This is a genomic window from Minwuia thermotolerans (assembly GCF_002924445.1).
In the GTDB taxonomy this organism is placed as follows: Bacteria; Pseudomonadota; Alphaproteobacteria; order Minwuiales; family Minwuiaceae; genus Minwuia; species Minwuia thermotolerans.
This window is the reverse complement of the sequence record NZ_PIGG01000023.1, coordinates 1-56,033: the sequence shown is the minus strand read 5'-3', so window position 1 is coordinate 56,033 and position 56,033 is coordinate 1. Positions and strand designations below refer to the sequence as shown.

Annotated in this window: 53 protein-coding genes and 1 other RNA gene (1 of these 54 running past the window's edge); 26 read left to right on the top strand and 28 right to left on the bottom strand. The window is 67.5% G+C overall.

Annotation, left to right across the window (positions count from 1 at the left end; translation table 11 throughout):
- On the bottom strand, positions 1-684 hold the 5' portion of the coding sequence (locus CWC60_RS05085) for a protein kinase family protein (RefSeq protein WP_109792914.1). The gene continues 297 nt to the left of window position 1, outside the view; only the first 684 of its 981 coding nucleotides appear in the window; its start codon is at positions 682-684; the stop codon falls past the left edge of the window.
- Positions 685-1,109: 425 nt separating this feature from the next.
- Between CWC60_RS05085 and CWC60_RS24070 the strand changes: the two genes are divergently transcribed.
- On the top strand, positions 1,110-5,696 hold the full coding sequence (locus tag CWC60_RS24070) for a calcium-binding protein (RefSeq protein WP_125182724.1): 4,587 nt from the start codon (positions 1,110-1,112) through the stop codon (positions 5,694-5,696).
- 97 nt (positions 5,697-5,793) lie between these two features.
- A complete protein-coding gene (locus CWC60_RS05075) occupies positions 5,794-6,072 on the top strand; it encodes a hypothetical protein (RefSeq protein WP_109796412.1) in 279 nt (92 codons plus the stop codon).
- A 48-nt stretch (positions 6,073-6,120) separates the two neighbouring features.
- Here the strand turns inward: CWC60_RS05075 and rnpB are convergent.
- Together rnpB and CWC60_RS05065 are read right to left on the bottom strand one after the other, a co-directional pair.
- Positions 6,121-6,505: RNase P RNA component class A (gene rnpB / locus CWC60_RS05070), an RNA gene on the bottom strand.
- Positions 6,506-6,540: 35 nt separating this feature from the next.
- Positions 6,541-7,455 (bottom strand): transcriptional regulator GcvA, encoded by a 915-nt coding sequence (locus tag CWC60_RS05065; protein WP_164516376.1) that lies wholly within the window; start codon positions 7,453-7,455, stop codon positions 6,541-6,543.
- A gap of 168 nt (positions 7,456-7,623) precedes the next feature.
- Here CWC60_RS05065 and CWC60_RS05060 point away from each other — a divergent pair, with 168 nt between their 5' ends.
- Positions 7,624-7,815: a hypothetical protein gene (locus CWC60_RS05060; RefSeq protein WP_109792910.1), complete on the top strand. Its 192-nt coding sequence runs from the start codon at positions 7,624-7,626 to the stop codon at positions 7,813-7,815.
- A 7-nt stretch (positions 7,816-7,822) separates the two neighbouring features.
- Here the strand turns inward: CWC60_RS05060 and CWC60_RS05055 are convergent, their stop codons facing one another.
- The 3 genes from CWC60_RS05055 to CWC60_RS05045 all read right to left on the bottom strand — a co-directional run bounded on the left by CWC60_RS05055 (position 7,823) and on the right by CWC60_RS05045 (position 10,311).
- On the bottom strand, positions 7,823-8,509 hold the full coding sequence (locus CWC60_RS05055) for an N-acetylmuramoyl-L-alanine amidase (RefSeq protein ID WP_109792909.1): 687 nt from the start codon (positions 8,507-8,509) through the stop codon (positions 7,823-7,825).
- Positions 8,510-8,526: 17 nt separating this feature from the next.
- Positions 8,527-9,282: a TerB family tellurite resistance protein gene (locus CWC60_RS05050; protein ID WP_109792908.1), complete on the bottom strand. Its 756-nt coding sequence runs from the start codon at positions 9,280-9,282 to the stop codon at positions 8,527-8,529.
- Positions 9,283-9,393: 111 nt separating this feature from the next.
- Positions 9,394-10,311, bottom strand: a complete 918-nt coding sequence (locus CWC60_RS05045) for an AEC family transporter (RefSeq protein WP_109792907.1) — start codon at positions 10,309-10,311, stop codon at positions 9,394-9,396.
- Positions 10,312-10,470: 159 nt separating this feature from the next.
- Here CWC60_RS05045 and CWC60_RS24340 point away from each other — a divergent pair, with 159 nt between their 5' ends.
- Positions 10,471-11,322 (top strand): metalloregulator ArsR/SmtB family transcription factor, encoded by an 852-nt coding sequence (locus CWC60_RS24340; RefSeq protein ID WP_109792906.1) that lies wholly within the window; start codon positions 10,471-10,473, stop codon positions 11,320-11,322.
- A 42-nt stretch (positions 11,323-11,364) separates the two neighbouring features.
- On the top strand, positions 11,365-12,420 hold the full coding sequence (gene arsB, locus CWC60_RS05035; protein ID WP_109792905.1) for an ACR3 family arsenite efflux transporter: 1,056 nt from the start codon (positions 11,365-11,367) through the stop codon (positions 12,418-12,420).
- On the opposite strand, the gene CWC60_RS05030 is transcribed toward arsB, so the two are convergent.
- The gene (locus CWC60_RS05030; RefSeq protein ID WP_164516375.1) at positions 12,411-13,637 is read right to left on the bottom strand and encodes a cytochrome P450; all 1,227 of its coding nucleotides are present in this window, start codon (positions 13,635-13,637) and stop codon (positions 12,411-12,413) included. The genes arsB and CWC60_RS05030 overlap by 10 nt on opposite strands.
- A gap of 109 nt (positions 13,638-13,746) precedes the next feature.
- Between CWC60_RS05030 and CWC60_RS05025 the strand changes: the two genes are divergently transcribed.
- The 4 genes from CWC60_RS05025 to hspQ all read left to right on the top strand — a co-directional run bounded on the left by CWC60_RS05025 (position 13,747) and on the right by hspQ (position 15,970).
- Positions 13,747-14,175, top strand: a complete 429-nt coding sequence (locus tag CWC60_RS05025) for an NUDIX hydrolase (RefSeq protein ID WP_109792903.1) — start codon at positions 13,747-13,749, stop codon at positions 14,173-14,175.
- 74 nt (positions 14,176-14,249) lie between these two features.
- On the top strand, positions 14,250-14,918 hold the full coding sequence (locus CWC60_RS05020) for a hypothetical protein (RefSeq protein ID WP_109792902.1): 669 nt from the start codon (positions 14,250-14,252) through the stop codon (positions 14,916-14,918).
- A 77-nt stretch (positions 14,919-14,995) separates the two neighbouring features.
- Positions 14,996-15,403: a hypothetical protein gene (locus CWC60_RS05015; protein ID WP_125182722.1), complete on the top strand. Its 408-nt coding sequence runs from the start codon at positions 14,996-14,998 to the stop codon at positions 15,401-15,403.
- 240 nt (positions 15,404-15,643) lie between these two features.
- Entirely contained in the window at positions 15,644-15,970 is a 327-nt protein-coding gene (hspQ, locus tag CWC60_RS05010) for a heat shock protein HspQ (RefSeq protein ID WP_109792900.1), read from the top strand.
- Here the strand turns inward: hspQ and CWC60_RS05005 are convergent.
- Together CWC60_RS05005 and CWC60_RS05000 are read right to left on the bottom strand one after the other, a co-directional pair.
- A complete protein-coding gene (locus CWC60_RS05005) occupies positions 15,955-16,704 on the bottom strand; it encodes an arginyltransferase (protein WP_109792899.1) in 750 nt (249 codons plus the stop codon). The two genes, hspQ and CWC60_RS05005, sit on opposite strands and share 16 nt — an antisense overlap.
- A gap of 158 nt (positions 16,705-16,862) precedes the next feature.
- Positions 16,863-18,716: an SLC13 family permease gene (locus CWC60_RS05000; RefSeq protein ID WP_109792898.1), complete on the bottom strand. Its 1,854-nt coding sequence runs from the start codon at positions 18,714-18,716 to the stop codon at positions 16,863-16,865.
- A gap of 107 nt (positions 18,717-18,823) precedes the next feature.
- Between CWC60_RS05000 and CWC60_RS04995 the strand changes: the two genes are divergently transcribed.
- On the top strand, positions 18,824-20,095 hold the full coding sequence (locus tag CWC60_RS04995; RefSeq protein WP_164516374.1) for an NAD(P)/FAD-dependent oxidoreductase: 1,272 nt from the start codon (positions 18,824-18,826) through the stop codon (positions 20,093-20,095).
- 7 nt (positions 20,096-20,102) lie between these two features.
- On the opposite strand, the gene CWC60_RS04990 is transcribed toward CWC60_RS04995, so the two are convergent.
- A complete protein-coding gene (locus CWC60_RS04990) occupies positions 20,103-20,516 on the bottom strand; it encodes a DUF1178 family protein (protein ID WP_109793003.1) in 414 nt (137 codons plus the stop codon).
- A 90-nt stretch (positions 20,517-20,606) separates the two neighbouring features.
- Here CWC60_RS04990 and CWC60_RS04985 point away from each other — a divergent pair, with 90 nt between their 5' ends.
- Genes CWC60_RS04985 through CWC60_RS04970 form a run of 4 tightly spaced genes read left to right on the top strand, consistent with a single transcriptional unit; the run spans position 20,607 to position 23,459 of the window.
- Positions 20,607-21,128 carry a class I SAM-dependent methyltransferase gene (locus CWC60_RS04985; protein WP_109792896.1) on the top strand — a complete coding sequence of 174 codons (522 nt, stop codon included), beginning with the start codon at positions 20,607-20,609 and terminating at the stop codon, positions 21,126-21,128.
- A complete protein-coding gene (locus tag CWC60_RS04980; protein WP_206419774.1) occupies positions 21,125-22,126 on the top strand; it encodes a M14 family metallopeptidase in 1,002 nt (333 codons plus the stop codon). Before CWC60_RS04985 ends, CWC60_RS04980 begins: the two co-directional genes overlap by 4 nt.
- Positions 22,123-23,193 carry an AbrB family transcriptional regulator gene (locus CWC60_RS04975; protein ID WP_164516373.1) on the top strand — a complete coding sequence of 357 codons (1,071 nt, stop codon included), beginning with the start codon at positions 22,123-22,125 and terminating at the stop codon, positions 23,191-23,193. Before CWC60_RS04980 ends, CWC60_RS04975 begins: the two co-directional genes overlap by 4 nt.
- A gap of 23 nt (positions 23,194-23,216) precedes the next feature.
- A complete protein-coding gene (locus tag CWC60_RS04970) occupies positions 23,217-23,459 on the top strand; it encodes a DUF6812 domain-containing protein (RefSeq protein WP_109792893.1) in 243 nt (80 codons plus the stop codon).
- Here the strand turns inward: CWC60_RS04970 and CWC60_RS04965 are convergent.
- Positions 23,443-24,780, bottom strand: a complete 1,338-nt coding sequence (locus CWC60_RS04965) for an MATE family efflux transporter (protein ID WP_109792892.1) — start codon at positions 24,778-24,780, stop codon at positions 23,443-23,445. The two genes, CWC60_RS04970 and CWC60_RS04965, sit on opposite strands and share 17 nt — an antisense overlap.
- Positions 24,777-26,105, bottom strand: coding sequence for an NAD(P)/FAD-dependent oxidoreductase (locus CWC60_RS04960; RefSeq protein ID WP_164516372.1), 1,329 nt, complete (start codon positions 26,103-26,105; stop codon positions 24,777-24,779). Before CWC60_RS04960 ends, CWC60_RS04965 begins: the two co-directional genes overlap by 4 nt.
- A gap of 433 nt (positions 26,106-26,538) precedes the next feature.
- Between CWC60_RS04960 and CWC60_RS04955 the strand changes: the two genes are divergently transcribed.
- Together CWC60_RS04955 and CWC60_RS04950 are read left to right on the top strand one after the other, a co-directional pair.
- Complete coding sequence (locus CWC60_RS04955) at positions 26,539-26,979, top strand: Ros/MucR family transcriptional regulator (protein ID WP_109792890.1); 441 nt, start codon at positions 26,539-26,541, stop codon at positions 26,977-26,979.
- Positions 26,980-27,103: 124 nt separating this feature from the next.
- Complete coding sequence (locus tag CWC60_RS04950; RefSeq protein ID WP_109792889.1) at positions 27,104-28,669, top strand: acyl-CoA carboxylase subunit beta; 1,566 nt, start codon at positions 27,104-27,106, stop codon at positions 28,667-28,669.
- Here CWC60_RS04950 and CWC60_RS04945 read toward each other — a convergent pair.
- Both CWC60_RS04945 and CWC60_RS04940 read right to left on the bottom strand, forming a co-directional pair.
- Positions 28,654-29,538, bottom strand: coding sequence for an NAD(P)-dependent oxidoreductase (locus tag CWC60_RS04945; protein WP_109792888.1), 885 nt, complete (start codon positions 29,536-29,538; stop codon positions 28,654-28,656). The two genes, CWC60_RS04950 and CWC60_RS04945, sit on opposite strands and share 16 nt — an antisense overlap.
- A complete protein-coding gene (locus CWC60_RS04940; protein WP_109792887.1) occupies positions 29,480-30,145 on the bottom strand; it encodes a VOC family protein in 666 nt (221 codons plus the stop codon). Before CWC60_RS04940 ends, CWC60_RS04945 begins: the two co-directional genes overlap by 59 nt.
- 157 nt (positions 30,146-30,302) lie before the next feature.
- On the opposite strand from CWC60_RS04940, the gene CWC60_RS04935 reads away from it, so the two are divergent.
- Entirely contained in the window at positions 30,303-31,334 is a 1,032-nt protein-coding gene (locus CWC60_RS04935) for an NADP-dependent oxidoreductase (protein ID WP_109792886.1), read from the top strand.
- The gene (locus CWC60_RS04930; protein WP_109792885.1) at positions 31,331-32,476 is read left to right on the top strand and encodes an acyl-CoA dehydrogenase family protein; all 1,146 of its coding nucleotides are present in this window, start codon (positions 31,331-31,333) and stop codon (positions 32,474-32,476) included. Before CWC60_RS04935 ends, CWC60_RS04930 begins: the two co-directional genes overlap by 4 nt.
- On the opposite strand, the gene mutL is transcribed toward CWC60_RS04930, so the two are convergent.
- The 7 genes from mutL to CWC60_RS04895 form a co-directional block, all read right to left on the bottom strand.
- Positions 32,473-34,278: a DNA mismatch repair endonuclease MutL gene (mutL, locus tag CWC60_RS04925; RefSeq protein WP_109792884.1), complete on the bottom strand. Its 1,806-nt coding sequence runs from the start codon at positions 34,276-34,278 to the stop codon at positions 32,473-32,475. The two genes, CWC60_RS04930 and mutL, sit on opposite strands and share 4 nt — an antisense overlap.
- An 11-nt stretch (positions 34,279-34,289) precedes the next feature.
- Positions 34,290-35,570 carry a glucose-6-phosphate isomerase gene (locus tag CWC60_RS04920; protein ID WP_109792883.1) on the bottom strand — a complete coding sequence of 427 codons (1,281 nt, stop codon included), beginning with the start codon at positions 35,568-35,570 and terminating at the stop codon, positions 34,290-34,292.
- Positions 35,571-35,640: 70 nt separating this feature from the next.
- A complete protein-coding gene (locus tag CWC60_RS04915) occupies positions 35,641-37,002 on the bottom strand; it encodes a M16 family metallopeptidase (protein WP_109792882.1) in 1,362 nt (453 codons plus the stop codon).
- Positions 36,999-38,339, bottom strand: coding sequence for a M16 family metallopeptidase (locus CWC60_RS04910; protein ID WP_206419773.1), 1,341 nt, complete (start codon positions 38,337-38,339; stop codon positions 36,999-37,001). The genes CWC60_RS04915 and CWC60_RS04910 overlap by 4 nt, the downstream gene beginning before the upstream one ends.
- 103 nt (positions 38,340-38,442) lie before the next feature.
- A complete protein-coding gene (locus CWC60_RS04905) occupies positions 38,443-38,958 on the bottom strand; it encodes a DUF3035 domain-containing protein (RefSeq protein WP_109792880.1) in 516 nt (171 codons plus the stop codon).
- Complete coding sequence (gene lspA, locus CWC60_RS04900) at positions 38,955-39,497, bottom strand: signal peptidase II (protein ID WP_109792879.1); 543 nt, start codon at positions 39,495-39,497, stop codon at positions 38,955-38,957. Before lspA ends, CWC60_RS04905 begins: the two co-directional genes overlap by 4 nt.
- A gap of 173 nt (positions 39,498-39,670) precedes the next feature.
- On the bottom strand, positions 39,671-40,876 hold the full coding sequence (locus CWC60_RS04895; protein ID WP_109792878.1) for an acyl-CoA dehydrogenase family protein: 1,206 nt from the start codon (positions 40,874-40,876) through the stop codon (positions 39,671-39,673).
- 184 nt (positions 40,877-41,060) lie between these two features.
- On the opposite strand from CWC60_RS04895, the gene CWC60_RS04890 reads away from it, so the two are divergent.
- On the top strand, positions 41,061-42,584 hold the full coding sequence (locus CWC60_RS04890) for a UxaA family hydrolase (RefSeq protein ID WP_109792877.1): 1,524 nt from the start codon (positions 41,061-41,063) through the stop codon (positions 42,582-42,584).
- Between the two features lie 189 nt (positions 42,585-42,773).
- On the opposite strand, the gene truA is transcribed toward CWC60_RS04890, so the two are convergent.
- The 6 genes from truA to CWC60_RS04860 form a co-directional block, all read right to left on the bottom strand.
- Positions 42,774-43,520 carry a tRNA pseudouridine(38-40) synthase TruA gene (gene truA / locus CWC60_RS04885; protein WP_109792876.1) on the bottom strand — a complete coding sequence of 249 codons (747 nt, stop codon included), beginning with the start codon at positions 43,518-43,520 and terminating at the stop codon, positions 42,774-42,776.
- Positions 43,520-44,428, bottom strand: coding sequence for a methionyl-tRNA formyltransferase (fmt, locus tag CWC60_RS04880; protein ID WP_109793002.1), 909 nt, complete (start codon positions 44,426-44,428; stop codon positions 43,520-43,522). Before fmt ends, truA begins: the two co-directional genes overlap by 1 nt.
- A gap of 23 nt (positions 44,429-44,451) precedes the next feature.
- The gene (gene def / locus CWC60_RS04875; protein ID WP_109792875.1) at positions 44,452-44,970 is read right to left on the bottom strand and encodes a peptide deformylase; all 519 of its coding nucleotides are present in this window, start codon (positions 44,968-44,970) and stop codon (positions 44,452-44,454) included.
- A 240-nt stretch (positions 44,971-45,210) separates the two neighbouring features.
- Positions 45,211-45,996, bottom strand: coding sequence for an SDR family NAD(P)-dependent oxidoreductase (locus CWC60_RS04870; protein ID WP_109793001.1), 786 nt, complete (start codon positions 45,994-45,996; stop codon positions 45,211-45,213).
- A complete protein-coding gene (locus CWC60_RS04865; protein ID WP_164516370.1) occupies positions 45,977-47,254 on the bottom strand; it encodes an MFS transporter in 1,278 nt (425 codons plus the stop codon). The genes CWC60_RS04870 and CWC60_RS04865 overlap by 20 nt, the downstream gene beginning before the upstream one ends.
- A gap of 28 nt (positions 47,255-47,282) precedes the next feature.
- Positions 47,283-48,323 (bottom strand): adenylate/guanylate cyclase domain-containing protein, encoded by a 1,041-nt coding sequence (locus CWC60_RS04860; RefSeq protein ID WP_109792873.1) that lies wholly within the window; start codon positions 48,321-48,323, stop codon positions 47,283-47,285.
- Between the two features lie 77 nt (positions 48,324-48,400).
- Here CWC60_RS04860 and CWC60_RS04855 point away from each other — a divergent pair, with 77 nt between their 5' ends.
- The gene (locus CWC60_RS04855; RefSeq protein ID WP_206419771.1) at positions 48,401-49,282 is read left to right on the top strand and encodes a pseudouridine-5'-phosphate glycosidase; all 882 of its coding nucleotides are present in this window, start codon (positions 48,401-48,403) and stop codon (positions 49,280-49,282) included.
- Positions 49,283-49,290: 8 nt separating this feature from the next.
- Here the strand turns inward: CWC60_RS04855 and CWC60_RS04850 are convergent, their stop codons facing one another.
- Positions 49,291-50,532: a D-alanyl-D-alanine carboxypeptidase gene (locus CWC60_RS04850; protein ID WP_109792871.1), complete on the bottom strand. Its 1,242-nt coding sequence runs from the start codon at positions 50,530-50,532 to the stop codon at positions 49,291-49,293.
- Between the two features lie 200 nt (positions 50,533-50,732).
- Here CWC60_RS04850 and clpS point away from each other — a divergent pair, with 200 nt between their 5' ends.
- The 6 genes from clpS to CWC60_RS04820 form a co-directional block, all read left to right on the top strand.
- Positions 50,733-51,056 (top strand): ATP-dependent Clp protease adapter ClpS, encoded by a 324-nt coding sequence (clpS, locus tag CWC60_RS04845; protein ID WP_109792870.1) that lies wholly within the window; start codon positions 50,733-50,735, stop codon positions 51,054-51,056.
- A gap of 2 nt (positions 51,057-51,058) precedes the next feature.
- Positions 51,059-53,428, top strand: a complete 2,370-nt coding sequence (gene clpA / locus CWC60_RS04840) for an ATP-dependent Clp protease ATP-binding subunit ClpA (RefSeq protein WP_109792869.1) — start codon at positions 51,059-51,061, stop codon at positions 53,426-53,428.
- Positions 53,429-53,520: 92 nt separating this feature from the next.
- On the top strand, positions 53,521-53,928 hold the full coding sequence (locus CWC60_RS04835) for a c-type cytochrome (RefSeq protein WP_109792868.1): 408 nt from the start codon (positions 53,521-53,523) through the stop codon (positions 53,926-53,928).
- A 67-nt stretch (positions 53,929-53,995) separates the two neighbouring features.
- On the top strand, positions 53,996-54,346 hold the full coding sequence (locus CWC60_RS04830) for a hypothetical protein (protein ID WP_109792867.1): 351 nt from the start codon (positions 53,996-53,998) through the stop codon (positions 54,344-54,346).
- Positions 54,347-54,439: 93 nt separating this feature from the next.
- Positions 54,440-55,039 (top strand): cupredoxin domain-containing protein, encoded by a 600-nt coding sequence (locus CWC60_RS04825; RefSeq protein WP_206419770.1) that lies wholly within the window; start codon positions 54,440-54,442, stop codon positions 55,037-55,039.
- A gap of 32 nt (positions 55,040-55,071) precedes the next feature.
- Positions 55,072-56,033 (top strand): multicopper oxidase domain-containing protein (locus tag CWC60_RS04820; RefSeq protein ID WP_164516301.1); only part of this gene is annotated, 962 nt, incomplete at its 3' end.

Below are 56,033 nucleotides of genomic sequence, written 5' to 3'. Positions count from 1 at the left end.
CGCGGCGCCGTCCGGATCCGGCAGGTACTCGTCGCCCAGCAGCCAGGCCGCATCGTCCAGGGGATCGCGGCAGCCGCAGTGCTCCCAGTCGAACCAGCGGATCGCGCCATCGGACGATAGCATGGCGTTGGCCGGCCGGGCGTCCCACTTCACCAGCGCGAACGCCCGCGGCGCGAGCCGGTCGGCCAGAGCGGTGCGGTCGTAGCCCGGCAGCGCAGTCCCGCTGACCTGGGCCAGCCGTTCGGGCATGCCCGCCAGCCGCCGCCGCCAGTCCGTCGCCGTGCCGAGGCGCGCAACGCGCCGGTCCAGTCCGGCGCGGCGGCCCGCCTCGTGAATGCCGGCCAGCGTATCGAGCGCCCGCCGCAGCGACGCCTCGGAGTCATGCGCCGGGTTCCAGAGGGCGACGCTCAGCCGCTCGCCGGGAAGATCTTCCTGGAACACCCAGCGTCCGCGCTGCGCGATGAGCCCGGGCACGGGCGCACCATGTTCGGACAGGCCCGTCAGAACCGCCGCCTCCAGCGCGGCGCGGTCCTCGCTGGGGCGCCGCGCGGCGATCAGGGTCTCGCCGCCGCTGCCGAGGCGGATCGCCCGGACCGAAGACGCGACCAGTCGGTCGACCCGGTCGACGGGGCGGCCGAAAATCTCGCCTGCAATGCTGATCGCCTCGTCGGCCCGGCTGGTCATTGTTTCAGTTTCGTTCCACTCCGGATGGATTGCAATCGCGCAGGCCAACGATCGGCCGCCTGCCGGAAAAGCGCCTTCTCGCATCCAAAAAGAGGCCGAAATCTGTTCCAATTGTGGACAGGCCTCAGATCGCCCAGAACTCTCGGGCAATGTTGACCGTCAACCCCGGAAGGCGGATCGAGTCGATCGGACATCTCCGGCAAGGCCCGAGAATTCATGTTTTTCAATGTGTTGGAAGGTGTTTCGTAAGCGGTTTCGATTTGATCGCGCAGTTCCGGGCGGGTTTTTGCGTCCTGTCGTGATTGCTGGGCGCGTGTTCACAGCGTCCGAATTCCCGCGATACGGGATGCTCCGGTGTGGCACGTGCATTGCTTGGCTGAGCCCAAGCTGTTGAATAATGTAACGATCTGAGCCGGAACCGACCCATGGCCAACAATGACCGCGACGAAGACGAATACCGTTCCGCTTGGGGCGAGGATTCGAAGGGTTCCGGGGGCTCAGGCGCTTCCGGTGGCGGGGGCGGTGGTTCCGGCGGTTCGAAAGGCTCCGACGGCTCGAAGGGGTCAAAGGGCTCCGACGCTTCCGGTGGCGGGGGCGGTGGTTCCGGCGGCTCGAAAGGCTCCGGTGGTTCGAAGGGTTCCGACGGCTCGAAGGGGTCAAAGGGCTCCGACGCTTCCGGCGGCGGTGGTGGTTCCGGCGGTTCCAAAGGCACGGGTGGGTATGGCGGATCCGGCGAGGGCTCTGGCGCAGCGGGCAGTGGCTCCGCCGGGTCGGGAGAAGGTTCCGGCGGGTATGGCGGCGGCGGTGGCGGCGGTCATGAAGACGACCCGTGCGGCTGCGACGACAGTCCCGCCAGCGATCACTTTCCCACTTTCGACAAGGCGCTCTCCAACGTCGTGCTCTATCTCGACGACGGCGAGGGCTGTGTTACCAAGGTAAAGGTCGAGGGGTTTCCCGACGGCGAGGACGCCATCCACGATCCCGACGACCTGCCCCTGCAGGCGTTCGTCGAACTGAACTATCCCGGCAGCGAGCTGATCGCGCTGGCGGTCAAGGCCGGCAACAATGCCGACCCGGAAGCCGGTCCCGGCGAAGGCGAACTCTTCGTCATCAAGGATGGCGTCGAGCGCGGCGACCTGCCGCTTTCCGACCATGCCGCGGAAGAGCATGACTTCGACGGGGCCTTCGACGGCCTGTCGAACGAAAGCGGTTCCATCGACTTCGACGAGTACCTGACCGGCGGCGTCGGCGACGACGAACTGTTCGGCCAGGGCGGCGACGACACCATCGAGGGCGGCGAGGGCGACGACCTGCTCTACGGCGGCAAGGGCGCCGACAGCATCTTCGGTGACGCGGGCGCATCCGGGGCGCCGGCCGAGCCGTTTACTGCCGAGGCGACGATCGCCGACTTCACGGCCAACGGCGTCACGCTCTCCGCAACCGATCTTTCCGGCAGTGCGGCGACGGTTTCCCAGGATCCCAACGGCATCGGCGTCGCCGGCGGCTCGCCGGTTTCGGGACAGATCAACCATGCGGCGACGGGCGCGTCCGAGGCGCTGCTGGCCGAGTTCGAGCAGCCGGTCGAAAGCGCCGAGATCACCCTGACCCATCTCATTCCCGGCGAGAGCGGCGGCGAGGTTGGCCAATGGCGCGCCCTCGATGCGGAAGGCAGCGAGATCGCGCGCGGCACCTTCGGTCCCGAGGATGTGACCAACGACCACGACCTGGGCGGCATCCCGGGCGTCGCGGTGGTCAGCATCGGCGGATTCGGCGCCTTCGCCGCACTGGAGCTGACCGCGCTGCCCTATTCGGACGGGACGCCGGACGGGGCCAGCGATTCCAGCGACTACTATCTCTATCGCCTGACCGCCACGCCGGCCGGCGGCGACTTCGACGACACCATCTTCGGCGATTGCGGCGATGACGCGATCGCCGGCGAACAGGGCGATGACGCGCTCCACGGCGGCGACGGCCATGACACGGTCGACGGCGGCGCGGGCGACGATGTCCTCACCGGCGGCCGCGGCTCCGATGTGCTCGAAGGCGGCGACGGCGTCGATACGGCGGACTATTCCGGCGCCCAGGGCACCGTCATCGTCAGCCTCGCCGAGGGCATTGCGGAGAAGGACGGCGACGGCTGGATCGACAGCCTGAGTGGCGTCGAGAACCTGCGTGGCTCGGATCACGCCGACATCCTGATCGGCGACGCCGGCGCGAACGTCATCGAAGGCGGCACAGGCGACGACACCATCGACGGCTTTGGCGGCGCCGACACGATCGACGGCGGCGGGGGCCAGAACACCATCAGCTTCGCCAGCGCCGACGGCGGCATCGTCGCCGCGCTGCAGAATGACCGCGCCGTCGACGCTGGCGGTAACGAACTGCAACTGACCGGCATCCAGGGCGTCGTCGGGACGGACTTCGACGACACCATGACCGGCAGCGCCGGCGACAACACCCTGATCGGCGGCGGCGGCAATGACGACATCCGCGGCATCGACGGCAACGACCTGCTGTTCGGCGACGGCGGCGGCGCGTCCTACGAGGATTCCGACACGCTGATCGTTCACGCCCACGGCTCTCCGCTCGACGGCGTGTTTCCCGAGATGCAGGTCTCGGTGGGCGGCGTTGTGGTCGGCACGGTGACCGTGACCCAGTCGCTGGACGCCTACAGCTTCGACATCTCCGGTCTCACGCTGGAGCAGCGTGCCGGCGAGGTCCGCATCGACATGCTCAACGACGCCTGGGACGGCGTCACCGAGGAGAACTCGTTCGGCCCCGAGAACTGCGACGAGGACCGCAACCTCTTCGTCGAGGCGATCGAATTCAATGGCGCGGTGACCGACGCCTCCGAAGGCGAACTGACCTTCGATCCCGCGCATTTCCAGGGCTACCAGACCGGCGGTGCGAACTTCGGCGTCACCGACATCTACGGCGAAGACAACGAGGAAGGCGGCGCGCGCCCCAGCGGCGGCAATGTCTATACCGGCGCGGTGATCTTCTCGGGTCTGCCGCTCTTCGTGCCCGGTGACGGCCCGAACAACGATTTCGTCGGCGGCGGCAACGGCAATGACACCCAGTTCGGCGGCGCGGGCAATGACTGGGTCTTCGGCGGCGACGGCAATGATCTGCTGTTCGGCGGCGACGACGACGACACGGTCTGCGCCTTCGACGACGACGACACGGTCTATGGCGGCTGGGGCAACGATTTCGTCGAGGGCAATGCCGGCAACGACACTGTCTATGGCGGCTGGGGCGACGACCTGGTGGCGGGCAACGAGGGCGACGACCTCCTGTTTGCCGAGCAGGGCGACGACTCGCTCAACGCCGCCGACGGCAACGACACGGCCTATGGCGGCGCCGGCAACGACACCATGGAAGGCGGAGACGGCCAGGACATCGTGCATGGCGAGGAGGGCGACGACTTCCTGCGCGGCAATTTCGGCGACGACACGATCTATGGCGGCAGCGGCAGCGACTCGATCCTGGGCGAGGCCGGTGACGACGAGCTCTATGGCGGCGACGGCGACGACACCCTGAAGGGCGGCGACGGCCGCGATACGCTGATTGGCGGCCTTGGCGCCGACTTCCTCGACGGCGACTCCGATGACGATGTTCTCTCCGGCGGTGAAGGCAATGACATCCTGCGCGGCCGCTTCGGCGACGACGTTCTGGCGGGCGATGCCGACCGCGACACCGTGAAGGGCGACGAGGGCCATGACACGGTCGACGGCGGCGACGGCGACGACTTCGTCGAAGGCGGCGACGGCAATGACAGTGTGCTCGGCGCTGCCGGCAACGACCGGATCTTCGGCAATGCCGGCGACGATACCGTCGACGGCGGCGACGGCGACGACACCGTGCGCGGCAATGGCGGCGCAGACCGCGTTCTGGGCGGCCTGGGCAACGACTTCATCGAGGCCGGCTCCGGCGACGACGAAGCGTCCGGCGATGGCGGCAACGACACCATCCGCGGTGACGCCGGCATCGACACCGTGCTCGGCGGCGACGGCGACGACGTGCTGCGCGGCGGCAATGACGGCGATTTCCTGTTCGGCGGTGACGGCAACGACTTCCTCGTCTCCGACGGCGGCGACGATCTGGTCGAGGGCGGCGAGGGCGACGACTTCCTGCGCGGCTTCGCCGGCAACGACACCCTCCATGGCGAAGCCGGTGCGGACAACCTGCGCGGCAATGCGGGGGACGACGAGCTGCATGGCGGGGCCGGCAACGACTTCGCCGACGGCGAGGACGGCGACGACCTGATCTTCGGCGGCCTGGGCGACGACGTGCTGCGCGGCAATGACGGCGCCGACACGATCGAAGGCGGCGACGGCGACGACCAGCTCCGCGGCGGTCTCGACGGCGACCGGCTGTTCGGCGGCGACGGCGCGGACTTCATCAACGCCGATGGCGGCGCCGACTTCATCGACGGCGGCGAGGGCGACGACGAACTCTTCGGCATGGGCGCCGACGACACGATCCTGGGCGGCGGGGGCAACGACAAGCTGCGCGGCAATGCCGGCCGCGACGAGCTGGACGGCGGCGACGGCGACGACTTCGTCATCGGCGACGAGGGCGACGACATCCTGCGGGGCGGTGACGGCAATGACGACCTGCGCGGCAATGTCGGCTTCGATACGCTCGACGGCGGTAATGGCTCCGACACCCTGCTGGGCGGCGCGAACCAGAAGGACACCTACCTGTTCGCCAGGCGCACCGATCTGGAAACCAATGATGACGTGATCCAGGACTTCGGAGCGGGCAATGCGCTGAATATCCTCGGCGTCTCCGGCCTGGCGGAACTCGGGTTCGAGGATCTCGGCGGCGGGCTGATGAAGGTTTCCTTCGTTGACGGCAATGGCACGATCACCTTCGACGCCGGCGCGGTGACGGAACTGAACCTGATGGACGGGGGTGGCCTGACGATCAACGAGGCGCTGGCGCTGTCGCAGAACGGCGGCGACGTCGATGTCTTCGACGACGACAACAACCTGCTGTTCACGATCTGATGTTCCGGTGCCGAAAGAAGTGGCGATCGTTTGACAACAGCCTCTTGTTTACTGTTTTCTGCGTACTTACCTGAATACAATGGACAGCGTGACTGACATGAACCGTGACAGCGAACAGAAACGCGGCCTTTCCCGCCGCGCGGCGTTGACCCGTCTCGGACTTGGCGCGGCGGCTCTCTACGCGGCGCCGACGGTCACCCGCCTGGACACCGCCCGCGCGGCATTCCCCAGCGGCGGCTGCGGCAGCGGGCCGGGCATCGGCTTCGGCCGTGGCGGCGGCAACGGCCGGGGCGGCGGCTTCGGCTGCGGCGGCGGCACGTCGAACAATCCCAACAACGATCCGAACGACAACGCCTTCAAGAAGGGCAACAAGTAGCTCGTTCGGGGTTGTTCCGGAAATTTCCGTAGCGATTGCCGTGAAGGCGGCGTCAGGCGGCCTGTAAGCCGGGTTCTGTCCGCCCCGGACCGAGATCCGGGGCTGGATGGCCATTCATCTGGGACGCCGGTCGCCCGGCGCCTCTTGCAATCTACCCGGACGGCGAAGCGGAAACGCTTCTGCCCGCTTGCCGGGCCGGCCGTCCCTATTCGATCTTGCTCCCGGTGGGGTTTACCATGCCGGCGCTGTCGCCAGCGCCGCGGTGCGCTCTTACCGCACCCTTTCACCCTTGCCGGTCCGAAGGCCGGCGGTCTGCTCTCTGTGGCACTTTCCCTGGGGTCGCCCCCGCCGGGCGTTACCCGGCACCGTGTTTCCGTGGAGCCCGGACTTTCCTCGACAGGCCGGAGCCCGCCGCGGCCATCCGGCCGCCTGACGCCGCGCGGTATCTATGCCTTCCGCGCGCCGCCGTCAAATCCGGGAGATGACCTCGGTGTTGAAACGCTGCGCCATCTCGATCAGCCAGTCCTCGAAGGCCTTCAGCCGCGGCCGCTGTTCGCGGCCCGTGGGATAGACGAGGTAGTAGCCGTTCTCGACCGGCAGATGATAGGCGAAGGGCTCGATCAGCGTGCCCGCCTCCAGCTCCGGTTTCACCAGCGACGGGTTGGCGGGCACGATGCCCAGGCCCTGAATGGCGCCCTGAACGGCGAGGTTCGTCGTTTCCAGCTTGAGTCCCCGGTCGGGGTCGATCGAGGTCTCGCCGACGGCCAGCAGCCAGCGCCGCCAGGTGTCGGGGCGGTTGACGTCGTGCAGCAACTGGTAGTGCTTCAGATCGGCGGGGGTCCTCAGCGGGGGACCTTTTTCCAGCAGCTTCGGACTGCAGACGGGCACGATCTCCTCCGTCATCAGCAGCCGCGCCGTCAGACCGGGCCAGTTGTCGGATCCGAAGCGCACCGCTGCATCTGCTTCGGAGCGGTTGAAGTCGATCGTCTCGACATTGGTGGTGATTCGGACCTCGATTTCGGGGTGCCGGCGCTGAAAGTCACTCAACTGCGGCACCAGCCAGCGGATGGCGAAGGTCGGCAGCACGTTGATGGTAAGCGACCCCAGCACGTCGGACTGTTTCAGTTCCTCCGTCGCCTCGTTCATCCGGTCGAAGGCCTGGCGCAGCGCCGGGTAATAGCGGGCGCCCGCGTCGGTCAACGTCACCTTCCGCCCGGATCGCTGAAACAGCTTCACCCTCACCTGGTCCTCCAGGGACTTGATCTGATGGCTGATCGCCGATGGCGTGAGATGGAGCTCGTCGGCCGCGCGGGCGAAGCTGAGGTGCCGGGCCGCCGCTTCGAAGGCGCGCAATGCGTTCAGGGGTGGCAGCCGCCGGGGCACTTCTGTCTCCTTCGCAATTGCAACATGCAATGCAAGATGAATTCAGTTCATCAATCTGGTGAGAAAAGGTCCTTTGTCAACGCCCCGCCAGCGAACCATATTCGGCTTCAACAGATGCAAGGCGGGAACTGCAGTGGCGCTCCCGCCCTACCGAGAAGGAGAAGAGCCGTGGAATATCGTTCAATCGATGTCAATCAGATCAATGACCTGAACCGCAGCCCGCAGGAGAGTGCGGCGATCGTCGACGACGCCATGCGGAATATCGACGTCTATCTGCAGCGCGGCCGTGCCGAGCGTGCGCGGATCACCCTGGCGGGCCTGCGGCGTTTCCGGCAGTCCGTCGGCCGCATTTTTTCCTGACGTCAGTTCACGTCATGTGGCGGGCGATGTTGCCGATGCGAAGAAGCGTATCGGCATCCGCCTCGCCGCTGACCCGCTCCGGCAGCCAGTGACGCTGAAAGGCGCGGATGACCGCCGCGGTGTCGGCGTCCGGGCCCGTCAGCCAGCCATAGCCGATCCGGGCCAACGCCGGCCGCACCTCGTCCGGATCGACCGCATGCGCGGGGTCCCAGGCCTCGAGCCAAGCTCCCAGCCCCGCTTCCGCCAGCCGCTCCCAGGGAAACAGCTCTCCGGGATCGGTCTTGCGTGTCGGCGCGACGTCCGAATGACCCAGGATCCGCGTTGCCGGCACCTCCTGGCGCGCGGCGATATCCGCCGCCAGGGCGATCAGCGCGGCGATCTGCTGTTCGGGAAAGGCCCGATAGCCGAATTCATGGCCGGGATTCTGCAGTTCGATGCCGATCGAGCAGGCGTTGATGTCGCTTTCCCCGTCCCACCAGGCCACGCCGGCATGCCAGGCGCGCCGGTCCTCGGCAACGAGCCGGCTGACAACACCCTGTTCATCGATCAGATAATGCGCGGAGACCTTCGCCGCCGGGTCGCAGAGCCTGGCCAGCGACTCCCCGGCCGATCTCATCCCTGTATAGTGAATGAGGATCATGTCGACCGCGCGGCCGCGGCGGTCGTCGTGATTGGGGGAGAGACACACTTCCATGACGCGGTCCGGGGACGTCAGCCCAGGCCCCGTTCCTTCGAAATCCGGTCATAGGCCTCGTTGATCCGGGCCAGCTTCTCGTTGGCCACGGCAACGAACTCTTCCGGCATACCCTGTGCGATGGCGCGGTCCGGATGATTTGTCTTTATCAGCTTGCGATAGGCGGCCTTGACCTCGCTGTCCGTGGCGTCGTCCGAAATGCCGAGCACGGCGTAGGGATCCTCGCCATCGGGCCCGAGATAGGTGGCGTGCAGGCGGCGGTAGTCGCCGGCGCTGATGCCGAAGATCTCGGCGACGGATTTCAGGAAGGCCACTTCGTTCGGGTGGATCACGTTGTCCGCCCGCGCGATGTGCATCAGGCCGGCCAGCAGATCCTCCAGAACCTCCGGATCTTCCTTGAACATGCCGGCGATCTGGCGGGCGTAGGGCTCATAGCCGGTGGCGTCCTGCTTGGCCTGGTTGAATACGCGCGCGACGTTCTTCAACTCGTCGGGCGGCACCTGGAAGACCTCCCGAAAGGCTGCGACCTCGTCGGAGGTCACGACCCCGTCGGCCTTTGCCATCTTGGCGCCCAGTACGATCACGCCGATGGTGAATGCGATCTGTTTGGTCGCGGCGGGGCGGCCGTCTTCCAGCGCCTCCTGGCCCTGCTCTTCCTCGGTCTCGCGGATACGGTCGACCGCGTGGCCGGCGACGCCGCCGAGCAGCGCCCCGATCGGACCCCCGAAGGCGAACCCCAGTCCGCCGCCGATCAACTTCCCCCAGATACTCATGACGTCCGCAGCCCGTTACCCCCTTCGCATACGCACACTAGCGGCTTGCCTTCGGTTCCGGAAGCGTCGGATTGTCCGCCCCGGTGACGGGGATCAAACTTCCCGACGGCGCTAGCCCAGCAGGCCGATCAGGATCGGCAGGCTGGCCGCCGACAGAACCAGCTGGATGGTCAGGAGCGTCGCCATCAGCGGCGCGTCTCCGCCCAGTGACCGGGCCATCACATAGGACGACGGCGCCGCCGGCAGGGCCAGCCACATCACGGCGATCAGCAGTTCCGGACCCTCGAGACCGGCGGCCCGCAGCAGGCCGAAACCGATCGCGGGCTGGACGAGCATCTTCAGCACGACGCCAGCTCCCAGGAGAGCAGATTCCCGGCGCAACGTCTCGAAGGCAAGGCCAGCGCCGACGGCGATGAGGCCCAGGGGCAGGGCGCCGTCGCCCAGAATGCCGATCGCCGTCATCAGCACCGGTTCGGGTTCGCCCCCAGTGAGGTTGACCACGGCCCCCAGCAGGCAGGCGATGATCAGCGGATTGGTCAGAAGCGCACCGAGGGTCCGGCCCATGCCGCCGCCGGGCGTCCCCCGCTGCAACGCCCAGATGCTGATCACGTTCACGGTCGGCACCATGACCGCGATGCAGATCGCCGTAAGCGCCAGGCCGGTTTCCCCCAGAAACTGCTCGGCGATGGCGACGCCGAGAAAGGTGTTGAAGCGGATCGAGCCCATCACGAGTGACGCCCGCGCCGCCCGGCTGGCGCCCTGCCGGCGGGCGAACAGGAAGGCCAGAAAGGTCACCAGCAGCACGGTCGCGATCATGCCGAGAGCCATCGGTCCGGGGTCGAGACTGCCGAAATCCGCCCGGGACACGGCGCCGAAGAGCAGCGCGGGAAACAGCACCCAGTAGACGATCCGGTCGATCGCCGCCCAGCCCTTGTCGTCGAGCAGCGGCAACCGCTTCAGCACCGCGCCGAGCGCCACAAGCCCGAAGATCGGCAGCACCGCCTCGCCGATGGCGATCCAGTCGGTCATCTGACGCAGGCGTTGATGCGGAACATGTCGACGGCCTCGGGAAAGCGGGCTTCAGGGAATCGCTGCGCGGAGCCTCCGACCTTCGCAAAGAACGCGGCCTCGCGCCATCGGCCGCGATTCCCGCTTGTCGGAACTGGATAATTCAAATATCCATGAAATATGGAAACGAGTATCGCGACAGGTGCGTTCCAGGCCCTCGGACACTATCAGCGGCTGCGGATATTCCGCCGGCTGGTGCGGGAAGCGCCGGACGGACTGACGGCAGGCGAACTGAGCGCGGTCCTGTCCGTCGCGCCGTCGGGGCTGTCGTTTCACCTGGCACAGCTCGAGGGCGCAGGATTGGTGTCGTCGGTCCGGAGTGGACGGCGTATCCACTACGCGGTGAATCCGTCGGCGGTCAGGGCCTTGATCGGCTTCCTGGCCGAGGACTGTTGTGGCGGAAGGCCCGAACTCTGTTCGGTCGGCGGCCTGTCCGCGCCCCTTGAAGAGGGAGAGGGAAACATGACCGAGAACAAATTGAACGTGCTGTTTCTTTGTACCGGCAATTCGGCTCGGAGCATCATCGCCGAGGCCATTCTTTCGCGCGAGGGCGCTGGCCGGTTCAACGCCTGGTCGGCCGGCAGCCAGCCGAAGGGCGAGGTGCACCCCTACGCCCTGGAACTGCTGCGCAACCTCAACCATGACGTGACCAGGTTCCGATCCAAGAGCTGGGAAGAGTTCGCGGGCCCCGAGGCGCCGCGGCTGGACTTCGTTTTCACCGTATGTGACAACGCCGCCGCCGAGACCTGCCCGATCTGGCCCGGCCAGCCGATGAGCGCGCATTGGGGCATTCCGGATCCGGCCGCCGTCGAGGGCACCGAGGCCGTCAAGCGCCAGGCCTTCGCCGACGCCTACCGGATGATGAACAACCGCATATCGATTTTCGTGAACCTCCCGCTCAAGTCGCTCGGCCGCATTGCCCTGAAAGAGCGTCTGGACGAAATAGGCCGGCCGGCGTCCGTCACGACCTGAACGACGTTCGGAAACGCGTGGTCACCAATCGGGAGTAGGCTTGTGCCGATATTCGAACGCTTCCTGACCCTCTGGGTCGGACTCTGCATCATCGCGGGAATTGCGCTCGGCGAGCTCGCGCCGGGACTCTTCAGCGTCTTCGCCTCGCTCGAATACGCCAATGTGAACCTCGTCGTCGCGGTCCTGATCTGGGCGATGGTCTACCCGATGATGGTGGCGGTGGATTTCGCCAGCCTTTCGCGCGTCACGGAACAGCCGCGCGGTCTGCTGATCACCCTGGTGGTCAACTGGCTGATCAAGCCGTTCACCATGGCCTTCCTGGGTGTGATCTTCTTCAAGCACGTCTTCGCCGGCCTGATTCCACCCGCCGACGCCGATTCCTACATCGCCGGACTGATCCTGCTGGGCGCCGCGCCCTGCACGGCGATGGTCTTCGTCTGGTCCCAGCTCACCCGCGGCGACCCCAACTACACCCTGGTGCAGGTCAGCGTGAACGACGTGATCATGGTGTTCGCCTATGCGCCGATCGTCGCGCTCCTGCTCGGCGTCACCGGCATCCCGGTTCCGTGGGATACGCTGGTGCTTTCGGTCGCGCTCTACGTCGTGGTGCCGCTCGGCGCCGGCGTGCTGACACGGCGCCATCTGCTCCGGCGCGGCGGTGAACAGGCAGTTGGAGAACTGACGGCGCGGGTCAAGCCGTTCTCGGTCATCGGCCTGCTCGCCACCGTCGTGCTGCTGTTCGGCTTCCAGGGACAGGTGATTCTGGCGCAGCCGCTTGTCATCGCGCTGATTGCGGTGCCGCTTCTGATCCAGTCCTACGGCATCTTCGCGCTCGCCTACGCGGCGGCCTGGGGACTGCGCGTGCCGTTCAGGGTCGCCGCGCCCTGCGCCATGATCGGCACGTCGAATTTCTTCGAGCTTGCCGTGGCCGTGGCGATCAGCCTGTACGGCCTGAACTCCGGCGCGGCGCTGGCCACCGTGGTCGGCGTGCTGGTCGAAGTGCCGGTGATGCTGTCGCTCGTCGCCTTCGCCAACCGTACCCGGGGCTGGTTCGACACGCGGTCGGCGGAGACGGAGCGGACCAGTCCTCAGCGGTAGACGCGGACCGGCAGGCTGGTCATGCCGCGCGAGACGTAGGAATCCGACCAGTCCTGCGCCGGCTTCACCAGTTCGAACCGGCTGAAACGCTCCAGCAGGATGGGGAAGGCGACCTCCGCCTCCAGCTTCGCAAGCGGCGCGCCGATGCAGAAATGGACGCCGAAACCGAAGGTGACGTGCCGGTCGGCGTTGGGACGTCTGAGATTGAGCCGTTCCGGGTCCTCGAAGACCGCCGGATCGCGGTTGGCGGCGGCGTTCCAGAGCCACAGACGCTGCCCCGCCTTCGCCACCTGGCCGTGAAGCTCGAAGTCCTTCGCCACGATCCGCGGGCTGGTCAGCGAAGGCCCGTCGAAACGGAGCAGTTCCTCCACCGCGTTCTTCACGAACTTCGCATCATGGCGGTTCTCGCGGAAATCGGCCATCTGGTCGGGATGCCGGATCAGGGCGTGAAGCCCGTTGGCGAGAAGCTGCGTCGTCGTCTCGTGGCCGGCGAACAGCAGCAGGATGCAGCTTGCCGTCAATTCGTCGGCGGTCAGCCTGTCGCCCTCGTCGGTAGCGCTGATCAGGCCGTCCGTGACCAACTCCCCCGGATCGCGGCGGCGCTGTTCGAGGAAATCCCCGAAATAGGCGTTCATCTCCTTCAGCGCCGCGGCCGCGACGCGGTACTTCTCCGGATTGGTCTTCGAGGTGAGGACGAACTGCGCCAGTGCGTCGGACCAGCGTTTCAGGTGGTCAACGTCTTCCTGCGGCACGCCCAGCAGCAGGGCGATGACCGTGGCGGGCAGGGGATAGGCGAAGCGGTGATGGAAATCGATTTCGTCGCCATCCGCCCAGTCGGCGATCAGACCGTCGACGATCTCGGCGACGCCCGCGCGCAGGACTTCGACGCGCCGGGTCGTGAACGCCTTGTTCATCAGGCCGCGCAGGTGCGTGTGGCGCGGCGGATCGTTGAACACCGCCCAGTGGCTGATGTGCTCCCCCAGGAAACCGATTTCCTCGCCGTCCGGTCCGTCGCGCTGGGCCTCGACGAAGGGCCGGATCCGGTCCGCCGACAGGCGCTTGTCGCGGAAACCCGCGCGCACGTCGTCATAGCGGGTCAGGTACCAGGCCCGGCTGACCGGGTTCCAGTGCATCGGTTCGTCGGCGCGGAGCCGCGCCAGACCCGGATAGGGGTCGACGATGGTCTCGGCTGCGTTCGGATTGAAGTCGACAGACATGGTATGAGCGATCCTCCCCTGACGGCCCATGGATGTTCTCTACCGGAGTGCTGCGGCCTTGGCGAGTCCGCAGCGATGATGTCACTGTAAGCGCAGGGGAGGGCGCGGAATGGCGACACGGCGGCCCGGCGTCGGCATCGGCGCCGTCATCTTCAGGGGCGATGAGGTTCTGATCATCCGTCGCGGCAAGCCGCCGCGAGAGGGCCAGTGGTCCATTCCCGGCGGCCGGCAGGAATGGGGCGAAACCGTCGCGGAAGCCGCCGCCCGGGAAGTGATGGAGGAAACCGCCGTGCATTGCCGGATCCGTGGCCTGGTCGATGTCGTCGACGGCATCGGCCGCGACGCGGACGGGGCGATCGAATACCACTACACCCTGGTCGACATGTGGGGAGACTGGCTGGCGGGCGAGCCGGTCGCCGGCGACGACGCGGCGGCGGCGTGCTGGATGCCGATGGAGGCCGCGCTGGAGGCGGTGATCTGGCCCGAGACCCGGCGCGTCATCCGTGCGGCGCAGGCTCTGATGCTGAGGCAATTGTGACCGCCGCCGCGGTCGGCGCCGTTGTTCCCGGCAGGGCCGGGGTCTACGCTTGACCCTTCGGGAGGTAGCGACCGATGCGTAGGCTTGCACTTCTGGCGCTTCTGCTCGGCGCGGCCCTGGTCACGTCGGGTTTTCGCGAAGGCGCGCGTTCGCCGAATGACAGCGCGATCGTGGTCATCGGTGTGGGCACGTCCCATCCGTCCGGCGTCAACAGCCTGTTCTCCGACGTGCCCGCGATCGAACTCCGCTGGGCGCCCATCGACATGCGCCGCCTCGCCGTCGACCACAGCCGTCCGCCGCTGATCCTGCGCCGCGAATACTGCAATCCGCTGGCGCTCGACAGGGCCGACTGTCCGGCCGGCGACCGGCAGACCCTCTACGCCGCCTACGAGGCGCCGGCCGGAATCTACATGCTGCGCTCGATCACGGTCACCAACAGCAATCTGATCGAGGGCCGGCGGGCGACGACGGACTATTTCTATCCGCCCGATCATCTCGTTTTCCGCAATACCCTGCCGCAGGCCATGGCGGATCCGGACGTGCCGAAGCTGCTGCTCGCGCCGGGCGGGCTCTACTATGCCGGCAACATGATCGTCGACTTCGACGGCCACGCGCCGCGTATCAGCGCCGTCGAGCGCGATGAGGAAGCGGCGATCGACGTGGTTCGTGAACAGCTCGGCGGCGACCTGACGCTGCAGTTCCTCGAAACCGCGCTGTCCTTCGTCCCGGGGGTGGAATCGTGATCCTTCGCGGCGGGTTGTGCGCGGTGTTGGCGCTGGCCCTGGCTGTCGGCTGCGCGGCCACGCCGCCGGAACCTTCGATGACGGTGCGGACGATCGATCCGGAGTCCGACGGACTGGTGCGGCTCAGCTTTTCGACGGACAGCCTGGCCCAGAACGAGGCCCAGGAACTGCTGCTGGTGGTGGCGGCCATCGTCACCCGCCGGGCGGGCAGGGAACGCTTCCAGTTCCGCAGCGTGGAAGCCGAAGGCCTGATCGATACCCAGCTCAGCGAGATCCGCTATTTCGACGTCGACGCCGTGGTGGCGACACTGGCGGATGCCGCGGCGGGCGATCCGGCGCGCAAGACCTACGCCGCCGCCTCGGTGCTGGAGTATTTTCGCCCGAAATACGCCCCCATACTGCCCCGGCGGCTGCGTGACATGCTGTCTGCGCGCGCCGACCCGGACCGGCGCCTGGCCGGCGCGGTCCGCCGGGCGGCGTTGTGACACGGATCACTTGGTTCGGGCGCGATCCGTCCCATCTTTGCAACAGACGAGATTTCTGGAAAAACGCACTCCCTCCCAACTCGTCGACACCAAGACGCCGCCAGTCCCCTCCCTGGCGGCGTCATCGTTTGCGCCCCGGTGAAATTGATTGTCAGGTCATTGACCTTGGGCCGAGAGGTCGCATCTGATAGTCGAGACGGCGCAGGCCGACTCAGAGCAGTGGAGCGTATTCGGGTGAACATGGTGGCTTTGGCGAAATTCCGCATCGGCGATATCGTGCGCCACCGCATCTTTCCGTTTCGTGGCGTGATCTTCGACGTCGACCCGGAGTTCAACAACACGGAAGAGTGGTGGCTCAGAATCCCGGAACATATGCGTCCGCGGAAGGACCAGCCCTTCTATCACCTGCTGGCCGAGAACGAGGAATCCACCTATATCGCCTATGTCTCGGAGCAGAACCTGCTGTGGGACGAGTCCGGCGAGCCGGTCAGCCATCCGCAGGTGGACGAGTTCTTCTCGAAGATCCAGGATGGGCGCTACGTCCCGATGAATCAGTTCGCGAACTGATCGGCGCTATCCTCGCCCCGGCCGAGGTCTTCCCATCCATCGGCGGTAAGTTGCTCCAGGGGCCGGAAGGCCGACTTGTAGGACATCTTGCGGCTGTCGGCGATCCAGTAGCCCAGATAGACGTGATCGAGGCCTTCGGCGATGGCGTGCTGCACGTGCCACTGGACAATGTAGGTGCCCAGGCTGCGTGCCGCATCGGAGGGACGGAAGTAACTGTACACCAGCGAGAAGCCGTCCTGCATCCGGTCGGTCAGACATACCGCGCGTAACGTCTGTTCCCGGTCGCGGAACTCGACCAGACAACTGTCGACCGGCGTATCCTCGATCATGGCGCGGTAGTCGCCGAAGCGCATCTCGGCCATGCCGCCTTCGGCATGGCGCGACGACAGGTACTGACGGAACAGGATGTAATGCTCCCGCGTTGCGACGGCCGGCATGATCCGCGCCTTCAGGTCGCTGTTGCGCCGCCAGTTCTTGCGCTGGGTCCGGTTGGGCCTGAACCGCTCGGCGGGAATGCGCACCGGCACGCAGGCGTTGCAGTCGTCGCAGGCGGGGCGATAGGCCAGATCCTGGCTGCGCCGGAACCCTGCGGTCGAAAGCACGCTGTGCAGGTGATCCGGCTCCTCGCCCGAAAGCAGCGTCACGACCTTGCGTTCCATCTTGCCTGACAGATACGGACAGGGCGTGGGCGGCGTGGCGAAGAAGTGCCTGAGCGGAATCTGGACGCGCTTCATGCTCGAAAGGGTAATTCAGTGATGGCGATCCTGCAGCAACTGATTTCGCGAACCCGATTGCGATCGTCGCCCCGAATGCGGCAGGTCGGAAACCGCCGCGCGAAGCCCTGACTTGGTGTTCCCGCGCCCGCGGTCAAGCGTCCCCCCGCACCTTCGGCCTAAAGATCGTAGATCACGGCGGCGACCGCGGTGTAGGCGGCCCAGATGATGAGGATCAGCGGAATGCCGGCTCTCAGATAGTCCGCGAACCGATAATGGCCTGGGCCCATGACCAGCAGGTTGGTCTGGTAGCCCATGGGCGTCGCGAAGGAACAGTTGGCGGCGAACAGTGTGGCGAAGATGAACACCTCCCATTCGATCTGAAGCGACTGGGCGAGGCCGATCCCGATCGGCGTGAACAGCACGGCCGTGGCGTTGTTCGACAGGATGTTGGTGAAACCGGCCACGATCAGGAAATACACCGACAGCACCGCCAGCGGCGGCGCCCCGTCCAGCGCGGTCATCAGGTTCTGGGCGATGAAGGACGCGCCGCCTGTGCCGTGGAGCGCGGTGCCCATGGCCAGCGCGGCCCAGATCATCAGCGCCACGCGGCGGTCCATGGCGCGCATGGCCTGGTGGATGTTGAGGCAGCCTGTCAGCAGCATCGCCGCGGCCCCCAGCAGGGCCGCCACGACAATGGGCAGCACGCCGGTGGCGGCGGCGGCCACCACGCTGGCGAAGATCAGGGTCGACCGGCCAGCGTACTCGATGGCCGGCAGATCGTCGGCCGACCATTCCTGCAGGATGACGTCGCGGTTGCCGCGCAGACGCTGCACGTCGGTGCGGTGTCCCAGCAGCAGCAGCACGTCGCCCGCCTCCAGGCGGATATCGTGCAGGCCCTGGCGGATCATCCGGCTGCGCCGCTGGATGCCGATGACGGTGCAGCGCGTGCGCGTGTGAAAGACGATCTGCGCCAGGTTGCGGCCGATGATCCGGCTGGCCGGCGCCACCACGACCTCGGCCAGCACGAAGTCGCGGTCCATCTTCTGCTCGTTGTCGTCCGCCGCGGGCAGGTCGTCGCTGGCATGCAGCGCCGACCGCAGGTCCGGTGTCCGGCTGATGGCCTCCGTGATCGACTTGCGCGTCGCCGCCACGATGAGCTCGTCGCCGGTCTGGAGTTCGATGCCGTCGAAGGGCGGCAGGATCGATTCCTCGCGCCGCTGGATCAGCCGCACGGTGATGCCCGGCAGGCTGGGAAACAGCCCCGCCCGAGCGGTCTCGCCGATCAGGGAGGAGCCGGAGCGGATGTCGATCTGGGCAATGAACTGCTTGCCCGCGACGCCCTCCGTCAGACTCTGGGCGTAGCTGGACCGGTCTGGCAGCAGCTTCGGGGCCACGAAGATGACATAGACCAGGCCCACCGACGCCAGAACCACGCCGATCAGGGTGAAGTCGAAGAAGCCGATGGACTCGGCTCCGGCGTTCTTCGCCGCCGCGACGACCAGCAGGTTGGTGGAGGAGCCGATCAGCGTGGTCATGCCGCCCAGGATCGCTGCGTAGCTCAACGGAATCATCACGCGGCTGGCGCTGCGGCGGAGCTGTGCCGACAGGGCGACCATGATGGGAATGAAGATGACGACCACCGGCGTGTTGTTCAGAATGCCGCTGGTTACCGCCACGGTCAGCAGCCCTGCGAAGACCGCCAGGAAGGGATGAATCCTGCGCAGTGCCGCCATGCGCCGGATCGGCGCGTCCAGCGCGCCTGTGCGGATCATGCCCTGGCCGATCACCATCAGGGCCAGCACCGTGATCAGCGCCGGATCGGCCAGGCCGGCAAGCAGGGCGCGTGTGGTGATCGCCGGCATTTCCGGCAGCGGCGTCGCCGGGAGGAAGTGGAAGGTCGCGGTCAGCGCGGCGACCACGAGTAGCGAGGTCAGCTCGATCGAGAGCCGTTCGCTGGCATAGATGGCGACCGCGACGGCGATGACGCCCAGCACCAGCCACATCTGCAATGTCGGTTCCACCATCGCCATATGGCGAATCTCCTGCGCGCCGAAGCTCAAGCCGCAATATGATCGGGCGTCTGCACGCCCACAAGCCGACGGTCCCCTGCAACCTTTCCGGATCCACGGAGACGTCGATGACACGTAAGAAGACATATTACGAGGCCACGGCGCCCGGCACGCCGCCGCGCGCGGCGCTGGTGGGCGAGGTGCGCGCAGACGTCTGCATCGTCGGCGGCGGCTTCACGGGGGTCGGAGCGGCTCTGGAGCTGGCCGCGCGCGGTTTCGGCGTTCGGCTGCTGGAGGCGAAACGCATCGGCGCCGGCGCCAGCGGACGCAATGGCGGTCAGATCAATTACGGGTTCTCCGCCGACGTGGTGTCGCTCGCCGCGCGCCTGGGCATCGAACCCGCCCGCGCGCTCTGGGCGATGGCCGAGGAGGCGGTGAGCCTGATCGACCGGCGCGCGGCGGAACACGGCATCGACTGCGATCTGCGCCGGGGTTTCATCTACGCGGCCGCCAGGGCCAGTCACATGGAGCCCCTGCGCCGTGAACGCGCGGTGCTCGCGGAGAGTTTCGGCTACGGCCATCTGGAACTTCTGGATTCCGCAGCCACAGCGGCCGCCACAGGTAGCGGCATCTATCACGGCGGTCTGCGCGACCAGCGTTCGGGCCATCTGCATCCGTTGAAGTACCTCCTGGGTCTCGCCGCTGCGGCGGAAGCCCGTGGCGCGGTCCTGCACGAGGATTCGCCGGCGACCTCGGTCGATGGGGAGAATGGCGTCGTCCATACGGCCCGAGGGGTCGTCAGGGCGTCCCACGTGCTGGTCGCAGCCAACGCCTATCTCGACGGCCTGGTGCCGCCGCTCGGCTCCCGCGCCATGCCGGTCGGCACCTGGGTTGTCGCCACGCGTCCGCTGGCGGCTGAGGAGCGCACGGGGCTGCTGCCCGGCGGCGAGTGCGTCTGCGACACCCACGTCGCCCTCGACTATTACCGCTTCACTGCCGACAACCGTCTGCTTTTCGGCGGCGGCGTCAGCTATCGCGGACGGGACGGCGCCGAGGACGGCGCGCGGCTGCTCGGCCGGCGGATCGCGCGGGTCTATCCGGGGCTCGCCGGCATCGGCATCGACCACGCCTGGGGCGGGCGGGTCTCGATCACCCGCAACCGGTTGCCGGACATCGGCCGTATCGGCAGGCGTCTCTACTACGCGCAGGGCTTCTCGGGTCAGGGCGTGGCGCTGACCGGCATGGCGGGGCAGGTGATCGCAGAGGCCATCGCCGGCGATGCCGGCCGCTTCGATGTCTTCGCTTCGGTTCCCCATGGCCTGTTTCCCGGCGGCGCGGCGCTGCGTCAGCCGCTGCTGGCGCTGTTCCGGCTCTGGTACAGGTTGCGTGACCGTCTCTGAGGGGGGATCAGTTCTCGGCGTCGGGGACCCAGGGTATCCGGGCGAATTCGACGCCTTCCTCCCGCAGCGCCTCGGCTTCCTCGGCGGTGCTTTCGCCGTAGATTCCGCGCGGATCGCTCTCGCCATAGTGGATGCGGCGCGCCTCCTCGGCGAAGCGCGGCCCGACATAGTCGGCGTTCTTCTCCACCTCGCGGCGCAGCTTCTTCAGCATGACGTACATCTGCCGGGGATCGACCGGCGCCTCCTCAGCGCCCTTGCGGGAGGCCACATTGGGCGCCATCGGCGCCTTGCGCACCTCGCCATTTCCGCAGACGGGGCAAGTGACGAGGCCGCGCGCGGACTGATCCTCGAAATCCGCGCTGGAGCCGAACCAGCCCTCGAAGACATGATCGGAACTGCACCTGAGATCGAAGCTGATCATATTCGCCTGGGTATGTGACAGGGAGGTGGCGAACGCCGCCAGTGCGTCATAAATGGTCAACTCGGGCGGGAAACACAAGAAAGGACGATCATGCCCCCGGCCAGTTCTTGGGTGATGCGTCATCTCGACTTCGTGCCGGCGGGCGGGGCCGTGCTGGATCTGGCCGCGGGGTCGGGACGGCATGTCCGGCTTTGCCGCCGGGCCGGCCTGGCGGTGGTCGCGGTGGATCGTGATACGGCCGGGCTGAACGCCTTCGCGGACGACGGCGGGGTGGAGATCTTGGCTGCGGACCTGGAGGCGGCAGCCTGGCCCCTGGCGGGCCGGCGATTCGGCGGTGTCATCGTCACCAATTATCTCTGGCGGCCTCTGCTGCCGGAGATCGTCGCCGCCGTGGCACCGGGCGGTGTGCTGATCTACGAGACCTTCGCCGCCGGCAACGAGGCCTTCGGCCGGCCCCGCAATCCGGATTTCCTTCTGCGGCCCAACGAGTTGCTGGAGGCTGTCGGCGCGGAGCTGGAAGTCCTCGAGTACCGGCACGGCTTCGAGCCGGGTCCGCCGTCGGCCGTCCGCCAGAAGATTGCGGCCCGGCGTCCGGACATGGACCGGCCATGACGCCGATGCTACAGAACCGTGAATCAGCCGGACCGGACGAGGCGATGGAAAAACAGGCCGCACGCGCAGATCTGATGCCGATCGACCTTTCCGGTCTGCGCCGCGGCAATACCGGTATCGACTATGCGCACCGTTTCGACAGCGGCCGTCCGGGCCCCGAGGTCCTGGTAGCTGCCGTCGTTCACGGCAACGAACTGTGCGGCGTGCATGCGCTGGTCCGGGCCCTGGCGACAGAACCGCGTCCCGAGCGCGGCGCATTGACGTTCTGCTTCTGCAATGTCGCCGCCTATCTGGGGTTCGACCCCGCTGCGCCCGCCCGGGCGCGTTTCGTCGACGAGGATTTCAACCGGCTGTGGGACGCGGAAACGCTGGACAGCCCGCGGCGGTCCAGCGAACTCGACCGCGCCCGGCGGATCAGACCGCTGATCGAGCAGGCCGATCAGCTGCTGGATCTGCATTCGATGCAGACGGGCGGCGAACCGCTGATGCTCGCAGGGACCGCTGAGCGGGGACGGGAGCTCGCCATCCGCGTCGGGTTTCCACGCATCGTTGTCGCCGACCCGGGCCACGCCGCCGGCCGGCGAATGCGGGATTTCGGTGGTTTCGGCGCTGCGCACGGAACGCGCACGGCGTTGCTGGCCGAATGCGGTCAGCACCGCGATCCGGCCGCTGCGGACAACGCGACCGAGGTGCTGGCGCGCTTCCTGGCCGCCACTGGAACGTTGCGTCCGGAGGCGGCCCGGCGGATCTGCGACTGGCCGGAGCGGCCCGCTCCGCGTGTCATCGAAGTGACCGACCGGGTGACGATCCGCGGTCAGAGTTTCCGCTTCGTCGGCAATCCCGAGAATCTCGACATGATCGAAAAGGCCGGCACCGTGATCGGTCACGACGGCGGACGGCCGGTCGAGACGCCCTACGACAATTGCGTGCTGATCATGCCCTCCAGACGGTTGGCCACCGGCCAGACCGCGGTCCGGCTGGGACGGTATGTGGCTTGATCGGCGAGCGCCTGGCATCGGTTGACTGGCGTGGCCACGCGGTCGCGCTTGGCGTGGGCGCGTCCGGCGGGGCGCTGTTCTTCTGGCTGCAGATGCCGCTGGCCTGGATGCTGGGATCGATGATCTTCGTCTCCGCCGCCGCCATCGGCGGGCTGCGGCCGGCGCTGGACCGCCGTTTCCGCTCGGTCATGGTCAGCATACTGGGCGTCTTCCTGGGCAGCGCGTTCTCGCCGGAGGTGGCCGACCGCATGGGCCAGTGGGCGGCGGCCCTCGCCATCCTCGCCGGGTTCGTCGTGATCGGCAGCCTGCTCAGCTATGTCTTCCTGCGCCGCGTCGGGGGCTTCGATCCGATCACCGCCTATTTCTCGTCCACCCCCGGCGGTCTGGGGGAAATGGTTCTGGCCAGCGAGGAGATGGGCGGCGATTCGCGGAAGGTCTCGCTGGTCCACACCATCCGGGTCATTTCCATCATTCTGATCATCCCGTTCTGGTTCCGGCTGGTGCTGGGCGCCGATGTGCCCTCGATCATGCCCGAGACGCCGGGCGTCGATGCGGCGCCGGTGGACTGGCTGATCCTGGTGGCCTGCGCCGCGCTCGGCTGGCCGCTGGCCAGTCTCTGCCGCGTGCCGGCGGCAGCTCTGGTCGGACCCATGATTCTCTCCGCGCTGGTCCACCTTCTGGGCCTCACGGCGGTGACGCCGCCGCCGGTGCCGGTAGCCGCGGCGCAGCTCGTCCTTGGCGCGGCCGTGGGCAGCCGCTTCGTCGGCACGGCGTTTTCCATGATCTGGCGCGTTGCCCGCCTTGCGTTGGGAACCTCGGTCCTGCTGCTGGGGCTGGCGGTGCTGATCACGTTGGCAAGCGCGGACATGATCGGCATCCGGCCCGAGGCCATGATCCTGGTGCTGGCGCCCGGCGGGCTGGCGGAAATGTCGCTGATAGCCCTTGCGCTCGGCATCGATACGGCTTTTGTTTCGACCATGCACATCTGCCGGATCATGATGATCGTGGTCCTGGGGCCGTCGCTGTTCCGGATCGGCGCCCGCAGATCCCGGGAAACGGGTCGTTAACCCTCGCCGCCTAGGTTGGCGGCATGAAGAAGACAGTCGAATCCATGTCCTCGCGCAAGAGCTACGTTCCCAAGATCAAGGTCGACACCCTGATCCTGATGACGGACGGCACGGAGCTGGAAGGCAGCGTGTTCATCCGCGCTACCCAGCGCGTGCAGGACCTGCTGAACGAACCGGGCATGTTCTTCCCGCTCGAAGACTCGCGGACCGGTGAGATCACGCTGGTCAACAAGTTCGCCATCAACAACATCAAGCCCCTGGACTGACCGCCGGCGCCGTCCGCCGCTCGACCCTGGGATAGAGCGCCGCCAGGGTGGCGCCGCGCGCCAGGTTCAGCACCGTCAGCGCGGCCCACAGCCCGTGATTGCCCCACATCGCCGGCAAGGTGAGCGCCGCGGCCATGTAGATCGCCAGGCTGGCCAGCATCGCGTTGCGCATGTCGGCGGTCTGGGTGGCGCCGATGAAGACGCCGTCGAGCTGAAAGCACCAGATCGCCACCACCGGGTAGAGCGCCACCCATGGCAGATAGGCGCCGGCCGTCGCGCGCACCGCCTCCTGATCGGTCATCAGAGCGATGATGAGGTCGCCTGCGGCGAGATAGACCAGCGCGATGGCGACGGCGACGATTCCCGCCCAGATCGTGCTCGCCACGACCGCGCCGCGCAGCGCCGCGTGGCTGCGCCGGCCGATCGCGGCGCCGACCAGCGCCTCTGCGGCGAAGGCGAAACCGTCCAGACCATAGGCGGTCATGTGGACCATCTGCAGCAGCACCGCATTGGCCGCCAGCGCCAGGTCGCCGAACTGAGCCGCTTCCCGTGTGAAGAAGGCGAAGGAGAAGATCAGGCACGCGGTCCGGATCATGATGTCCACATTGGCGCGGAAGAAGCGCTTGAGCCGGCCGATGTCGAGGATTCTTGGCAGATTGAGCGCCGCGCCGCGCCGCCGGACCATCCGGCCGGCGACGAGCAGGCCCAGGACCGCGGCTGACCATTCGCCGGCCAGCGTCGCCCAGGCGACGCCGGGCACGCCCATTTCGAGGCCGACGACGAAGACCAGGTCGAGGACGATGTTGACGCCGTTCAGCCAGATCTGGATGAGCAGCGCCACGCGCGTGTGCTGCAGACCGATGAACCAGCCCAGCAGGGCGTAGTTCATCAGGGTCGCCGGCGCGCACCAGATGCGGACGAAGAAATATTCGCCGGCGAGCGTCTGCACCGCGGCGCTGGCGTCGAACAAATCGCGCGCCGCCCACCAGATCGGCGCCTGCAGCGCCAGCAGGATCAGACCCAGGCCGGCGGCCAGCAGGATGGCGCGGCCCAGCACCGCCGCGATCTCGGGCGCGTCTTCGGCGCCGGCGGCCTGCGCCGCGAAGCCGCTGGTCCCCATCCTGAGAAAACTGAACAGCCAGAACACCGAGGTGAAGACCAGCGCGCCGATGGCGACGCCGCCGATGTGCTCGGGGCCGGGCAGGTGGCCCACCACCGCGGTGTCCACCATGCCGAGAAGAGGCGTGGTGACGTTGGACAGGATGATCGGCCAGGCCAGGATCCAGACCCGGCCCAGCGACGGCCGCTCGCCGGCGCTCATCGGCCGTGACGCAGGCGGCTCAGTGAATCCCGGAAACCGTACCAGGCCATTGCGGGGCCCAGGAACCAGGGCCGTCCGCCGTAGAAGAAGCGTTCGGGAAACTCGACGTCGTCGAAGGCGCTTCGACCGGCCAGGTCGCCCAGCGCCTTCTGCGCCAGCTTGTGGCCCATCCAGTTGGACATGGCGACGCCGGACCCTGCGTAGCACATGGCATGGCCGATGCGGCCCTCGAGCCCGATCTTCGGCAGACCGTCGAAGCTGAAGGCGACCTTGCCCCACCAGCAATGGGTCAGCGAGACGCCGTCAAGTTCCGGAAAGATCTCGCCCAGGCGGCGGCCGAGATGGTCAGCCAGCTTTCGCCCGCCGCCGACGCCGACGCCCGGCCGGCTGCCCAGCAGGATGCGTCGTCCGTCGGGCGAGGGGCGGTAGTAGTTCAGCAGGTTGAAACTGTCGGCGATCATCCGCCCGCCCGGAATCAGCCGCCGCACCAGGTCGGGGTCGAGTTCGTCCGTGGCCACGATCGCCGAGGTCACCGGCACCACGCGGGCCTGATGCTCGGGCGTCAGCGGGCCGGTATAGCCGTTGGTACAGATCAGCACCGTCTCCGCCGTGATGAAGCCCAGGCTGGTTTCCAGCACCATGGCGCTGTCGGTTTCCTCCAGGCCCAGCACCGCGGTGCGGCCCGCGATCAGCGCGCCGGCGCCGCGGGCGGCGGCCAGCAGCCCGTCGTGGAATTTCGCCGGATGCAGACCGCCTGTGTCGTGATGCAGTCGCCCGCCGGCGTAGAAACGGGAGCCGATGAACTGGCTCTGCTCGTCTGCGGGCACCATCTCCGCCTGCACCGGCCGTGCCGCCTTCTCTGCCTCCAGGCTGGCCGCCATGCTCTCGTAGTGCGCCCGCGTCACCGCCGGATAGAAGCGGCCCATGCGCGCGAAATCGCACGCGATCTCATTGTCGATCACCAGCCGTTCGATGAAATCCACGGAGGCGGAGGCCTCGTCGAGCATGGCGACCGCGCGCGCCTCACCGAAACGTCGGGCAAGGCCGCCATAGCCCGGTTTCAGCCGATCGCCGAACATGCCGCCATTGCGCGAACTCGCGCCGTCGCCGGGATCCTCGGCATCGAAGACGACCACACTGGCGCCGGCGCGCGCCAGGGTCAGCGCGGCCGAAAGGCCGGTATAGCCGCCGCCGACGATGGCCACGTCCACACGCTCGGGCAGATCAGGCTCGGGCGGCGGGGACCGGTCCCGCTCGCGCCACCAATAGGGCTCGAATTTCAGGTCTTCCGCCGGACGAAGCCGGGCGCGGCGACGGGCGCTCAAGGCCGGCTCAGTTCCGGCAGGCGGAATCGATGGCGTCGATCCGGCGCAGGGCGACGGAGGCAATGCCGGTTGCCGAAGACATTGGTGGACCTCCAGGAATATTGCGGACCGTCACTGGCCGGGCGGGCCGCCCGGTCATTCGCAGGATATCACCGATGATTCGGAAGGCGAGGAGGAACTGTTCCCATCGGGGGCGGTCATTTCTGTCTCCGTGGCTTTCCGTTACCGAAAAGTTCGCCTGTGTCATGCTTCTCAAGCATAGGTGCCGCAGGGGTTTTGCACCATCGGGCAACATGTGATCAGCGGAAGAATTTCAACCGCATTTTTTTCTTTCGTGCTTGGCGTTCTCTGTTAAGTTCGCGGCAATTCGAGGCGCATAGTACGTATCGAATCCAGTAACCGACTGAACGGTCCAGAATCAGGAGTATCAGATATGAACGCGAATGCAGCGGAAGGTGGGGCTCCGACCCATCAGGATTTGCTGGAGATGACGGCGGAAGTCGCTGCGGCCTATGTCTCCAACAACGTCGTTCCTTCCGATGAACTGCCGGAGCTGATCAGCCGTATTCATGCGGCCTTGGCCTCCGCCGGCACCGCGGTGGAGGAGCCGGAACCGGAAAACCAGAAGCCGGCGGTCAGCATTCGGCGTTCGATCACGCCCGACTACCTGATCTGTCTGGAAGACGGCAAGAAGCTGAAGATGCTGAAGCGCTATCTGCGCACCAACTTCGACATGTCGCCCGAAGAATACCGGGCGAAGTGGAACCTGCCGTCCGACTACCCGATGGTGGCGCCGAACTACGCCAAGAAGCGCGCCGAGATGGCCAAGGCGATCGGCCTCGGCCGGGGCGGACGCCGCCGCGCCAAGGCCTGACCCGGCGCGGGTCAGCCCGACAACCTGATGGAACCGACCCCGGAAGGACCGCCTTCCGGGTTTTCTTTTGTCTGCGCCGCGTCATCATCGGCTGCGCGCGGCATCGAACGGGGAGGCGTCAGGCGTGAGCTGGCAGGAACGCATCGACGAGATTCAAAGGCGGCGCGAACTGGCAGCGGAGCAGGGCGGGGCCGAGGCCGTCGGGCGCCAGCACGCCAAGGGCCGGCTGACCCTCAGGGAGCGGATCGGGCGGCTGCTGGACGAGGGCAGTTTCGCCGAACTGGGCCGGACGGCCGGCGTCTCCGAACCTGTGGAAGACGGCGGGAAGCCCGGTTTCACTCCGGCCAACTTCATCCTCGGCTTCGGCCGCGTCGAAGGCCGGACCTGCGTCGTCGGCGGCGAGGATTTCACCGTGCGCGGCGGCTCGCCCACGCCTGCCGGGCTGCGCAAGTCGGTCTATGCCGAGGACGTGGCGCTGCGCTATCGCGTTCCGCTGATCCGCCTGCATGAAGGCGGCGGCGGTTCGGTCACCGGTTCCGGCGGCAAGGGCGCCTCGGGTCCTGTGGGTTCTTCTGTGGGGGAGCCGCATCGCTTCCTGTCGGTGGCGCAGACGCTGGGCACCGTACCGGTGGCCGCCGCGGCGCTGGGCCCCGTCGCCGGCCTGCCGGCGGCGCGGCTGGTGGCCAGCCATTTCAGCGTCATGACGAAGGAGACGGCCCAGGTCCTGATCGCCGGTCCGGCGGTGGTGGAGCGCGCCCTGGGCGTTTCCGTGACCAAGGAGGAGCTGGGCGGGCCGCAGGTACACCTTAAGAGCGGCGCGGTTGACAATCTTGCTGACGACGAGGACGACGCCTTCCGCCAGATCCGCCGCTTCCTCAGCTACCTGCCGCCCAATGTCGACCATCTGCCGCCGGTCGCCGATTGCGACGATCCGGTCGACCGTTGCGAGGATGCGCTGGCCGATATCGTGCCGACGGACCGTCGCCGCGCCTACGACCAGCGCAAGCTCATCGAGATGGTGGTCGACCGCGGCAGCTTCTTCGAGACCGGCCGGCAGTACGGGCCGGGTCAGATTGTCGGCCTGGCGCGTCTGAACGGTCAGCCCGTCGGCGTGTTCGGCAATGACTGCCGCTTCTACGCGGGCGCGATGACTGCCGACGGCGCACGCAAGGCCCGGCGTTTCATGGAGTTCTGCGAGACCTTCCACCTGCCGGTCGTCGCCTTCGTGGACGAACCCGGCTTCATGATCGGGCCGGATTCCGAGAAGGCCGGCACCATCCGGCCGGGAACGGCGGCGGTGCTGGCCGCGGCGAGCTGCGAGGTGCCGTGGTGTTCGGTGGTGATCAAGAAGAGCTTCGGTGTCGCCGCGGCGGCGCATTACGGCAATCACGCCCATGTCCTGGCCTGGCCGTCGGCCGAGTCGGGGCCGCTGCCCGTCGAGGGCGGTGTCGCCGTCGCCTTTGGCCGTGAGATCGCCGCCGCCGCCGACCCGGAGGCGCTGCGCGCGGACCTGGAGCGGAAGATGGCGGAGCGCCAGTCGCCGTTCTCCCGCGCCGAGAGCTTCGCCTATCACGACCTCATCGACCCGCGGGAGACGCGGCCCCGGCTCTGTCAGTGGCTGGAACTGAACAGACACCGCATCGAGGCCCTGCCCAAGGCCGGGCCGCGGCGCTTCTACACCCGTCCCTGATCGTCCAGGTCGGGCAACGCCGGCAGGCCGCGCAGTCTTTCCAGCACCGCTTCCGTCAGGCCGTCCGCCGGCCTGTCTCCGGCGACCGCGTCGAGATAGGCAGTGACGTCCTTTTCCAGGATGCCGATGGTATTGGCGGGATCGTAGGTTTCCGCCGCCCAGTCGATCCGTTCCAGGTTGTCGCCATACCAGGTGCCGCCGGAACTGGAGCGCATGACCCGGAGCAGGCGTTCCGGCGGCAGGCCGAGAGCCCCGGCCTGCGCCAGTACCGTGCGCACCGCGGCGACGCCCGCCGCGGCGACGAAATTGTTCAGCACCTTGGCCGCCGCGCCCGCGCCGGTCGCTCCCAGCACGTGGATTTCCTCGCCCATGGCCCGGAAGGCGGGCATCAGTTGCCTCACCGCGTCATCCGGGCCGCCGACCATGAAGGTGAGCGTCGCCGACCGCGCCCGGTACGGCGCGCCGGACATGGGCGCGTCCACCAGCGCTGTGGCCGCCGGCAGTTCGTCACGGAGCGTCCGGACAAAACGGGGTGAGAGGGTGGACGAGAGCACAAGAATCGGCGGCAGCCCGCCCATCGCCGCCAGCAATTCCCGGGTCTGGGCCGCGTCGCGCACGACCGAGATCACGGCACCGCAGCGCCCTGGCAGTTCCGCTGGATCGCCCGTCATGCGCAGGCCGAAATCGTCGAACTCCGAAAGGGGCCGGACGTCGTAGCCCATGACGTCGAAGCCGGCGGCGATCAGCGCCTCCGCCATCGGCCGGCCCATGGCGCCGCAGCCGGCGACGCCGATTCTCAAGCTCCTGCTCTCACGGTCCGATCGCCGCTTCCGTTTCCGACGGTGGATCCTCCATCTGCCGGATGGCAATCTCGCCGGCGGGGGTGAGCCGGCCCTTTCCGCTCTTCCGGAGTTCGGCGCGCAGGGCGTAGGCGTTGCCCGCCTTCGACGCGATCATCTCCTCCGGCGGCGTCGGGTTCGACACCGTCGGCCAGTGACCGGGCTGCGGACCCGAGCCTTCCAGGACGATCGCGGGCAGGTCGTCGTCAACCACGGCCGGCGTCTCCACGATCTCCATCAGGTTCCAGGCGAATTCCAGCGGGATGTCGTTGTTGTCGAAGAAGTAGATCGACCAGAAGGCGCCGTGGTCGATGGGACCGGTGACCTCCAGCCCCGCGGCCTCCAGGCGGTCCTTCAGTTCGAACATCTCTTCGCGCGTCGGGACGGTGAAGGCCACGTGGTCGAAGCCGATGGGCTCCTTCGTGCGCCGGCCGTGGAACTTCTTCCTCATCTTCGACGCGCCCTCATAGGCGAAGAAGGCGACGTAGTTGTCGCCGGTCCGGAAGAAGTAATGGCGGAAGCCGTCATGACCGATGCCCAGCGACAGCTCCATGCCGAGCAGATCGCGGTAGAAGCGGATGGTGCCGTCCAGGTCCGGCGTGATGAAGGCCAGATGATCGATGCGCCCGAATGACATGACGCTCTCCCTTTTCCGTGTTTCGCTGCACCATAGCTGATTGCGGACCCGGCCCCTAGCAAGCGCGGCGCGGGAAATGCACTGTTTCCGTCGTTGAATCCGTTGCGTCTGTCCCGGCGCAAGGTTCTACACTGGACTCGCGAACCGGGGAGGCGACATGGGGCAGAAGACGCGGCGCATCGTGCTGAAGCGCTACATCGAAGGCGTGCCGTCGCCGGACGATTTCGAGATCGTGGACCACGAGCTGCCCGACCTGGCGGACGGCCGCTTCCTGGTCCGCAATATCCTGCTTTCCGTCGATCCGGGCACCCGGGCGCGGCTGTCCGGTCAGGCGAGTTACGTCCCGCCGCTGAAGCTGGGCGAGATGGTCGGCGCCTTTTCCGTCGGTGAGGTGATCGAGAGCCGCCATCCCGACTATGTGCCGGGCGATATCGTCTCTCTCGCCGAAGGCTGGGCTGAGCATCTGGTCTCGAAGGGGCGCGGCTTCATCCGCCGCATCACCGACCGCCGCCTGCCGCTCAGTCCGTGGCTGGGCGTGCTCGGCGTTTCGGGCATGACCGCCTGGTTCGGCCTCAGGCGTGTCGGCGGGCTGAAGTCCGGCCAGACGGTCGTGGTGACCAGCGCCGCCGGCGCCGTGGGCTCGGCGGCGGGACAGATCGCCCGGCTGGAGGGCTGCCGGGTGATCGGCGTCGCCGGCGGGCTGGAAAAGTGCCGCTGGCTGGTCGACGAAGCCGGCTTCGATCACGCCATCGACTACCGATCGATGGACGTCGCCGCCGCGGTGGCCGAAGCCGCGCCCGACGGCGTGGATATCCTGTTCGACAATGTCGGCAACGAAATGATCGACGCGGTCATCCCGTCGATGAACCTGAACGGCGTCATCGTGGTTTCCGGCCAGGTGGCCGCCTACAATCAGGTCGATCCGCCGGGACTGCAGAATACCCGCGCCTTCATCACCCACCGCCTGAAGATGCAGGGTCTGGTGGTGTTCGACGATCTGCCCTGGGACGATGCGGAGCGCGCCATGGCGGAGCACGTGCTGGCCGGCGAGATTGTATGGCGCGACGAGATCGGCGAGGGACTGGAATCGATACCCGAGGCCTTCGCCGGTCTGTTCCGGGGCGAGAACCGCGGCCGGCGGCTGGCCCGTCTGGCCCCCGACCCTTTCGAGCCGGAGGCGAAGCGATGAAGATGACCCTTCCCGAGGCGCTTCTCGCCGACGTCGCCGGGCGCGGTGACGAGATCGAGGCCGCGAGGCGGCTGCCTGCCGACGTCGCCCGGGCGATGGCGAAGGCGGGGCTATTCCGCATGATGATCCCGAAGACCCTGGGCGGGCTGGAACTGCCGGTCTCGGAGTCGCTCGCGGCGATGCGCCGCGTCGCCGCCGCCGACGCCTCGGCAGGCTGGTGCGTCATGATCGCGGCGACATCGGCCTACAAATCCGGCTTCCTGGACCATGAGACGGCTCGCGAGATCTACGGCGATCCCTTGGGCGTCTATGGCGGTATCTTCGCGCCCATGGGCCGCGCCGAACCGGTCGACGGCGGCTATCGGCTGACCGGACGCTGGGCCTGGGCCAGCGGCAGCGCCAATTGCACCTGGCTGTCCGGCGGCGCGGTGATCCGGGAGGGCGACGGCATCGCGAAGCTGCCCAACGGCGCGCCGGATTCGCGGATGATGATCTTTCCCGCCGCCGAGGCGGAACTGATCGACACCTGGATGAGTCATGGTCTGAAGGGCACCGGCTCGGGCGACATGGCGGTCGAAGACATCTTCGTGCCCGAAGCGCGCGCGGTCTCGATGATGACGAGCGTCGCGACCCATGACGGCGCGCTCTATCGTTTTCCGACCTTCGGTCTGCTGGCGCTCGGCATCGCGGCGGTGGCGCTGGGCAATGCCGGGGCGGCGCTGGACGATCTTGTCGCCCTGGCGGCGTCGAAGAAGCCGACCGGCGGCGGGCGCACGCTGGCCGAACGCGGCTACGCCCAGTCCGAACTGGCGCAGGCGCGGGCGAAGCTGGGCGGCGCATCGGCCTTCATGGAGGACGCGGTGGGCCGCGCCTGGACCCTGGCCGAGGCGGGCGACGATCTCGACGTGGAAGCCCGCGCCGATCTGCGGCTGGCGGCGACGCACGCCACCCGGACATCGGCCGACGTGGCGCGGGTCATGTACGACCTGGCCGGCGGGGATTCCGTCTATCTCAAGTCGCCGCTGCAGCGCCGCTTCCGCGACGCGCACGTCATGACCCAGCACATGATGGTCAATCCGGCGACCTGGGAGTTGACCGGCCGCGTCGCTTTTGGCCTGCCCACCGACGCGACGTTTCTCTAGCGCCGCCCGAACAGGCGCTCGATGTCGGCGAGCTTGAGTTCGACATAGGTCGGGCGGCCGTGATTGCACTGGCCCGAATGGGGCGTGCGTTCCATTTCGCGGAGCAGGGCGTCCATTTCCTCGCCGGCCAGCCGCCGGCCCGAGCGGACCGAGCCGTGGCAGGCCATGGTGGCGCAGATTTCCTCCAGCCGGTCCTTCACCCCGTTGGCTGTCTCCAGCTCCGCCAGTTCGTCGGCGAGGTCGAGGATCAGGCCGCGCACGGCGCAGCGGCCGAGCAGGGCGGGAGTCTCGCGGACCACCACGGCGGTGGCGCCGAAGCGCTCGTAGACCAGCCCGAGTTCCGCCATCTCGCCGGCGCGCGCTTCCAGCCGGTCGGCGCTGGTCTCGTCCATCTCCACGACCTCGGGCAGCAGCAGGCCCTGACGGGCGACACCGCTCTCGGCCATCTGCCGTTTCATGCGTTCGTAGACCAGGCGCTCGTGCGCGGCGTGCTGATCGACGATGACGATGCCGTCGCCCGTCTGCGCGACGATGTAGGTTTCGTGCAGCTGCGCGCGGGCGACGCCGAGGGGATAGTCGGAATCGTTCTCGTTCGCCTCCGCCACGCGCGCTGCACTTGGCGGCGCGAGATCGTCCGGCGAAGGCGCCTGCCAGCGCGCCGCCGCTTCCATCGCCGCGGGTTGCGGCCGGACTTGGGCGGCATAGGCGGCGGGATGCCGGGAGAACAGCTCCCGCGATGCCGGCGCGGAAGCCGGCCGGAAGGCGCCGAGCGCCGCGCCCGCGACTGTCGTGGAAGCACGGTGGCCGGCTTCCGCCAGAGCCGAGCGCAGCGCGCCGACGATCAGGCCGCGCACCACGCCGGGCTGACGGAAACGGACTTCGGCCTTGGCCGGGTGCACGTTGACGTCCACCGCGTGCGGCTCGATCTCCAGAAACAGCGCGACGACCGGATGGCGGCCGCCGGAGAGGAAGTCGTGATAGGCGCCGCGCACCGCGCCGACGAACAGCTTGTCGCGTACCGGCCGGCCGTTGACGAACATGTACTGCTGCATCGAGTTGCCGCGATTGTAGGTCGGCACTGCGGCGAGGCCGGTCAGCCGGACGCCCTCGCGCTCGGCCTCGATCGCCAGTGCATTGTCGATGAAGTCGCGGCCCATGACGCGGCCGAGACGCGCCGCGCGCCGGTCCGGCAATTCGCCCTGTTCGGCGGAAGCGGTGAAGGCCGTTCGCTCGCCGTCCTTCAGGGTGAAGCCCACCTCGGGATGCGCCATGGCGAGTCGCTTGATGGTGTCGAGGGTGGCGCCGAACTCGGCCCGGTCGGTCTTGAGGAACTTCAGCCGCGCCGGCGTCGCGTAGAACAGATCCCGCGCCTCGACACGGGTGCCGGCGGCGCGCGGCGCGGGCTTCGCCTCGCCGACCCGGCCGCCGTCGACCGTGATGGACCAGCCCGTATCCAGGCCGGCGGCGCGGCTCTCGATCGCGAGGCGTGAGACCGCGCCGATCGAGGGAAGGGCCTCGCCCCGGAAGCCGAACTGGGCGATGGCCAGCAGGTCGTCGTCCATCAGCTTGGAGGTGGCATGGCGTTCGATGGCGAGCTGCAGGTCGTCGCGGTCCATGCCGGCGCCGTCGTCATCGACGGAGATCAGCGACCGGCCGCCGTCGCGCAGCACGATGTCGACGCGGCGCGCGCCGGCATCGAGGCTGTTCTCCACCAGTTCCTTGACCGCGCTGGCCGGCCGCTCGATCACCTCGCCGGCGGCGATGCGGTTGACGGTGGTCTCGGGCAGGCGGCGAATGGCCAAGAGAGAAGTTCCTATCCGGCGGCGAGATACTGCTTCGTCAGTTTCTTACTCGATTCGACCGCCGGCTGTCCGTAGGCGCTGATGCCCAGCAAGTGCGCCGCCAGCACCGTCTCCAGCATGAAGTGCATGAAAAGGCCGCCCAGCGTGCGTTCGTCCAGACGCTGCAGGCGTATCATCCGCGTCGGATGGCCGCGATCCACCAGCGTCTCGATGGTCGCCCGGGCCTGGATCTTGACGATGGCGCCCAGGCTCTGGCCGCTGAGATAGCCGAGGTCCGGATCCTGAATCAGGTCCGGTTCGATCATCGGTCCGGGCTCCGGCTCGGCCACGGTAATCACGGTGAAGCTCTTGTCCGCCGGCCCGTCCAGCCAGAGCTGGAGCTGGCTGTGCTGGTCCACGGGCCCCAGCGCAGCCACCGGCGTCACGCCGCGGCCGTTCTTGCCGAGGCTTTCAGCCCAGAGCTGTCGGTGCCACTGCGCGAAGCGCTCCAGCGCGCCGGCATAGGGCAAGATGACCTGTTGGGTGCGACCGCGCTCCCGCGCCAGGCCCACGGCCAGGGCCGCGGCGGCAAGGGGGGCGGGGTCCTCTTCTGCGATGGCGCGCTCGAACACCAGCGCCGCGCCCTTGCGCACCGCCATGACATCCAGACCGGCGATCAGGCCGGGCAAGAGACCGACGAGCGACAGCACCGAGAACCGCCCGCCGACTTCCGGGTCGTGGTCCAGCAGGGGGAGGCGCAGCCGGTCGGCCAGCCGCCTGAGCGGGTTGTCGCCGGGTTCGGTGATCACGGTGAAGTGGCGGGGCAGATCCAGCGGCCGCTTCTGCCGCCGCGCCCAGTCGAGCACGGCGAAGGTCTGCGCCAGGGTCTCGGTGGTGCTGCCGGACTTGGAGATGACGACGAAATGGGTCCGCGCGGGTTCGCAGTCGGCCAGCAGTTCGGCGAAGCCGCCGCCATCGAGATTGTCGGCGAAGACCAGCCTGCGTCGCTCCGCTGCCGGTGCGATGGCGACCAGCGCCTGGCCGCCGAGACTGGAGCCGCCGGTGCCGAGAATGACCACCCGCCGGAAATCTTCCCTGAGACGCATCGCCAGGCTCTCGATGACGCGCAGGTCGTCGCGGCGCGAGGCGAGGCCGAAATGGGGCAGACCGCCACGCGCCAGCTCACCGCGTATCTCGCGCAATGCCGGCCGGCCGCGTTCGATCAGCGAGCGGAAGCTGTCCTCCCTCAGGCCGCCGTCACTGACGGTCGCCTCCAGACAGGCGTCGATATAGTGGTCGAATGGCTGGGCCATGACGATCCGATCCGAAGTCCCCTCGAAAACTCGCAAATCGCCACGGCCCCGGCAAGGCCGTGCCGCGCCGTTACTGTGTCTCGGAGGTCTTCTCGGCCAGACCTTCGGGGAGGCCGACGGCGGTCACGATCAACCGATCGAGATTCAGGAGGTCCTCGGCGACACGCATGACGTCCTCGCGGGTGACGGCGTTGATCAGTTCCGGCCGCCGCTCGACATAATCCTTGCCCAGATCGTAGCGCTGCAGCGCGACCAGCAGGTCGGCGATGGCGCGGTTCGAGGTCAAGCTGAGCGGGAAGGCGCCATTGATGTTGGCCTTGGCTTTCTCGATCTGCTCGTCGCTGGGTCCCTCTTCGCGGAAGCGCCGGATGGTTTCCTTGAGGAGGTCCAGCGCCTCGCCGGCCTTGTCGTTGCTGGTCGACAGACCGCCCAGCCAGAGCGCGGCCCGGTCCATCGGCCGGAGATAGCTGTAGACGCCATAGGTCAGCCCGCGCTTTTCCCGGATTTCCTCGGTCAGCAGACTGGAGAAGCCGCCGCCGCCGAGGATGTGGTTCATCACCCGGGCCGCCTCGTAGTCGGGATCGTCGCGGGCGAGACCGGGGGCGCCGAAGACAAAGACCGTCTGCGGCGTGTCATAGGGCACGACGCGCCGCACACCCGGCTGACGTAGCTCCGCCTTGTCCTCGGCGGCAGGAGCGGCGGTTTCGGTCAGCCCGCCGAATGCCACGTCCAGCAGCGGTTTCAGGTCTTCGGGCGAGATATCGCCGACGACGCCCACGATCAGGCGATCCTTTGCCAATTGGTTGTCCACGAAGCCGGTCAGGTCGTCGCGCGCAATCGCGGTGACGCTTTCCTGGGTGCCGTCGATGCTGCGGCCATAGGGATCGTCGCCGAAGGCCACCTCGGAGAAGACACGGCCGGCGATGGCGTTGGGGTTCTGCAGGTCGCGCGCGATGCGGATCAGGATCTGCTGGCGCATCCGCTCGATCGCGTCGGCGTCGAACCGCGGGCTGGTCAGGGCGAGACCTGCCAGGCGGAAGGCCTCTCCGGCGTTCTGCGTCAGAGTCTGCAGCGACATGCCGAATGTGTCCCTTCCGGCCTCGAAGGAAAGGCGGACGCCATGCTCCTCGAGGCGGGTCTGGAAGCTCTGGCTGTCCATCTCGCCGGCGCCCTCGTCCAGCAGGGCGGAAACGAGGTTGGCCCGGCCGGCCTTGCCTTCCGGGTCGGAAACAGCGCCGCCGTCACGCCAGATCGCGGAGACCGCGATCATCGGAATGGCTTCTTCCTGCTTCAACCAGGCAGTGACGCCGCCCGGCGAAGTGACTTCGACGATCTCGGAACCGGCGGCGGGCCGGCCCGCGGCGGCCACGGCAGTGACGACGAGCAGGATGGCTGCGAACTTGGCAGTGAGAAACATGGCGCCCTTCATCATGACGGGTTCTCCGGCGACAGAATGGCGGTGACCGAGGCTTCGGGACGGAAATTGGCCCGCGCGGCGCGCACGACGTCGTCGACCGTGACGGCGCGGAGCCGGTCGGGCCAGCTTTCGACGTCCTCGACCGTGAGGCCGGCGACCAGTGAGGAGCCGAACACGCGCGCGCCCTGGCTCAGGCTGTCGCGCATGTAGACCGCCTCGGCCAGCAGCACGGTTCGGGCGCGGTCCAGTTCTTCCTGTGTTACGCCGTCCTCGATGACCCGGCGGATCTCCGCATCGACGGCGCGCTCCAGATCCTCGATGTCGGCGCCGCGTGCCGGCGTGGCGTAGAGACCGAAGGCGCCGGGGCCGCGGTTGACGCCGGAATACCAGGCGCCGGCGGAGGCCGCGATGCCCTGCTCGACGACCAGAGCGCGGTAGAGCCGGCTGGTCGAGCCGCCGCCCAGGATGTCGCCCAGCACCTGCAGGGCGATGACGTTGTCCGGCTCGCCCCAGTTGGCGCTGTCGGCGATGTACTGGCGCTGCCAACTCGGCTCGGCGACACGGGGGTCGCTGTCGGTGATGCGCCGGGCCGCGCGGTGCGGCGGTTCATGGGGCAGGGTGGGGCGCTCCAGCGCCTCGTTGGCCGGCAGGACGCCGTAATGCTTCTCGGCCAGGGGTTTCAGCTCTTCGGCGGTAATGTCGCCGGCCACGACGAGGATGGCGTTGTTGGGCGCGTAGAACTGTTCGTAGAAGGCCAGGGCGTCCTCGCGCGTCAGGGACCCGATTTCCTCCTCCCAGCCGATGATCGGTTCGCTGTAGGGGTGCGAGAGATAGAAGGTCGCCTGCACCTGCTCGCCGAACTGGCCCTGCGGCGTGGCGTCGGTGCGCTGGCGGCGTTCCTCCAGAATGACCTGGCGCTCGGTCGCGACGCTCTCCGCATCGAGGCGCAGATTGACCATCCGGTCCGCCTCCATCTCCATCATCAGCGGCAGGCGGTCCTTCGCCACGACCTGGAAATAGGCGGTGTAGTCCTGGGAAGTGAAGGCGTTGTCGCGGCCGCCATTGGCGGCGACGATCCTGGAGAACTCGCCGGGCGGAATCTTTTCCGTGCCCTTGAACATCAGGTGCTCCAGGAAGTGGGCGATGCCCGACTTCCCCTTCGGCTCGTCCGCCGCGCCCACGCGGTACCAGACCATGTGCACCACGACCGGGGCGCGGTGGTCGGGGACGACCACCACTTCCATGCCGTTGTCCAGGGTGAAGGTCTGCGGATCGAACAGACCGGCGTCGGCGCGCGGCGCGAACAGCGTCAGGACCATGGCTGCAGCCAGGCCCGCAATCAGGGGTCGCACGTAAGGCCCTCCGTCGTCATCAAGTGACCGTCTGCCGGTCATTTGGCGGCGCGGGTCCGGCTGCGCAAGTCGCGTTCGCGTCATTCACCCCGAAGGGGGAGGATCAGAACAGGCCGGGCTTCTCGATCGTGGCGCGTTCCTGGGGCGTGGCTTCGCGGGTCTCGCCGCTGCTGCGGTCGAACAGCACCAGGTCGGTGAGGGTCGTGTTGAGGCGCTCGAGCGCGCGTTCCTGCTGGGCGGCGAGGCCGCGAACGCCGCGCGGCGGCGTCAGCGCCCCGGCCTGGCGCAGCAGCGCCAGTTCGCCGACCGTGGCGTCGTCGGGGACCGTCTCGCTGCCGTCGACGCCGCCGACGACGCGGCCGTCGGCAGTAATCACGGCGCGCTGCTGCGGCCGGTTGACACGGGGCAGCGCCGACTGGTCGACGCCACCCGATCCCGGCGGACGCAGGCTGAATTCCGGCGGGACCACCAGCGGCGAGAAGACCGTGACACGCGATTCGTCGGGTGACGTCTTCTCCAGACCGAGGATGCCGCGGGCGCTGTCGCAGCCGCTCATGGCCAGGGCCAGGACAAGCAGCGCGGCGAAACCGAAGCCGGTGCGAATGATCTGCTGATTCATGGCGCCCTTTTAGAACGATCCCCGCGCGCGAACAAGGAATCGAAAAGCAGCAGGACGACGCCCACGGAGATCGCCATGTCGGCAACGTTGAAGGCGGGCCAGTGGTTGGTGCCGAAGGTGTCGATCGCCCATTGCGCGGCGGCGCCCGACAGATGGACGTCGAAGAAGTCGGCGACCGCGCCATAGGCGAAACGATCGATGGCGTTGCCCACCGCGCCGGCGATGACCAGCGTCAGGCCGGCGCGGAGCGCCCGGCCCTCGGCGCGCGCCAGCCAGACCGCCAGCGCCGTGGCGACGGCCAGATTGATCAGGCCGAGGATGAGCGGTGCGCCGGAATCGGAGAACATCCCGAAGCTCACGCCCGTGTTCCAGACCATGACGATGTTGAAGAAGGGCAGGATCTCGATCGGGCGGCAGATCTCCGGCAGGCCGTCGATGATGGTGCACTCCCGCCCTTCCATGACCGAGATCAGCCAGATCTTGCTGAGCTGGTCGACGGCGATCAGGACGAGCGCGATGAGGAAGGGGCGAAGCGGCATGAGTCCCGAAGCTGGAGCGGAAGGGGATGGGCGCGAACGTCGTCTCACATAGACCTCGCCGCCTCCCGCGCCAAGGGCCGACGAAAGAAGGCCGGGGCGCGAACCCCGGCCTTCCCTCATTTTTCGATGGCTGAATCCCGGCCCGGGGGCCGGGATGACGCGTCACCGACGCATCAGTTCCAGCGGCGGATTTCCAGCCGCGCGAGCTGGTCGCGGTGCACCTCGTCCGGACCGTCGGCCAGACGCAGCGTGCGCTGGTGCGCGTACATCGACGCCGTGCCGAAGTCGGTGGTGACGCCGCCGCCGCCATGGGCCTGGATGGCCCAGTCGGTGATCTTGCAGGCGATGTTCGGCACCGAGACCTTGATGCCGGCGATCTCGCGGCGGGCTTCCTTGTTGCCCACCGTGTCCATGCGCCAGGCGGCGTAGTACACATAGAGGCGGTTCTGGTCGATCATGATCCGGCTCTCGGCGATGCGTTCCTTCCAGACCGACTGCTCGATCACCGGCTTGCCGAAGGCGACGCGGGACTTGAGCCGCTTGATCATCTTCTCAAGCGCCCTTTCGGACACGCCGATGGAGCGCATGCAGTGATGAATGCGGCCCGGGCCGAGGCGGCCCTGGGCGATTTCGAAACCGCGGCCCTCGCCCAGCAGGATGTTCTCGGCCGGCACGCGGACATTGTCGAAGATCACCTCGCCATGGCCGTGCGGCGCGTCGTCATAGCCGAAGACCGGCAGCATGCGCTTGACGGTGATGCCCGGCGTGTCGCGCGGCACCAGGATCATGGACTGCTGCTTGTAGCGATCGGGGTTGTCCGGGTCGGTCTTGCCCATCAGCACCAGGATCTTGCAGCGCGGATCGCCGATTCCCGACGACCACCACTTGCGGCCATTGATGACGTATTCGTCGCCGTCGCGCTCGATCCGCGTCTGGATGTTGGTGGCGTCGGAGGACGCGACCTCGGGCTCGGTCATGGCGAAGCAGGAACGGATCTCGCCGGCCAGCAGCGGCGTCAGCCACCGCTCCTGCTGCTCCTTGGTTGCGTAACGGGCCAGCACTTCCATGTTGCCGGTGTCCGGCGCCGAGCAGTTGAAGATCTCGGAGGCGAAGGGGGAGCGGCCCATGATCTCGCAGAGCGGAGCGTATTCCAGGTTGGTGAAGCCGGGGCCGCCTTCGTGCTCGGGCAGGAAGAAGTTCCACAGGCCTTCCGACTTCGCGACCTTCTTCAGCTCCTCGAGGGTCGGAATCGGCTGCCAGCGGTCGCCTTCGGCGATCTCGTCCGACATCTTCTCCTCGTTGGGATAGACGTACTTGTCCATGAACGCGCTGATGCGTTCCTGCATCTCCAGGCTGCGTTCGGTCTGGATGAATTCCATGAAGTTCCTCCCCTTCTGCGATTGATCGGCCGCGCGGACAGATTGCGGCGCGGCGCCTGCGAAAGCTGCGGCGGATCATAACGGGGCCCTTCCGCCTTGTCATAGCCCTGAATGTCCGGCGGGTTGCATCTGTCGCATGCGTGCGCCGAAGGCTATATTCGGTAACGAAACAAGGGAGGCGGCAATGACCGAGGCGCTGACGATACGGCTCGACGACAGGGACAACGTGGCCGTGGCCCGCGTGGACATCCTGCCGGGCACTGAGATCGGGGGCGGCGTGAAGGCGGCGCATCACATCCCGGCCGGCCACAAGATCGCGCTTTCCGCCATCGCCGACGGCGCGGCGGTGCGGAAATACGATCAGATCATCGGCTTTGCCGAAGGCGCCATCCGGCCCGGCGATCACGTCCACACCCACAACTGCGTCTTCGCGATGTTCGACCGCGACTATGCCGTGGGCCAGGACGTGAAGCCGGTCGATTACGTGCCCGAGGCCGAGCGGGCGACCTTCGACGGCTATCGCCGGGCGAACGGCCGGGCCGCGACGCGGAACTACATCGGCATTCTCACCTCGGTGAACTGTTCGGCCACGGTGGCGCGCTACGTCGCCGAACAGTTCCGTCATCCCGACATGCTGGCCGAATATCCGAACATCGACGGCGTGGTGGCGCTGACCCACGGCACCGGCTGCGGCATGGCCTCGACGGGGGAGGGCATGCGGATGCTGTCGCGCACCTTCGCGGGCTATGCGCGGCATCCGAACTTTGCCGGCCTGCTGTTCATCGGGCTCGGCTGCGAGGCAGCCCAGCTCGGCATGATGATGGATGTCGAGGGACTGAAGCCGGGGCCGCTGCTGCACATGTTCACCATCCAGGACTCGGGCGGCACCACGGCGACGGTGCGCAAGGGCGTGGAACTGGTGAAGGAGATGCTGCCTCACGCCAACGCCTTCCGTCGCGAGCCGATCCCGGCCTCGGAACTGATCCTGGGGCTGGAGTGCGGCGGCTCGGATGCCTATTCAGGCATTTCCGCCAACCCGGCGCTTGGCGCAGCCGCCGACCTGCTGGTCCGCCATGGCGGCACCGCCTGTCTCGGCGAGACGCCCGAGATCTATGGCGCCGAGCATCTGCTGACCCGCCGCGCGGTCAGCCCGGAAGTCGCCGACAAGCTGATCGCCAGGATCCGCTGGTGGGAGGACTATGTCGCGAAGAACGACGGCTCCATGGACAACAACCCCAGCCCCGGCAACAAGGAGGGCGGGCTGACCACCATCCTCGAGAAGTCTCTCGGCGCCGCGGCCAAGGGCGGCACCACGAACCTGGCCGACGTCTATGCCTATGGCGAGCGGATCGCATCGAAGGGCTTCGTGTTCATGGACACGCCCGGCTACGACCCCGTCTCGGTGACAGGCTTTGTCGCCGGCGGCGCGAACGTGGTCTGCTTCACCACGGGGCGCGGCTCGGTATTCGGCTGCAAGCCCGTGCCGTCGATCAAGCTGGCGACGAATTCGGCGATGTACGGCCGCATGTCCGACGACATGGACGTCAATTGTGGCCTGGTCATCGACGGGGAGAAGTCGGTCGCCGAGATGGGCGAAGAGATCTTCCGGAAGATCCTGGCTACGGCTTCCGGCGAGCCGACCTGCTCGGAGCGGCTCGGCTTCGGCGATGACGAGTTCCTGCCCTGGCAGATCGGCGCGGTGATGTGATTTGAAACCGCGCTGTGTGGGATGGACGGGCCGGCACACAGCGCGGCTCCGGCATAGCTGATATTGCCGCACGCACGCGGGGGCGTCTTCCCCCTTCGTCGCTGCCCGGCTTGTCCGGGCAGCCCATGAGAGATGCCGGTCGATGGATTGCCCGGCTGAACCGGGCAATGACGTCGGCGCGCAGGGCGGCTACCGCGGCGGATATTCTGCCCTGGCGAAATAGAGCCCGTGCGCCGGTGCGGTGGGGCCGGCGGCGATGCGGTCGCGGGCATCGAGCGCGGCCTTGACGTCGGCCGGCGTCCAGCGACCCTTGCCCACTTCCACCAGTGTGCCGGCCATGATGCGGACCTGGTTGTGCAGGAACGACCGCGCCGAGCAGGCGATCCGCACTTCCTCGCCTTCCCGCGCCACCTCCAGCGTGTCGAGCGTCTTCACCGCCGTCTCGGCCTGGCAGTGGGCGGAGCGGAAGCTTTCGAAATCATGATGCCCGAGAAGATGCGCCGCCGCGGCGTTCATCGCGGCGACGTCGAGCGGCTGGGATAGGTGCCAGACGCGGCCCCGGTCCAGCGCCGGGACGGCGGCGCGGTTCAGGATGCGATAGAGATAATGGCGCTTCACGCAGTCGAAACGGGCGCTGAAACCGTCTCGGACGGCCTCGACCGAGAGCACGGTCACCGGGTGCGGGCGGACGTGATGGGCCAGCGCGTCGCGGATCCTGGACGCCGGCATCTCCCGGGCGATATCGGCATGGACCGTCATGGCCAGCGCATGGACGCCGGAGTCCGTCCGGCCCGCGGCGATCGCCGTCACTGTTTCCCCGGTGAAGGCGTGGATGCCTTCCTCGATCACCTGCTGGACCGCGAGGCCGTTTGTCTGGCGCTGCCAGCCGACGAATCCGGCGCCGTCATATTCCAGCACCAGGCGGTAGCGCGGCATCAGTCCAGCACTGCGCCGGCGGGGATCGCGCGGCCGCGCTGGAAGGTGGCCGCATCCATCGGTTTGCCGCCGGCGCGCTGCAGCACCTCCAGCCGGATCAGCCCGTCGCCGCACTGCACAGTGAGTTCTTCGTCGACCACCACGCCCGGCGCGACCTCGGCGGCGCCGGCGGCAGGCGTCGCCATGTGAACCTTGATCCGCTCGCCCTCGTGCTCGAACCACGCCCCGGGGAAGGGGGCGAGGCCGCGGATCAGCCGGTCGATTTCCGCGACCGGCCGGGTCCAGTCGATATGCGCCTCCGCCTTATCGATCTTGCCGGCGTAGGTCACGCCATCTTCGGGCTGGGGCGTCAGTTCCAGAGTGCCTTCGATCAGCCGCCGCAGCGCGTCGACGATAAGCGCCGCGCCCATCTCCCCCAGGCGATCGTGCAGGCTCTGGGTGGTGTCGCGCGGGCCGATGGCTGTTTCCGCCTTCAGCGCCATGTCGCCGGTGTCCAGGCCGGCGTCCATCTGCATGATGGTGACGCCGGTCTTTTCGTCGCCAGCCATGACCGCGCGGTGGATCGGCGCCGCGCCGCGCCAGCGCGGCAGCAGCGAGGCGTGGATGTTGAAACAGCCGAGCCGCGGCGCGTCGAGAATCGCCTGCGGCAGGATGAGGCCGTAGGCGGCGACCACGGCGACGTCCGCCTCGTGCGCCGCGAATTCCGCCTGCGCTTCCGGCTTCTTCAGCGACACCGGGGTCAGAACCTTCAGCCCCAGCGCCTCGGCGGCGGCGTGGACCGGGCCGGGAATCGTCTTCCGCCCCCTGCGGCCCGCGGCGCGCGGCGGCTGGGAATAGACCGCGGCGATCTCGTGGCCGGCCGCGTGCAGCGCGCGGAGCGCGGGCACCGCGAAGTCCGGGGTGCCCATGAAGACGATGCGGAGTGCGGCGGTCACCCCGCAGCCTTCAGCTTCTTCGCCTTCTTCAGCCGCTTCATGATCATGGATCGCTTCAGCGCCGAGATGTGGTCGACGAAGAGCACGCCGTCGAAATGGTCCAGCTCGTGCTGGATGCAGGTCGACAGCAGCCCGTCGGCCTCCAGCGTCTGCGGCCGGCCCTCGCGGTCGAGATAGTCGACGGTGATGCGGTCGTGGCGCTCCACCTCGGCGTACTGCTCGGGCAGCGACAGACAGCCTTCCTCGTAGGCGCGCATGTCGGGCGACGCCTCCCGGATCACCGGATTGACCAGGTGGATCGGCTCCGGCGCCGCGTCGTCCGCCGCGCAGTCCACCACCATGACCCGCTTCGGCACGCCCACCTGGATGGCCGAAAGGCCCACGCCGGGGGCGTCGTACATGGTCTCCAGCATGTCGTCCATCAGCCGGCGGAGATCGTCGTCGACGGTCCCGACGGGCTCGGACTTCACCCGCAGACGCGGGTCGGGCGCGGTGATGATGGGCAAGAGGGCCATGGGCTAATTCTACTCGAAAGTTCCGGAAGCCGCATGGAGTTAGGTCGCCGCAGCCGGAGCGTCAAGTGGCGGGGAGGGCCCCATCCCTCATGTCATGCCCGCCCCCCCGAACAGTGTCAGGGGCAGGCTTGTGCGGGCATCTGGTTCAGCAGGGCATCCTGCTCCGACCGTGCCGGCGCGGCGGCCGACCGGACCCCCGGCACGCGGCGGGGGCGCCAGTCATCGACCTGTCGTCGAGGATTACCGCGCGACGGTGGGCGCGAAGCCCAGATGGTAGCCGCCGTCGACCAGCAGCGTCTCGCCGGTGATCAGGTCGGAACCCTGGATGAACATCAGGATCGCGCGGGCATTGTCTTCCGGCGTCGAGACCTTCTGCAGCGGGTTGGTCTTCAGCTGGTGCTGCAGGAAGCCGTCATAGCGGTCCTCGCCCATGCCCTCGCGCAGCCACTTGCCCTGAATCATCCCCGGGCAGATGGCGTTGACGCGGATCTCCGGACCCAGCGCGCGGGCCAGCGACAGCGTCATGGTGTTCAGCGCGCCCTTGGAGGCGGCATAGGCCACGCAGGAGCCGAGGCCGGTGACGCCGGCAATGGAGGAGACGTTGGTGACGCTGCCGCCGTTCTTGCGCATGTGCGGCGCGGCGTGCTTGATCATCTGGTAGGGGCCGACGACGTTGACCGAGTAGATCCAGCGGAAATCGTCGGCGTCCAGACCATCGAGGTCCGAATGGGCAACGAACTTCGTGGTCCCGGCATTGTTGACCAGGTGATCGAGGCGGCCGAACTCGCCGATGCAGGCGTCGACCAGTTTCCTGCAGTCGTCGTCCTCGGCGACATTGGCCTGCACGGCGATCGACTTCACGCCCTCGGCGCGGCACGCCTCCATGGTCTCCTCGGCCTCGGCCTTGGACTTGGTGTAGTTGACGACGACGTTGCAGCCCTGCGCGGCCAGCAGCTTCGCGGTCGCCGCACCGACGCCGGTCGCCGAACCCGTGACGATGGCGGCCTTACTCTTCAGATCCTGCATTCTTCTTCTTTCCTCCCGGTACCAGGAACCAGATGAACGCCAGTGTTTCCACGGCGATGATGATGAGAAGTCCCGTCTCGTAACCTTCGCGGGCGTAGCCGCCGGCCTCGGTCAGCGGGAACCGGTCGATGATCCAGCCCAGGCCCGAGGCGATGGCGAAGACGCCCAGGAAGACGAAGACGTTGAGCGCAGAGTTCACCCGGCCGGCCAGGTTGAGCGGAAACTGACCGCAGAGCCAGGGGAAGGCCAGCGCCGACATGTTGGAGCTGAGGCCCAGCAGGATCCATGGCCAGTGGCCCGAAGGGTCCCAGCCCAGCGCGATCGATATCTGCGAGAAGATCAGCACGGAGACGCCGCCGGCCATGATGGCGTGCAGCGGGATGCCGTATCGGCCCAGCACGTCGGCGACCACGCCGCCCAGCACGAATCCGGCCGTCAGGGCGATGCCCAGCGTCTGCAGATAGATCGCCACCGTCGCCTGGTCGAACAGCGCCACGTCCTTCAGCCACAGGCCGGCCCACTGGTTGTGGATCGCCATGCCGGTCGCCATGGTCATCACCGCCATCGGCGCGATGCGCCAGTAGGCGCGGCTGGAATAGACCCGCTTCAGGCTGCCCAGCAGTTCGCTGGCGGGAATGGGATTGGCGCTGCCCGGCTTCTCCGGGACCACGGTGAAGATCAGCAGCGAGGAGGCGGCGGACGCGCCCGCGATCCAGAAGAACAGGTCGTGCCAGGAGATGAAGGTAAGCAGGTGCTCCACCGGCGTCGTCGCCATAAGCGCGCCGAGGCCGCCCATGCCCAGCAGGCAGCCGTTGACCAGCGGCCAGCGGTTCTGCGGAAACCACAGCGTGATTGCCTTGAACGAGCCCATCAGGCCGGCGGCGCAGCCGAGGCCGATCAGCGCCCGGCCGACGATCAGCGTCTCCGGGTTCGTGCCCAGGCCGAAGATAACCGCGCCCGCGCCGGCGATCAGCAGCAGCACCGTCTGCACCCGCCGGGGGCCGTAGCGGTCGAGGGCCATGCCGACGGGCAGCTGCGCCAGGCCGAAGGCGAGGAAATACGCTGCGCCCACCAGGCCGAGCACGCCGGCGTCGAGCACCAGTTCCTCGCGTATGCGGTCGCCGATCAGCGAGGGCAGGGCGCGGTAGAGATAGGAGAGGAAATAGCCGCTGGCGAAGGGCAGGAATACCGTCGCGACGATCCTGATCCAGTAGCCCGATCCCGGCCGCTCGCTGTCGACCGCCGCCCGTCCTGACACGTCCGATCCTCCCCGGATCCGCTGCAACCTATGGCGCCGGCGCGTAGACGGCGACCGGTCTTGTTTTTCCCCGTACCCCGGTCTCCCCCATGGGTTCAAGGGCAGGGCCGTCTTCGCTGGGCTCCGCGTCGCGCAGGGCCTCGCTGACCAGCAGCGGCCGGCCGAGTGTACGGCACATGTCGACCAGCCGCGAGGCCGTGTTCATGGCGTCGCCGAGGAAGACGATCTCCTGACGGACATCGCCCATCTCTCCGATCACCACCGGCCCGGCGTGGATACCGATGCGCAGCGCCGGCGCCGCTCCGTGGGTATTCTTGTAGCGCGCTTCCGCCGCGGCCAGTAGCGCGTGAAATTCAATCCCGCATTGCAACGCGCGGCTCCGGCCCGCTGCCGTGTCGGGCCAGGATACGATCATCTCGTCGCCGACATACTTGTGAATGACGCCGCCCAGTTCGATCACCGGTGCGGACAGATCGCGGTAGACGTCGTTCAGAAAGCCGTGGAAGCCGAGGTCGCCAATGCGTTCGGCGATCGCAGTCGAGCCGACGAGATCGGCGAACAGCAGCACCCGGTTCTCCACCACGGGGCGGTGATAGCGGCCGGTCAGGAAGTTCAGGAACACCGCCTGGCCCAGCAGGCCGTTGATCGCCATGGCGAAGTTCACCCCGATGCTGAACAGGACCGAGAAGCCCACCTGGATGACCGTCTGGGCGTTCCAGCCGAAAGGGTCGGCGCCTTCGATCGAAAACACCGTCGCCCCCGACCAGATACTCAGCATGATGGCGGCGAGGTAGATCAGCGAACGTACGCCCACATTGCCGAGGAATGTCAGCCGCCGGACCCACAGGCCTGCGGGGCGATTGACGTAGATGTATTCCCAGGCGGTCAGCAGCCCGGCAATGAGTCCGCCGGTCCAGACGCCGCGCAGCGCGGCGCGGGCGTAGGCGCGCGTCTCTCCATCGCCATCGCCGGCGCCGGCGATGGCGAGACCGAACACCGCGCCGAGGCCGGCGGCGATGGCGACAATGAGGAGCGAGATGCGGAGTTGCTGGCGCGTTCGTCGTTGCATGGCGGGACCGGACCGTGGTCTTGTCCGGCGGTCTGGACCGGACAGGGGGGAGCGGAGGGGTGAGACTAGCGCCGGAAGTGGCTGAGGCCAAAGCCTGCGGCGCGCCAGTGGTGGCGCTGGAATCCACGATCATCGCCCATGGCTTTCCGTGGCCGGACAACCTCGAACTGGCGCGGGAGATGGAAGACGCCGTGCGCGCGGCCGGGGCCGCGCCGGCGACGATCGCCATCCTCGACGGCGAGGTCCGGATCGGTCTCGCGCCCGCCGAGATGGAACGCCTGGCCGGCGGCGGCGTCGCCAAATGCGCGCTCGGCGATGTGGCGGCGGCGATCGCGGCGGCCAGGGACGGCGCCACGACCGTCTCGGCCACGGCCCATCTGGCGCGCAGGGCGGGCATCGACGTCTTTGCCACGGGCGGAATCGGAGGGGTGCATCCCCGCACCGGCGATGATGCGCCCGACATCTCGGCCGACCTGCCCGCGCTGGGCCGGACCTGTGTGCTGATCGTCGCCTCGGGCGCGAAGTCCATCCTTGATCTGCCGGCCACGCTTGAGGTGCTGGAAACCGAAGGGGTGGCCCTCGCTGGCTATGGGACCGACATCTTTCCGGCTTTCCACACCGCCGACAGCGGCCTCGCGCTCCGCCACCGCGTCGACAGCCCGGCGGAGGCTGCAGCCCTGCTGCGCGCTCAGCGTAGGGTCGAGGCGCCGTCGGCGGTGCTGATCGCCAATCCGCCGCCGGCGGAGTTCGCCATCGCCCGGGAGCGGCTGGACGGCTGGATTGCCAGGGCGGGCGCAGAGGCCGCGGCCGCCGGGGTCAGCGGCGCGGGCCTGACGCCATGGCTGCTGCGCCGGCTGGACACGCTTTCGGAGGGCGAAACGACACGGATCAACCGCGCGCTGGCGATCGCCAACGCCCGTCTCGGCGCGGAAATCGCGGCGGCGTTCGCGGCCGCCTGAGAGTGGCGTCAGCCCCCGGCGGAAACCTTCACCACCAGACAGTCGAGGCGCTGGCTCTTGAGGGTTTGGCAGGTTTCCTGAGCCTCGTCCCGGGTCAGTTCCAGGATCCGCGCCCGGTAGATGGAGCGGGCAGTATCGGGAATCGATTCGATCGCCACTGGCCGGTTCTGCAAATAGGTCGGCGCGGCGGAAACGGCGAGGCGCGCGCCCGCGGTCGCCCGCTTCTGGGAACTGAAAGCGCCCACCTGGACGCCGTAAGGGGCGTTGTCGGCGCGCCGCGCCGGGGGCGGCGGTACCGCCGCGTGGGCGCTGGAGACGACGGAAAGGTCGATGCCGGCAAGCGCCGAGGACGGCGCGCCCGTTCCGGGCCGGCCCGGGGGCAGCGGCATGGCGACGAGCTGGCGCGCCTTTTCCCGCTCGAGCGCCCGCTGGAAACCGATGCCGAGAATCTTCTTCATCTGCCGGTTGCGCCGAGCGCCGGTCTTGCCGCCGATTACCACGGCAACGAGCCGGCGCCCATAACGCACCGAGGAGGCTGCCAGGTTGAAGCCGGACGCATTGATGTAACCGGTCTTGAGGCCGTCGACCCCCGGATAGCCGTTCAGCAGCTTGTTGGTCGAGGTGTAGGTGCGGCCTTCCCAGGTGAATTTCCGGGTCGCGAACAGATCATAATACTCGGGGAAGTCGCGGATCAGCGCCAGCGCCAGGGTCGAGATGTCGCGGGCAGTGGATTTCTGGTGACGGTTGGGCAGGCCGTTGGCGTTGCGGAAGCTGGTGCGGATCATACCCAGTTCCTGCGCCTTTTCGGTCATCTCGCGGGCGAACAGGATTTCGGTCTTCGCCATGGACTCCGCCAGCACGACCGCGGCGTCGTTGGCCGACTTGACGATCAGCGAAAGGATGGCATCGCGCACCTTGATCGACCCGCCCCGTTTCAGACCCAGCTTGGAGGCGGGCATGCCCGCGGCGCGTTGCGATACAGGCAGACGCTGTTCCATGCCGAGGCGGCCGTCCCGCAGCGCCTCGAATGTCAGATAGAGCGTCATCAGCTTGGTCAGCGAGGCCGGATAGATGAGCGTATCGGGCCTGTAGTCGTAGAGCACCTGACCGGTCGCGGCGTCCACCACGATGCCGGTGTACTGGCGCTTTGCGTGCGCTGGCCCGGACAGGCCGACGAGAACCAGCGCCGCCGCCAGAAGGAGGGGCGCCAGCATCTGCGGGCCGAGTCGGGCGAATCTCTCGAGGGTCATCTGGCTACCTCTGCCTGCGGGCCGATTCGAAGCGATTCGTCAATACCTTACCGGGTTGAGGCGGTCGGGTCTATGTGATGGTGCGATCAATACCTATATTTGCCCGAGGCGTTGGACGATCGGGTCCACGAGACGCTTTCGTCCCGCGACGATTCTCCGTTAATCTTCCCTTCCGAGCTTGCTGCTACCATCTGGACACCATGGCCGACAAACGTATCGATAACGACAGCGAGACGGGCGTCGTCACAAAGGCGAAGCCGAAGACCAAGAAGCCGTCGCTCTGGCGCGTGCTGATGCTGAACGACGATTACACACCGATGGAATTTGTCGTCTACGTCCTGCAGCGCTATTTCAACAAGGATCAGGAAGCGGCGACGCAGATCATGCTGCACGTACACCAGAAGGGAGTGGGCGTCTGCGGCGTCTACCCCTACGAGGTCGCCGAGACCAAGGTCACCCAGGTCATCAACCTGGCGCGGGAGAATCAGCACCCCCTGCAATGCACACTAGAAAAGGCTGAATAGGCTTGCCCTCACTGTCCAAAAATCTCGAAGACACCCTGCGCCGCGCGCTCCGGCTGGCCGGAGAGCGGCGGCACGAATACGCGACGCTCGAGCATCTGCTGCTCAGTCTGACCGAGGACCAGGACGCTCTGGCGGTGCTGCGCGCCTGCAATGTCGACGTGGCCGCGTTGGGACGCGACCTGACCGACTTCGTCGACACCCAGCTCAGCGATCTGGTGCAGGATTTCGAAGACGAGGCCAAGCCGACGTTGAGTTTCCAGCGTGTGGTCCAGCGGGCGCTGATCCATGTGCAGTCGTCGGGCCGCGAGGAGGTGACGGGCGCCAACATTCTGGTCGCGATATTCGCCGAGCGTGAAAGCCACGCCGCCTACTTCCTGCAGCGCCAGGACATGACCCGTCTCGACGCCGTCAGCTATATCAGCCACGGAATCGCCAAGGCGCCTGGCATGAACGCCGCGCGCCCGGTCCGCGGCGCGGACGAGGAGGCCGTCGAAGGCGAAGAGAGCGAGGAGCCTGGCGAGACCGAGGAGGCCGAAGACGGCCGGCCCGAGACCGAAGCGCTCTCCGCCTATTGCGTCGACCTCAACGAGAAGGCGCGTTCGGGCAAGATCGATCCGCTGATCGGGCGCGCTCTGGAGATCGAGCGCACGATCCAGATCCTCTGCCGGCGCTCCAAGAACAACCCGCTCTACGTGGGCGAACCGGGTGTCGGCAAGACCGCCATCGCCGAAGGCCTGGCGCGGCGCATCGTCGAGGGCGACGTCCCCGAGGTGCTGAAGGAGGCCACGATCTTCGCCCTCGACATGGGCGCACTGCTGGCCGGCACGCGCTATCGCGGCGATTTCGAGGAGCGGCTGAAGGCCGTCATCCGTGAGGTCGAGGACTATGACGGCGCGATCCTGTTCATCGACGAGATCCATACCATCATCGGCGCCGGAGCGACCTCCGGCGGCGCCATGGATGCGTCCAACCTGCTGAAGCCGGCGCTGGCTTCGGGCACGATCCGCTGCATCGGCTCGACGACCTACAAGGAATACCGCGGCTATTTCGAGAAGGACCGTGCGCTGCTGCGCCGGTTCCAGAAGATCGACGTCAACGAGCCGACGGTGGACGACGCCATCAAGATCCTTACCGGTCTGAAGCCGTACTACGAGGAACACCACAACGTCCGTTACACCCATGATGCGCTGAAGACGGCGGTCGAACTGTCGGCCCGCTACATCCATGACCGCAAGCTGCCCGACAAGGCCATCGACGTCATCGACGAGGTGGGCGCGGCCGAGATGCTGAAGCCGAACAACCGCCGCAGGAAGGTGCTGGGCGTGAAGGACGTGGAAGCGGTCATCGCCAAGATGGCCCGCATCCCGCCGAAGTCCGTCACCAAGAAGGACGAGAGCACGCTGGCCAACCTGGAATCCGACCTCAAGCAGGCGGTGTTCGGCCAGGACTCGGCGGTCGAGGCGCTGGCCTCGGCGGTCAAGCTGGCCCGCGCCGGTCTCCGCGAACCGGAAAAGCCGATCGGCAGCTACCTGTTCTCGGGCCCGACCGGCGTCGGCAAGACAGAGGCCGCGCGGCAGCTGGCCGAAACCATGGGGCTGGAACTCCATCGCTTCGACATGTCGGAATACATGGAGCGTCACACAGTCAGCCGTCTGATCGGCGCGCCGCCGGGCTATGTCGGTTTCGATCAGGGCGGCCTGCTGACCGACGCGATCGACCAGCATCCGCATTCGATCCTGCTGCTCGACGAGATCGAGAAGGCTCATCCGGATGTCTTCAACCTGCTGCTGCAGGTGATGGACCACGGCAAGCTGACCGATCACAACGGCAAGAAGATCGACTTCCGTAACGTCATCCTGATCATGACCACGAACGCCGGCGCCGCCGAGATGCAGAAGCAGGCCATCGGTTTCGGCCGCGGGCTGAAGGAAGACGAGGATTCCGAGGCGATCAAGAAGATCTTCACGCCGGAGTTCCGCAACCGCCTCGACGCCGTGATCGCCTTCGCGCCGCTGGGACCGGAAGTGGTGGCCCGCGTGGTCGACAAGTTCGTCCTGCAGCTCGAGGGCCAGCTCATCGACCGCAACGTCACCATCTCCCTGACCGACGCCGCACGGAGCTGGCTCGCCGACCGAGGCTACACGGTGGAGTTCGGCGCCCGGCCGCTGGCCCGGGTGATCCAGGAATCCATCAAGCAGCCGCTGGCGGAGGAGCTGCTCTTCGGCAAGCTGAAGAAGGGCGGGCATGTGAAGGTGCGGCTGGCCGAGGGCAAGCTCGCCTTCGACCTGGAGGCCGCGCCCGAGAAGCCCGGGAAATCGAAGAGGTCCGGCGGCGGCAAGCGGAAGAAGTCGGTCTCCCAGAACAGCAACTGAGGTCCCGGCCGGCGGCCGCGCGGCCGCCGGCTTGACCTTCCCCCTGCGGGAGGGATGAGACTGCATCTTCCAAAGCAGTATCCGGAATCGACATGAGACTGGTTTCTCTTGCCTTTGCGGCCGCGGTGATCGCGGCGACCCTGGCCGGCATCTGGTGGCTCGGCCAGAGTCCCGATTCCGGCGGCGGCGCGCAGGTGGCCGTTGACGTACCGGATCTGTCAGCCGAGGCCGAAGCCGGCGCAGCGGTGTTCAAGCGGAGCTGCGTCGTCTGCCACGGCGCCAATGCGGCCGGGGGCCCGGGCGGCCCGCCGCTGGTCCACCGGATCTACGAGCCCTCACACCATGGCGACGGGGCCTTCGTCCGCGCCGTCCGGCAGGGCGTACGCCAGCATCACTGGAACTTCGGCGACATGGCGCCGATACCCGGCGTCAGCGATCAGGAACTCGCGCAGATCATCGCCTATGTCCGCGAACTCCAGCGCGCCAACGGGATTGAATAGCGGTGTCCCCCGTTTCACGCGTCATTGACTTGATTCCGGCGGCCCGCCGGTCTGAATTGGATTCGTCATGAAGTTCCCCGCCGCCGATTTTCGCCGTCTGCTCATCCTGGCGATGCTGATCGGGCTGCTGGCGCCGCTGGGCGCGTTCGCCCTGGGGACAGGCCACATGAACCATGACGACGGCCATGTCTATCATCGCCACGGCGACGGTGCTGTCCCGTCCGCGGTCGATGACCATGACCGCGTTGGCTGTTCGGTCGCCACGCCGTGCGACCACGGCTTCTGCGCCAGCCTCGCCCTGCCGGAACCGGTGTCCGTTCGGACGCCGAAGGCGGCGCGCCATGACGGCGCCGTCGACGCGCTTGTCGACGGACTCGCGTCGCGGCCCATGCCGCCCCCGCCCAGACCGCTCTCCTGAGCCCTCGAATGCCGCCGGCCATCCGGCGGCCGGACCGATCAATCGACGCGCCGCATCAGCGCGAACGGCGGCGCGCGTTCAGGAGAGACGACAATGAAATCCATTCGAAATCTTCGTGGCCTCGCCATGACCCTTCTTTCTGCCGCGGCCCTGGCGGCTGGCGGGCACGCAGCGCTGGCCGCTGGAAGCCACGACGGGGGGCACGGCCACAAGCAAGAGAAGGCCGAAGCCGGCCACGGTCACGGGGAGCATGGCAAAGGTGAACGCCGCTCGATCGGTCACGCCGGCGACCCGGCGAATGCCGAACGCACGGTCGAGATCACCATGCTCGACAACAGTTTCGAGCCGGAGAAGCTGGTGATCGAGGAGGGCCAGACTGTCCGCTTCGTGGTCACTAACAAGGGCGAACTGGTTCACGAGTTCAACATCGCCACCGCGGCCATGCATTCGTCCCATCAGGCCGAGATGATGGAGATGATGCAGAAGGGCGTGCTGGGCGCGGACAGGATCCATCACGACAAGATGGGCGAGCACGGCATGCGCCACGATCACGCCAACAGCATCCTGCTGGAGCCGGGCGAGAGCGGTGAGGTCGTCTGGACCTTCGACACGGACGCCGAACTGGAATTCGCCTGCAATGTACCCGGGCATTACGAATCCGGCATGAAGGGCCCGATCCGGCTGCACCAATGATCGCTCTTCATCCGAAACAGGGAACACAACACATGCGCAATTTCGCAATCGCGCTCGCCGCGGCAACGCTCGTCCTGGGCGCCGGCGCCGGCGCCGTCTCGGCGGGCGAGTACGAGATCACCGTCGACCGGGTCGGGATCGACACCGGAGATTTCACCCGCACGGGTGTCGGTTTCAACGGGGCCAGCCCCGGGCCTGTCCTCCGGTTCAGGGAGGGCGAGGACGTGACCATCAGAGTCACCAACAACCTCACCGAAAGCACCTCGATCCACTGGCACGGGCTGATCCTGCCCTACCAGCAGGACGGCGTGCCGGGTATCAGCTATCCCGGCATTCCGGCCGGCGAGACTTTCACCTATCGCTTTCCCATCGTGCAGAGTGGCACCTACTGGTTCCACAGCCACACGGGCTTCCAGGAACCTGACGGCGCCTACGGCGCCATCGTCATCGAGCCGAAGGAGCCCGAGCCCTACGCCTGGGACCGGGAGTACGTCGTCCAGCTCGCCGATGCGCACCCCCATTCGGGCAACCGCATCATGCGCAATCTCAAGATGATGCCGGACTACTACAACCGGAAACAGCGGACGCTGTTCGACTTCCTGGGCGATGCCGAGGACAAGGGCTTCGGTGCGGCCCTGAGCGACCGCAAGGCCTGGGGCGACATGCGGATGATGCCGACGGACATCGAGGATCTGCAGGGCTTCACGCCGCTGATCAACGGCAAGGGACCGGCGCAGAACTGGACAGGCCTGTTCTCGCCCGGCGAACGGGTTCGGCTCCGCTTCATCAACTCCTCGGCGATGACCTATTTCGACATCCGCATTCCCGGCCTGGAGATGACAGTGGTGCAGGCCGACGGCAACGAGGTGCAGCCGGTCGTCGTCGACGAGTTCCGCATCGCGGTGGCCGAGACCTTCGACGTCATTGTGGAGCCGAAGGACGACCGCGCCTACACCATCTTCGCCGAATCCATGGGCCGCACGGCCTATGGCCG

Excerpts from the sequence above, each read along its gene's own strand:
- CWC60_RS24070 (WP_125182724.1), top strand. The coding sequence starts at position 1,110 with ATGGCCAACAATGACCGCGACGAAGACGAATACCGTTCCGCTTGGGGC.
- CWC60_RS05075 (WP_109796412.1), top strand. The coding sequence starts at position 5,794 with ATGAACCGTGACAGCGAACAGAAACGCGGCCTTTCCCGCCGCGCGGCG.
- CWC60_RS05055 (WP_109792909.1), bottom strand. The coding sequence starts at position 8,509 with ATGGAAGTGTGTCTCTCCCCCAATCACGACGACCGCCGCGGCCGCGCG.
- CWC60_RS05050 (WP_109792908.1), bottom strand. The coding sequence starts at position 9,282 with ATGAGTATCTGGGGGAAGTTGATCGGCGGCGGACTGGGGTTCGCCTTC.
- CWC60_RS05045 (WP_109792907.1), bottom strand. The coding sequence starts at position 10,311 with ATGACCGACTGGATCGCCATCGGCGAGGCGGTGCTGCCGATCTTCGGG.
- CWC60_RS24340 (WP_109792906.1), top strand. The coding sequence starts at position 10,471 with ATGGAAACGAGTATCGCGACAGGTGCGTTCCAGGCCCTCGGACACTAT.
- CWC60_RS05030 (WP_164516375.1), bottom strand. The coding sequence starts at position 13,637 with ATGTCTGTCGACTTCAATCCGAACGCAGCCGAGACCATCGTCGACCCC.
- CWC60_RS05025 (WP_109792903.1), top strand. The coding sequence starts at position 13,747 with ATGGCGACACGGCGGCCCGGCGTCGGCATCGGCGCCGTCATCTTCAGG.
- CWC60_RS05020 (WP_109792902.1), top strand. The coding sequence starts at position 14,250 with ATGCGTAGGCTTGCACTTCTGGCGCTTCTGCTCGGCGCGGCCCTGGTC.
- CWC60_RS05015 (WP_125182722.1), top strand. The coding sequence starts at position 14,996 with ATGACGGTGCGGACGATCGATCCGGAGTCCGACGGACTGGTGCGGCTC.
- hspQ (WP_109792900.1), top strand. The coding sequence starts at position 15,644 with ATGGTGGCTTTGGCGAAATTCCGCATCGGCGATATCGTGCGCCACCGC.
- CWC60_RS05005 (WP_109792899.1), bottom strand. The coding sequence starts at position 16,704 with ATGAAGCGCGTCCAGATTCCGCTCAGGCACTTCTTCGCCACGCCGCCC.
- CWC60_RS05000 (WP_109792898.1), bottom strand. The coding sequence starts at position 18,716 with ATGGCGATGGTGGAACCGACATTGCAGATGTGGCTGGTGCTGGGCGTC.
- CWC60_RS04995 (WP_164516374.1), top strand. The coding sequence starts at position 18,824 with ATGACACGTAAGAAGACATATTACGAGGCCACGGCGCCCGGCACGCCG.
- CWC60_RS04990 (WP_109793003.1), bottom strand. The coding sequence starts at position 20,516 with ATGATCAGCTTCGATCTCAGGTGCAGTTCCGATCATGTCTTCGAGGGC.
- CWC60_RS04985 (WP_109792896.1), top strand. The coding sequence starts at position 20,607 with ATGCCCCCGGCCAGTTCTTGGGTGATGCGTCATCTCGACTTCGTGCCG.
- CWC60_RS04980 (WP_206419774.1), top strand. The coding sequence starts at position 21,125 with ATGACGCCGATGCTACAGAACCGTGAATCAGCCGGACCGGACGAGGCG.
- CWC60_RS04970 (WP_109792893.1), top strand. The coding sequence starts at position 23,217 with ATGAAGAAGACAGTCGAATCCATGTCCTCGCGCAAGAGCTACGTTCCC.
- CWC60_RS04965 (WP_109792892.1), bottom strand. The coding sequence starts at position 24,780 with ATGAGCGCCGGCGAGCGGCCGTCGCTGGGCCGGGTCTGGATCCTGGCC.
- CWC60_RS04955 (WP_109792890.1), top strand. The coding sequence starts at position 26,539 with ATGAACGCGAATGCAGCGGAAGGTGGGGCTCCGACCCATCAGGATTTG.
- CWC60_RS04940 (WP_109792887.1), bottom strand. The coding sequence starts at position 30,145 with ATGTCATTCGGGCGCATCGATCATCTGGCCTTCATCACGCCGGACCTG.
- CWC60_RS04935 (WP_109792886.1), top strand. The coding sequence starts at position 30,303 with ATGGGGCAGAAGACGCGGCGCATCGTGCTGAAGCGCTACATCGAAGGC.
- CWC60_RS04930 (WP_109792885.1), top strand. The coding sequence starts at position 31,331 with ATGAAGATGACCCTTCCCGAGGCGCTTCTCGCCGACGTCGCCGGGCGC.
- CWC60_RS04920 (WP_109792883.1), bottom strand. The coding sequence starts at position 35,570 with ATGGCCCAGCCATTCGACCACTATATCGACGCCTGTCTGGAGGCGACC.
- CWC60_RS04915 (WP_109792882.1), bottom strand. The coding sequence starts at position 37,002 with ATGATGAAGGGCGCCATGTTTCTCACTGCCAAGTTCGCAGCCATCCTG.
- CWC60_RS04905 (WP_109792880.1), bottom strand. The coding sequence starts at position 38,958 with ATGAATCAGCAGATCATTCGCACCGGCTTCGGTTTCGCCGCGCTGCTT.
- lspA (WP_109792879.1), bottom strand. The coding sequence starts at position 39,497 with ATGCCGCTTCGCCCCTTCCTCATCGCGCTCGTCCTGATCGCCGTCGAC.
- CWC60_RS04895 (WP_109792878.1), bottom strand. The coding sequence starts at position 40,876 with ATGGAATTCATCCAGACCGAACGCAGCCTGGAGATGCAGGAACGCATC.
- CWC60_RS04890 (WP_109792877.1), top strand. The coding sequence starts at position 41,061 with ATGACCGAGGCGCTGACGATACGGCTCGACGACAGGGACAACGTGGCC.
- truA (WP_109792876.1), bottom strand. The coding sequence starts at position 43,520 with ATGCCGCGCTACCGCCTGGTGCTGGAATATGACGGCGCCGGATTCGTC.
- fmt (WP_109793002.1), bottom strand. The coding sequence starts at position 44,428 with ATGGGCACCCCGGACTTCGCGGTGCCCGCGCTCCGCGCGCTGCACGCG.
- def (WP_109792875.1), bottom strand. The coding sequence starts at position 44,970 with ATGGCCCTCTTGCCCATCATCACCGCGCCCGACCCGCGTCTGCGGGTG.
- CWC60_RS04870 (WP_109793001.1), bottom strand. The coding sequence starts at position 45,996 with ATGCAGGATCTGAAGAGTAAGGCCGCCATCGTCACGGGTTCGGCGACC.
- CWC60_RS04860 (WP_109792873.1), bottom strand. The coding sequence starts at position 48,323 with ATGCAACGACGAACGCGCCAGCAACTCCGCATCTCGCTCCTCATTGTC.
- CWC60_RS04850 (WP_109792871.1), bottom strand. The coding sequence starts at position 50,532 with ATGACCCTCGAGAGATTCGCCCGACTCGGCCCGCAGATGCTGGCGCCC.
- clpS (WP_109792870.1), top strand. The coding sequence starts at position 50,733 with ATGGCCGACAAACGTATCGATAACGACAGCGAGACGGGCGTCGTCACA.
- CWC60_RS04835 (WP_109792868.1), top strand. The coding sequence starts at position 53,521 with ATGAGACTGGTTTCTCTTGCCTTTGCGGCCGCGGTGATCGCGGCGACC.
- CWC60_RS04830 (WP_109792867.1), top strand. The coding sequence starts at position 53,996 with ATGAAGTTCCCCGCCGCCGATTTTCGCCGTCTGCTCATCCTGGCGATG.
- CWC60_RS04825 (WP_206419770.1), top strand. The coding sequence starts at position 54,440 with ATGAAATCCATTCGAAATCTTCGTGGCCTCGCCATGACCCTTCTTTCT.